Origin of the sequence: Chitinophaga sp. YR627 (genome assembly GCF_900114995.1) — a bacterium.
Lineage (GTDB): Bacteria > Bacteroidota > Bacteroidia > Chitinophagales > Chitinophagaceae > Chitinophaga.
In genome coordinates this window covers 173,015-230,685 of record NZ_FOUX01000006.1, presented here as the reverse complement: position 1 = coordinate 230,685, position 57,671 = coordinate 173,015, and the positions used below count along the sequence as shown (strand labels likewise).

General features: G+C 45.4%; 48 protein-coding genes (1 of these 48 cut by a window edge). 21 read left to right on the top strand and 27 right to left on the bottom strand.

Translation table 11 applies throughout. The features are described 5' to 3' along the window. The 9 genes from BMZ72_RS30270 to BMZ72_RS30230 all read left to right on the top strand — a co-directional run. Nucleotides 1-832, top strand: partial view of a dihydroorotase gene (locus BMZ72_RS30270; protein WP_089814203.1) — the 3' portion only. Its footprint begins 428 nt before the window's first position; the window shows 832 of its 1,260 coding nt (coding positions 429-1,260); its start codon lies beyond the left edge, outside the window; its stop codon occupies nucleotides 830-832. Between the two features lie 15 nt (nucleotides 833-847). Next, nucleotides 848-1,387, top strand: a complete 540-nt coding sequence (locus BMZ72_RS30265; protein ID WP_089814202.1) for a DUF4199 domain-containing protein — start codon at nucleotides 848-850, stop codon at nucleotides 1,385-1,387. A gap of 50 nt (nucleotides 1,388-1,437) precedes the next feature. Beyond that, nucleotides 1,438-2,385, top strand: coding sequence for a glycosyltransferase family 2 protein (locus BMZ72_RS30260; RefSeq protein WP_089814201.1), 948 nt, complete (start codon nucleotides 1,438-1,440; stop codon nucleotides 2,383-2,385). 6 nt (nucleotides 2,386-2,391) lie between these two features. Next, a complete protein-coding gene (locus BMZ72_RS30255; RefSeq protein WP_089814199.1) occupies nucleotides 2,392-3,525 on the top strand; it encodes a glycosyltransferase in 1,134 nt (377 codons plus the stop codon). A gap of 163 nt (nucleotides 3,526-3,688) precedes the next feature. Further along, nucleotides 3,689-4,708 carry a GHMP family kinase ATP-binding protein gene (locus BMZ72_RS30250; protein WP_089814197.1) on the top strand — a complete coding sequence of 340 codons (1,020 nt, stop codon included), beginning with the start codon at nucleotides 3,689-3,691 and terminating at the stop codon, nucleotides 4,706-4,708. A 29-nt stretch (nucleotides 4,709-4,737) separates the two neighbouring features. After that, nucleotides 4,738-5,313, top strand: coding sequence for a D-sedoheptulose-7-phosphate isomerase (locus BMZ72_RS30245; protein WP_089814195.1), 576 nt, complete (start codon nucleotides 4,738-4,740; stop codon nucleotides 5,311-5,313). Then, nucleotides 5,310-6,005, top strand: a complete 696-nt coding sequence (locus BMZ72_RS30240) for a nucleotidyltransferase family protein (protein ID WP_089814193.1) — start codon at nucleotides 5,310-5,312, stop codon at nucleotides 6,003-6,005. Before BMZ72_RS30245 ends, BMZ72_RS30240 begins: the two co-directional genes overlap by 4 nt. A gap of 18 nt (nucleotides 6,006-6,023) precedes the next feature. Next, the gene (locus tag BMZ72_RS30235) at nucleotides 6,024-6,563 is read left to right on the top strand and encodes a D-glycero-alpha-D-manno-heptose-1,7-bisphosphate 7-phosphatase (RefSeq protein ID WP_089814191.1); all 540 of its coding nucleotides are present in this window, start codon (nucleotides 6,024-6,026) and stop codon (nucleotides 6,561-6,563) included. A gap of 51 nt (nucleotides 6,564-6,614) precedes the next feature. Then, the gene (locus tag BMZ72_RS30230) at nucleotides 6,615-7,598 is read left to right on the top strand and encodes a hypothetical protein (RefSeq protein WP_089814189.1); all 984 of its coding nucleotides are present in this window, start codon (nucleotides 6,615-6,617) and stop codon (nucleotides 7,596-7,598) included. 81 nt (nucleotides 7,599-7,679) lie between these two features. Here BMZ72_RS30230 and BMZ72_RS30225 read toward each other — a convergent pair whose 3' ends face one another. The 5 genes from BMZ72_RS30225 to BMZ72_RS30205 form a co-directional block, all read right to left on the bottom strand. Beyond that, entirely contained in the window at nucleotides 7,680-10,328 is a 2,649-nt protein-coding gene (locus BMZ72_RS30225; protein WP_089814187.1) for a carbohydrate binding domain-containing protein, read from the bottom strand. Between the two features lie 115 nt (nucleotides 10,329-10,443). Continuing rightward, complete coding sequence (locus tag BMZ72_RS30220; RefSeq protein WP_089814185.1) at nucleotides 10,444-12,984, bottom strand: DNA gyrase/topoisomerase IV subunit A; 2,541 nt, start codon at nucleotides 12,982-12,984, stop codon at nucleotides 10,444-10,446. 4 nt (nucleotides 12,985-12,988) lie between these two features. Continuing rightward, nucleotides 12,989-13,387 (bottom strand): hypothetical protein, encoded by a 399-nt coding sequence (locus BMZ72_RS30215; RefSeq protein WP_089814183.1) that lies wholly within the window; start codon nucleotides 13,385-13,387, stop codon nucleotides 12,989-12,991. A 10-nt stretch (nucleotides 13,388-13,397) separates the two neighbouring features. Then, a complete protein-coding gene (locus BMZ72_RS30210; RefSeq protein WP_255373333.1) occupies nucleotides 13,398-14,267 on the bottom strand; it encodes a DUF1835 domain-containing protein in 870 nt (289 codons plus the stop codon). A 20-nt stretch (nucleotides 14,268-14,287) separates the two neighbouring features. Further along, the gene (locus tag BMZ72_RS30205) at nucleotides 14,288-16,207 is read right to left on the bottom strand and encodes a DNA topoisomerase IV subunit B (RefSeq protein ID WP_089814180.1); all 1,920 of its coding nucleotides are present in this window, start codon (nucleotides 16,205-16,207) and stop codon (nucleotides 14,288-14,290) included. A 435-nt stretch (nucleotides 16,208-16,642) separates the two neighbouring features. On the opposite strand from BMZ72_RS30205, the gene BMZ72_RS36725 reads away from it, so the two are divergent. Beyond that, on the top strand, nucleotides 16,643-16,798 hold the full coding sequence (locus BMZ72_RS36725) for a hypothetical protein (protein ID WP_177222976.1): 156 nt from the start codon (nucleotides 16,643-16,645) through the stop codon (nucleotides 16,796-16,798). A gap of 32 nt (nucleotides 16,799-16,830) precedes the next feature. Then, nucleotides 16,831-16,953: a hypothetical protein gene (locus BMZ72_RS37050; RefSeq protein WP_012790748.1), complete on the top strand. Its 123-nt coding sequence runs from the start codon at nucleotides 16,831-16,833 to the stop codon at nucleotides 16,951-16,953. An 84-nt stretch (nucleotides 16,954-17,037) separates the two neighbouring features. Here the strand turns inward: BMZ72_RS37050 and BMZ72_RS30200 are convergent, their stop codons facing one another. Together BMZ72_RS30200 and BMZ72_RS30195 are read right to left on the bottom strand one after the other, a co-directional pair. After that, on the bottom strand, nucleotides 17,038-17,670 hold the full coding sequence (locus BMZ72_RS30200; RefSeq protein WP_044221676.1) for a response regulator transcription factor: 633 nt from the start codon (nucleotides 17,668-17,670) through the stop codon (nucleotides 17,038-17,040). Between the two features lie 108 nt (nucleotides 17,671-17,778). Then, nucleotides 17,779-20,892, bottom strand: coding sequence for a ligand-binding sensor domain-containing protein (locus BMZ72_RS30195; RefSeq protein ID WP_089814178.1), 3,114 nt, complete (start codon nucleotides 20,890-20,892; stop codon nucleotides 17,779-17,781). 308 nt (nucleotides 20,893-21,200) lie between these two features. Between BMZ72_RS30195 and BMZ72_RS30190 the strand changes: the two genes are divergently transcribed. The 4 genes from BMZ72_RS30190 (at nucleotide 21,201) to BMZ72_RS30175 (ending at nucleotide 26,528) form a co-directional block, all read left to right on the top strand. Then, nucleotides 21,201-22,109, top strand: a complete 909-nt coding sequence (locus BMZ72_RS30190; protein ID WP_143087821.1) for a beta propeller repeat protein — start codon at nucleotides 21,201-21,203, stop codon at nucleotides 22,107-22,109. A gap of 294 nt (nucleotides 22,110-22,403) precedes the next feature. Continuing rightward, a complete protein-coding gene (locus BMZ72_RS30185; protein WP_089814174.1) occupies nucleotides 22,404-24,797 on the top strand; it encodes a glycoside hydrolase family 31 protein in 2,394 nt (797 codons plus the stop codon). Nucleotides 24,798-25,340: 543 nt separating this feature from the next. Further along, nucleotides 25,341-25,742 carry a KGG domain-containing protein gene (locus tag BMZ72_RS36860; RefSeq protein WP_218155300.1) on the top strand — a complete coding sequence of 134 codons (402 nt, stop codon included), beginning with the start codon at nucleotides 25,341-25,343 and terminating at the stop codon, nucleotides 25,740-25,742. Between the two features lie 117 nt (nucleotides 25,743-25,859). Next, the gene (locus BMZ72_RS30175) at nucleotides 25,860-26,528 is read left to right on the top strand and encodes a phosphatase PAP2 family protein (RefSeq protein ID WP_089814172.1); all 669 of its coding nucleotides are present in this window, start codon (nucleotides 25,860-25,862) and stop codon (nucleotides 26,526-26,528) included. 192 nt (nucleotides 26,529-26,720) lie between these two features. Here the strand turns inward: BMZ72_RS30175 and BMZ72_RS30170 are convergent, their stop codons facing one another. The 19 genes from BMZ72_RS30170 to BMZ72_RS30080 form a co-directional block, all read right to left on the bottom strand. Beyond that, nucleotides 26,721-27,335, bottom strand: coding sequence for a toxin-antitoxin system YwqK family antitoxin (locus BMZ72_RS30170; protein WP_089814170.1), 615 nt, complete (start codon nucleotides 27,333-27,335; stop codon nucleotides 26,721-26,723). Nucleotides 27,336-27,433: 98 nt separating this feature from the next. Beyond that, a complete protein-coding gene (locus BMZ72_RS30165) occupies nucleotides 27,434-28,330 on the bottom strand; it encodes a DUF4382 domain-containing protein (protein ID WP_089814168.1) in 897 nt (298 codons plus the stop codon). 153 nt (nucleotides 28,331-28,483) lie between these two features. Next, nucleotides 28,484-30,424 (bottom strand): 1,4-alpha-glucan branching protein GlgB, encoded by a 1,941-nt coding sequence (glgB, locus tag BMZ72_RS30160; protein WP_089814166.1) that lies wholly within the window; start codon nucleotides 30,422-30,424, stop codon nucleotides 28,484-28,486. A gap of 242 nt (nucleotides 30,425-30,666) precedes the next feature. Next, nucleotides 30,667-32,406 carry a DEAD/DEAH box helicase gene (locus BMZ72_RS30155; protein ID WP_089814164.1) on the bottom strand — a complete coding sequence of 580 codons (1,740 nt, stop codon included), beginning with the start codon at nucleotides 32,404-32,406 and terminating at the stop codon, nucleotides 30,667-30,669. Nucleotides 32,407-32,529: 123 nt separating this feature from the next. Beyond that, nucleotides 32,530-33,837 (bottom strand): 30S ribosomal protein S12 methylthiotransferase RimO, encoded by a 1,308-nt coding sequence (gene rimO, locus BMZ72_RS30150; RefSeq protein ID WP_089814162.1) that lies wholly within the window; start codon nucleotides 33,835-33,837, stop codon nucleotides 32,530-32,532. Between the two features lie 257 nt (nucleotides 33,838-34,094). Then, complete coding sequence (locus BMZ72_RS30145) at nucleotides 34,095-34,970, bottom strand: cupin-like domain-containing protein (protein WP_089814160.1); 876 nt, start codon at nucleotides 34,968-34,970, stop codon at nucleotides 34,095-34,097. A gap of 237 nt (nucleotides 34,971-35,207) precedes the next feature. Further along, nucleotides 35,208-35,609 carry a hypothetical protein gene (locus BMZ72_RS30140; RefSeq protein WP_218155299.1) on the bottom strand — a complete coding sequence of 134 codons (402 nt, stop codon included), beginning with the start codon at nucleotides 35,607-35,609 and terminating at the stop codon, nucleotides 35,208-35,210. A gap of 449 nt (nucleotides 35,610-36,058) precedes the next feature. Then, the gene (gene ftsY, locus BMZ72_RS30135) at nucleotides 36,059-37,021 is read right to left on the bottom strand and encodes a signal recognition particle-docking protein FtsY (RefSeq protein ID WP_089814158.1); all 963 of its coding nucleotides are present in this window, start codon (nucleotides 37,019-37,021) and stop codon (nucleotides 36,059-36,061) included. Between the two features lie 238 nt (nucleotides 37,022-37,259). After that, complete coding sequence (locus BMZ72_RS30130) at nucleotides 37,260-37,433, bottom strand: DUF4295 family protein (protein ID WP_089814156.1); 174 nt, start codon at nucleotides 37,431-37,433, stop codon at nucleotides 37,260-37,262. A 111-nt stretch (nucleotides 37,434-37,544) separates the two neighbouring features. Continuing rightward, nucleotides 37,545-37,727: a 50S ribosomal protein L33 gene (rpmG, locus tag BMZ72_RS30125; RefSeq protein ID WP_012790733.1), complete on the bottom strand. Its 183-nt coding sequence runs from the start codon at nucleotides 37,725-37,727 to the stop codon at nucleotides 37,545-37,547. Between the two features lie 32 nt (nucleotides 37,728-37,759). Further along, entirely contained in the window at nucleotides 37,760-37,996 is a 237-nt protein-coding gene (gene rpmB, locus BMZ72_RS30120; RefSeq protein ID WP_012790732.1) for a 50S ribosomal protein L28, read from the bottom strand. A 247-nt stretch (nucleotides 37,997-38,243) separates the two neighbouring features. Continuing rightward, on the bottom strand, nucleotides 38,244-38,831 hold the full coding sequence (locus BMZ72_RS30115; RefSeq protein WP_089814154.1) for a carboxymuconolactone decarboxylase family protein: 588 nt from the start codon (nucleotides 38,829-38,831) through the stop codon (nucleotides 38,244-38,246). An 87-nt stretch (nucleotides 38,832-38,918) separates the two neighbouring features. Beyond that, entirely contained in the window at nucleotides 38,919-39,473 is a 555-nt protein-coding gene (locus tag BMZ72_RS30110; protein ID WP_012790730.1) for a peroxiredoxin, read from the bottom strand. 933 nt (nucleotides 39,474-40,406) lie between these two features. Beyond that, on the bottom strand, nucleotides 40,407-41,138 hold the full coding sequence (bshB1, locus tag BMZ72_RS30105; RefSeq protein ID WP_089814152.1) for a bacillithiol biosynthesis deacetylase BshB1: 732 nt from the start codon (nucleotides 41,136-41,138) through the stop codon (nucleotides 40,407-40,409). A 40-nt stretch (nucleotides 41,139-41,178) separates the two neighbouring features. Further along, nucleotides 41,179-41,694, bottom strand: a complete 516-nt coding sequence (locus BMZ72_RS30100) for a hypothetical protein (RefSeq protein ID WP_143087820.1) — start codon at nucleotides 41,692-41,694, stop codon at nucleotides 41,179-41,181. A gap of 95 nt (nucleotides 41,695-41,789) precedes the next feature. After that, complete coding sequence (locus tag BMZ72_RS30095; protein ID WP_089814148.1) at nucleotides 41,790-42,413, bottom strand: DUF4294 domain-containing protein; 624 nt, start codon at nucleotides 42,411-42,413, stop codon at nucleotides 41,790-41,792. A gap of 1,441 nt (nucleotides 42,414-43,854) precedes the next feature. After that, entirely contained in the window at nucleotides 43,855-44,859 is a 1,005-nt protein-coding gene (locus BMZ72_RS30090) for an alpha/beta hydrolase (RefSeq protein WP_089814146.1), read from the bottom strand. Between the two features lie 65 nt (nucleotides 44,860-44,924). Beyond that, entirely contained in the window at nucleotides 44,925-47,435 is a 2,511-nt protein-coding gene (gene ccsA, locus BMZ72_RS30085) for a cytochrome c biogenesis protein CcsA (RefSeq protein WP_089814144.1), read from the bottom strand. Nucleotides 47,436-47,520: 85 nt separating this feature from the next. Further along, nucleotides 47,521-47,913, bottom strand: coding sequence for a cytochrome c maturation protein CcmE domain-containing protein (locus tag BMZ72_RS30080; RefSeq protein ID WP_089814142.1), 393 nt, complete (start codon nucleotides 47,911-47,913; stop codon nucleotides 47,521-47,523). 319 nt (nucleotides 47,914-48,232) lie between these two features. On the opposite strand from BMZ72_RS30080, the gene BMZ72_RS30075 reads away from it, so the two are divergent. From BMZ72_RS30075 to BMZ72_RS30065, 3 genes are all read left to right on the top strand, one after another. After that, nucleotides 48,233-49,279, top strand: a complete 1,047-nt coding sequence (locus tag BMZ72_RS30075; RefSeq protein ID WP_089814944.1) for an agmatinase family protein — start codon at nucleotides 48,233-48,235, stop codon at nucleotides 49,277-49,279. Nucleotides 49,280-49,393: 114 nt separating this feature from the next. Continuing rightward, nucleotides 49,394-49,996: a hypothetical protein gene (locus BMZ72_RS30070; protein WP_089814140.1), complete on the top strand. Its 603-nt coding sequence runs from the start codon at nucleotides 49,394-49,396 to the stop codon at nucleotides 49,994-49,996. 48 nt (nucleotides 49,997-50,044) lie between these two features. After that, complete coding sequence (locus BMZ72_RS30065) at nucleotides 50,045-51,340, top strand: radical SAM family protein (RefSeq protein ID WP_089814138.1); 1,296 nt, start codon at nucleotides 50,045-50,047, stop codon at nucleotides 51,338-51,340. A gap of 150 nt (nucleotides 51,341-51,490) precedes the next feature. Here the strand turns inward: BMZ72_RS30065 and BMZ72_RS30060 are convergent, their stop codons facing one another. Beyond that, nucleotides 51,491-52,630, bottom strand: coding sequence for an MFS transporter (locus BMZ72_RS30060; protein WP_410492803.1), 1,140 nt, complete (start codon nucleotides 52,628-52,630; stop codon nucleotides 51,491-51,493). Nucleotides 52,631-52,958: 328 nt separating this feature from the next. Here BMZ72_RS30060 and BMZ72_RS30050 point away from each other — a divergent pair, with 328 nt between their 5' ends. The 3 genes from BMZ72_RS30050 (at nucleotide 52,959) to BMZ72_RS30040 (ending at nucleotide 56,815) form a co-directional block, all read left to right on the top strand. After that, on the top strand, nucleotides 52,959-53,843 hold the full coding sequence (locus BMZ72_RS30050) for a hypothetical protein (protein WP_089814132.1): 885 nt from the start codon (nucleotides 52,959-52,961) through the stop codon (nucleotides 53,841-53,843). A gap of 129 nt (nucleotides 53,844-53,972) precedes the next feature. Then, nucleotides 53,973-55,442, top strand: a complete 1,470-nt coding sequence (locus tag BMZ72_RS30045) for a DUF5723 family protein (protein WP_089814130.1) — start codon at nucleotides 53,973-53,975, stop codon at nucleotides 55,440-55,442. Nucleotides 55,443-55,528: 86 nt separating this feature from the next. Continuing rightward, nucleotides 55,529-56,815, top strand: coding sequence for a bifunctional folylpolyglutamate synthase/dihydrofolate synthase (locus BMZ72_RS30040; protein ID WP_089814942.1), 1,287 nt, complete (start codon nucleotides 55,529-55,531; stop codon nucleotides 56,813-56,815). Nucleotides 56,816-57,671 lie beyond the last annotated feature (856 nt).

The window sequence follows — 57,671 nt, the reverse complement described above, 5'->3', positions numbered from 1 at the left end:
GGCAGGTGCAGTGGCTTTCTCAGACGGATTGAAACCGATCCAGTCTCCGGGTATTATGCTCAAAGCCCTGCAATATGTAAAAGCAGTCAACGGTACTATCATCCAGTTACCGGACGATCTGAGCATCTCGGCTCATGGTCTGATGCACGAAGGTATCTACAGCACACAGCTGGGTATGCCGGGTAAACCTGCTATCGCAGAAGAATTAATCATCCAGCGCGACCTCGAGCTGGCACAATATACCGACTCCCGTATCCACTTCACGGGTATCAGTACACGTAAATCAGCAGAACTCATCGCTAACGCGAAAGGAAAGGGTATTAAAGTGACCTGCTCCGTGACGCCTTATCACGTTTCGCTGACAGATGCACATCTCCTCTCTTACGACTCGAATCTGAAACTGAATCCTCCCCTGCGTACCGCAGAAGATGTACAGGCATTACGGGATGCGGTGAAGACGGGGGTGATCGACTGCTTCGCTACCCATCACCTGCCACAGGACTGGGACGCCAAACAGGTGGAATTTGAATATGCAAAGAATGGTATGATCGGGCTGGAAAGCGCCTTCGGCGTACTCCGCAAACACCTGCCTGAAGTACCGGTAGAAAGACTGATAGAAATGCTGTCCGCACAACCGAGAAAGATCTTCGGACTGCCGGAATTGTCACTTTCTGAAGGTGCGACTGCCAATCTGACCATATTCAATCCGGAAGAAGAGTGGGTACTCAGCACGGCGCATCTGGCCAGCAAGTCTAAAAATTCAGCGTATATTGGCGCGGAATTGAAAGGCAGTGTGAAAGGAATCATCAACGGCCAATATGCCCAACTTTAAAACAGACAATCGTGTATGAGTAATGCAACATATCCTAATCCCGGTATAAAATGGGGACTGATCGCCGCTGTAGTGGTTATTGCTACCGGTATCGCCCTGTATTATACGGATCAGCCTACGTTTTTCAATCTGAAATTCATTTTTATTCAGCTCCTGATATGTGCAATTGCCGGCTTACTGGCCGGCCTGGAACAAAAGAGACATCAGGGTGGCTTTATCGGTTTCAAAGCTGGTTTGCAGCCTATCTTTATGACTTTTGTGATCGGCACACTGGCGGGTACTGCCCTTACCTATATTATTGCGAACTTTGTAGATCCCGAACTGCCAGCCCGTATGAAGGCCATGGACCTGAAGATACTGGAAGAGATGTCAAAACACCCGCAAGGGCTGAGTGTTAGTGAAGCAGACATCGATGCTCAGTTGACTGAATTGAAACAAAGCGACAACAGCATCACCTTCGTGAAAAGCATACTATCCTATTTTACCGGATTATTCCCTGACTTTGTGATTGCTGCAATACTGGCGGTTGTTATCCGCAGAAAGCGTATTGCATAGATTGGCACTTAATTAGATAGATAAGCATCCTAAACACATTGTTATAAAACATGGATATTTCCGTAATCGTTCCCTTAAAAAACGAAGAAGAATCACTGCCTGAACTGGCTGCCTGGATTGACCGTGTCATGCAGGAGCATCGGTACTCATATGAGGTATGGATGATAGACGATGGCAGCACTGATAATTCCTGGGATATCATTCAGCAACTCGCAGCCACCAATCCAAATATAAAAGGCATCAAGTTTCAACGTAACTATGGTAAATCCGCCGCCCTTAACGAAGGCTTCAGAGCCGCGCAGGGAGATGTCGTGATTACTATGGATGCTGATCTGCAGGATAGTCCTGACGAAATTCCGGACCTCTACCGTATGATCAAAGAAGATGGTTTTGATCTGGTAAGTGGCTGGAAAAAGAAACGTTACGACAGCGCTCTCACCAAAAACCTTCCCTCCAAATTATATAACTATACCACTACCCGCATGAGCGGCGTAAGGCTGCATGACATGAACTGCGGACTCAAATCCTACAGTCGCAAGGTCATTAAAAGCATAGAGGTATATGGAGAAATGCACCGTTACATTCCGGTTATTGCCAAATGGAACGGTTTCAGAAAGATCGGTGAAAAAGTGGTGGAGCACCGCGCCCGTAAATACGGTACCTCCAAGTTTGGTCTGGAACGCTTTATCAACGGCTTCCTTGACCTGGCTTCCATCATGTTCATCAGCAAATTCGGAAAACGTCCGATGCACCTCTTTGGCGCACTCGGCACACTTTCCTTTATACTAGGTTTTACCATCTCTGTATACCTGGCCATTCAGAAATTTGCCTACGCCCAGTATAAGATGACCGAACGTCCGCTCTTCTACCTGGCCCTGCTGGCAATGATCATAGGGTCTCAGTTATTCCTTACAGGCTTTATTGCCGAACTGGTCACCAGAAACGCTCCGGAAAGGAATGAATATCTTGTGGAATCTATCCTTGACCGCACTAAATAACAGCAGATGGCTAAAAAGAAGATTCTGTTTCTCGGTCCGGCATGGCCTTTCAGAGGTGGCTTGTCTGCCTATAACGAAAGACTTGCGGAAGAACTGCAGAAGGATGCGGAGGTTGAGATCTGGACATTCACCGTACAGTACCCCTCTTTCCTTTTTCCGGGGAAAAGCCAGTTTACGGACGCTCCGGCGCCTGAACACCTGCGTATCCGCAGACTGATCAATTCTGTCAATCCGCTGAACTGGATCAAGGTAGGCCGTATGATCCGTAAATGGAAACCTGATCTGATCGTTACAAAATACTGGCTCCCGCTGATGGGTCCATGTCTGGGTACACTGCTCCGTCTGGGTAAAAGCAAACATACCCGGGCAGTGTCCATCCTCGACAATGTGATACCACACGAGAAAAGACCCGGTGATGTGCCATTTACAAAATACTTCCTCAAACCCGTAGATGCGTTTATCGCGATGAGCCAGTCCGTACTGGACGATCTGCGTCAGTTTGAGCCCGGTAAACCAGCGTCTCTGATTCCTCACCCTGTATACGATAACTACGGTACACCCGTGTCTAAATCAGTAGCCAGAGAACAGTTAAAACTGGAGCAGGATAAGAAGTACATCCTGTTTTTCGGCTTTATCCGTGAGTATAAAGGGCTGGACCTGCTGTTGAAAGCGATGGCAGATGAACGTCTGAAAGCAATGGACGTACGTCTGGTTGTAGCTGGTGAATTTTATGGCGATCCTGCTCCTGTTATGAGTCTTCTGGATGAACTGAAACTGGGAGAAAAGGTGATCCTGCACACCGACTTTATTGCGGAAGACGCTGTAAAGAACTACTTCTGTGCAGCCGACCTGGTAGTACAACCTTACAAAAGCGCTACACAAAGCGGTATTTCCCAGATAGCGTATCATTTCGAAAAGCCGATGGTGGTAACCCGCGTGGGTGGTCTGGTTGAAATGGTACCCGACAATATCGTTGGTTTCCAGTGTGAACCGGAACCTGCTGATATCGCTGCCAAGATTGCGAAATACTATACCGATAACCGCGAGGCCGATATGACCGCCGCTGTCCGGGTAGAGAAAAAGCAATATTCCTGGGAAAGACTGGCCGGAGAGATTAACCGGCTGGTTTACAGTAAGTAAGAAGATATATTATACCCTATAACCGGAAAGATCTGTCAAAGGTCATTCCGGTTGTTTTTTTTCAGATAATATATAAGTAATATTTTAACTTCTTTTAAACAAGATCGCGAGATACGCATGCGCAATTGTCTTATCTTGCAGCACTTATAAAAACGGAATTACTGTGATTTATCGTAGCAAAGCACCATTACGCCTGGGCCTGGCCGGAGGCGGAACAGATGTAAGCCCCTACTCTGACATGTACGGCGGCGCAATCCTTAATGCCACCATTTCCCTTTATGCCCGTGCAGCCATTGAACCTATCACTGAAAACAAGGTTTACTTTGAATGCGCTGACAGGGATGAGACACTGGTATGCGATGCTAACTTCCCGCTTCCGCTGGATGGTAAACTGGAGATACTGAAGGGGGTGATCAACCGTATACATAAAGACTATGGCATCCCGTCCGGCTTTAAACTGACCACTTTTGTAGATGCTCCTGCCGGTTCCGGTCTGGGTACCTCTTCAACACTGGTTGTAGCCGTACTTGGCGCCTTCGCTGAATGGCTGAAACTCCCCCTGGGAGAATATGATATGGCACACCTGGCCTACGTGATCGAAAGAGAGGACCTGAAACAGGCCGGTGGTAAACAGGACCAGTATGCCGCTACCTTCGGTGGTGTGAACTTCATGGAGTTTTACCATGATGATAAAGTAATTGTAAACCCGCTGCGCATCAAGGATAAATACCTGGATGAACTGGAAAATAACCTGGTATTGTACTATACCTCTACCAGCCGTCTTTCCAGCAGCATCATTTCTGAACAACAGAAAAACGTACACGAAAAGAAAGAAGCCTCTATCGAAGCCATGCACCACCTGAAAGAACAGGCAGTCATGATGAAAGAAGCCCTTCTTCGCGGTAGCATCGATAAAATTGGCGACATTCTTGATTTCGGCTTCCAGCATAAAAAGAACATGGCCAAGGGTATTACCAACTCACAGCTGGATAATATCTATGAAGCAGCCAAACGTGCAGGTGCATCCGGTGGTAAGATCTCCGGCGCCGGCGGCGGTGGCTTTATGATCTTCTATTGCCCTGGTAATTCCCGTTATAAGGTAGTCGAAGCACTGAATACTTTCGGCGGACAGGTAAAACGTTACCACTTTACGCACAATGGCGTAAACAGCTGGTGCATGTAAATTCTACAATTGAACAACGACATCATTTCATGAGTAACAATATCATCAGGACAATACAGGAAAGCATCGCGGTAAAGCAGGCCATCTGCGAAGATGCAGCCCTTATCAATACGATACAGCAGGTAGCCAATGTGATCACCAGCAGCCTGCAACAGGGCCACAAGATCCTGTTCTGCGGTAATGGGGGTAGCGCAGCTGATGCACAACACCTGGCAGCTGAATTCTCCGGACGTTTTTATAAAGACAGAACGCCGCTGTACGCAGAGGCGCTTCATTGCAATACATCTTACATGACCGCCGTAGGCAATGACTACGGTTATGACCAGGTATACGCACGTATCCTCAGAGGTATCGGTCAGGCAGGTGATGTACTGGTAGGTATTTCCACCTCCGGCAACTCTGCCAATATCCTGGAAGCGTATAAAGTAGCCAAAAGCAAAGGGATGATCGTGATCAGTATGACCGGTCACTCAGGTGGTAAAATGAAAGATGGCAGCGATTATCTGCTGAATATGCCTTCCTCAGATACACCACGTATCCAGGAGTCACACATCACCGTCGGACATATCATCTGCGAAATCGTTGAAAACAATCTCTTCCCATGATACAGGAATGTATTGTACTTGCCGGCGGACTCGGAACACGCCTGCGTAGCGTAGTAGCCGATAAGCCCAAGTGTATGGCCCCTGTCAATGACAAGCCATTCCTGTTTTATCTCCTGCAATATCTGATTAAACAGGGTATTACGCATGTCGTACTGTCCCTGGGCTATAAATCAGAGCAGGTCATTGAATGGTGTGAACAGGCAGGATTACCACTGACGCTCTCCTACGCCATTGAAGAAGAGCCCCTGGGTACCGGTGGCGCTATACTGCACGCTATTTCCCACATCAAAGGAGATGAATGTTTTATCGTCAATGGAGATACATTTTTTGACGTAACACTATCAGACTTCCATCTGTTTCATAAGCAGACACAAAGTAAACTGACCCTGGCCCTGAAACCCATGCGCCAGTTTGAACGTTACGGCAGTGTACAGCTGGATCAGCAGGGCCGTATTACCGCTTTCCTGGAAAAGAAATACTGTGAAGAAGGACTGATCAATGGCGGTGTATACCTGACTTCCAGGGCATACCTGCAAGGCCTTGGACTTCCACAGCAGTTTTCCTTTGAAAAGGAAGTACTGGAACCACAGGTACAGCATAACCAGGTGTTTGGCTTTGTAAGCGATACCTATTTTATCGACATAGGAATACCGGCCGACTATGAACAGGTCCAGGTGGATTTCCGTTCATAAGCCTACTAATTGAAGAATATGCAGATTGATGCTTCCTGGACATTGTTCCTCGACAGGGATGGGGTGATCAACAACGAGATCAAAGACGGATACGTGCTCAGCTGGGATATGTTCCGTTTCGAAGAAGGTGTGCTACCAGCACTGAGTCACCTGGCAAAGAAATTCAGCCGTATCGTACTGGTCACCAACCAGCGTTGTATCGGCAGAGGACTACTGACAGCTGAAGGACTACAGGAAATACATGTAAAGATGCTGGAAGCGATCAGCGCCAGCGGCGGAAGAATAGACAGGATCTACTACTGTCCGGATATTGACAGTAACAGCCCCTGTCGCAAACCGAATGATGGTATGGCCATGCAGGCCAAAGCCGACTTTCCGGAAATAGACTTCTCCAAAGCCATTATGGTGGGTAATACGCTGAGTGATATGAAGTTCGGTAAAGATCAGGGTATGACGACCGTATTCATCCCTTCCACCAAACCGGACCTTCCCTTTCCGCATCCACAGATGGACTATCGTTGTAAAGGACTACTGGAATTTTCCGAAATCATACAATAATTTTGTATCATATAACGTAATAAGCCTGTAGTTTTCATTTCAAATAAAATTATGATCAGAACCTGCTTTCTATTGTTATGCTGCACATTCCTTTCCTATACCGGCCTGCAGGCCCAGAAGGTAAGGATCAGTCCCGCTAACGAAGAGGTCCTGCGTAAACAGCAGGATTCATTACAGGTCCTTTCAGACCTGATCCTCCGTGGACGGGATGAGGCCACCAGACAGGATGCAAATGACCGTTTTATTCCGAAACTGGTACAGGCGCTGAAAACGCCCTATTCTTTCTACTTCAGATTTGACTCGCTGACCACCATTTCCATCCAATATCCGGCAGATAGCACTTTCCGCATCTTCACCTGGGGACTGGAGCAGGAAACCAGCTTCTATCATCATTACGGAGCAATACAGATGAGAACTGAGGGCGGAGAACTGAAACTGTTCCCCCTGTTTGACAGATCTGATTATATCAACAATCAGGACACCATCACCAACAATAAGGAATGGTACGGCTGCCTGTATTATAAAGTACAGCACCGCCGCTATTTTAACAAGGATTACTATACACTCTTCGGTTGGGATGCCAACAACATCCGCAGTCAGAAGAAAATGCTGGACATGCTGACCTTCAAAGATGGCGAACCGGTATTTGGTGGTCCGTATTTCAGTTTTGCGGAAGACACTATTCCCAAAAAGACGCGTAACCGCATGATTCTGGAATATAAGAAAGACGCTACTATCAGTCTGAGCTATAACCCGGAAATGGACATGATCGTGTATGATCACCTGATCTCGGAAACCAATCAGCCGTCCAAGCCCTCCACCTTTGTACCGGATCTCGACTACGAAGGATTCAAATGGAAAGCCGGCAAATGGGTACACATTGAAAAAGTCTTCCACGATGCGCTGCCACAAGGTAAGGTTCCGGTAGACCAGCCAATGAATCAGAAGCAGAAAAGGATGATGGATCCGCGCACTGCCGAGGAGATCAATGAAGGCTTACAACAACCGAAAAAGCCGAAAGGTAAAAAGCAATAATAAAAAAGGAGGGCATCCGCTACATAGCAGATGCCCTCCTTTTTTATCAGGATACAAGTCCTGTTTATTTCCTTTCTTCCATTATTGCACCAGCACTTCATCCACAAACAACCAGGACGTACTACCCTTGAAAAGATACCCCTCAGGGATAGTGCCTATTGTCTTCGCTACGATCCGTATATAACGGGCCTTTTTCTTCTTTATATTGACATGAAATGACTCCAGGTAGGGCTCACCTCTTACCGAGCCTTTCAGGTTCTTTTGGGTGCCTGCCAGCTCATATTTCTTCCCGTTGGCAGAAATGTATACGGCTACTTCTGACGGCAGAAAAATACCACTGTTGGGATCTGCTAGAAAGTTTACACTGACGTTATTGATACTGCTCAATGCCTGCATGTCGACAACTGCCTGTAAATCCTTACCGGAAAAGCCCAGCCAGCGTCCATCCTTAAATGCGGTAGTACCCATTATCCCATTGGTGAGCGTAGCCGCTCCTGCCGCCGGATAGGCATTGTGAAACGGATTCTCCAGCATTACGGGCTTCCCCAGCGCCCGGTTCACCGGAATAAATGCCTGACTTGCGGCAATCATCTTATCGCCCTCAAACAAGGCGGCATACACAATACTGGCAGTATTCACGCTCAGTGGTGTTGTATATTCCGGCGCATGCGCATCCGGCAATTTATCTACCGCATAACGTAATACCGCTTTGCTGTTACTGCTGCTGATACGCACGGTCGCTGTATGTTCCTGATTGATCTCATAGCTGATAACAGGATCTGGACATGCCTGCAACAGATCAAACCAGGCTGTTCCCTGATCAGGTACTTCCAGGGTCAGAATTGCATTCGTCGAGGAGCTGGTCGCCCGGAACGTAAAACTGTATAGTTGCCAGCTGGTCGTCAGTGGATATACATGCTCCTCTCCTGCTACTGCCAGCGTCATACGGAAAGAAGGCATTTTAGCCTGTTCCTTTGCTTTCGCCCATACAGATACGGTGTAACTATTCCCTGCATTGATCACCATCGGCACCAGGCGGATCTTATTGCCACCACTATCCACCGGCGTGATCAGACGTAAACTGAACAATCCTTCTTTACTCGTCCCTGCATCTGCAAAAAAGGTTGCGCCATGGTCAGCTTTTGCACGCACTGTACTGGTGACATTGGATCCAACCGGCAGACCGGGACTCACCACTTTTTCAAAGCCAGGATTCAGGGTAAGGTTACCCGCATACAGCAAAGGCGAAGGCGTTTCTTCTGCTGCGCGGATAAGATATACCCTTGTGCTGTAAGCGTCTATAATATCATTGATCTTCCCGCCGGTAAAGGGTAAAGTTCTGTTCTCAAACCATAATTCTGCTTCATTGGACAAGCCACCGTCCTTTCCGGTAACAGCCAGCCCAGCACCTTTCAGGTCTGTCTGCAAGGCCAGTGATTTAGGCTTATTTTCATTATTGACAGCTATCACCAGGAGATTTCCCTTATAGGTAAAAGCCCTGATCAGGATCGTCTTATCGTCACTATGTACCTCCGGGGCAGGATCTGCGGAAAGCAGAAATGGCGTCATCTGCGCCGTTTCTACAGCCATATCACTACAGGCTGACCAGGCAGAAACAGACTGCGGATTGAGATTACCGGGTGCATGTACATAGTACTGGATACCTTTTGCCCCGCTTACCAGACCCATATAGGTCATGACCCGTATTTCACGGGCTGTGGGTTCACGGGACCACATTTCCTGTCCGCCGAAAGCCTGCGGTACCAGCCAGACGGACTTCTCATATGCCAGTCGTTTATGCAGAAAGCTGACATCCTCCGCTACTTTATCAGCAGCACCAGGTATCGGATAAGGATCGGTCATGGCGATATCCATCGTATTCCTGAATTCATTGATTTTCTGGGGCATCATAAATACTACGGAAACAGGGTGATAAGGATCCAGTTCTTTAATCAGCTGATAAGCCCTTTCCAGCACTGCCGGCGGTCTTCCCTGGCCGTCTGGTTCATCATTGATATACCAGGACAGTAAAGCCGGATGATCGCGGAAAGCCAATACCTCGCTCCGCAATATGGCCAGCTTCTCTTCTTCTGTTTTATCCAGTCCCTTATCGCCATTGTGCCCGGCACCTACCAGCGAATTCACACCGTATTGCACCCTTACACCCAATTGCGCGCAACGGTCCATATAAGCCTTTCTTTCTGCGAAGGTTTCCGGGAGATTACTCTGATAAGGACCGACCATATTAAAGCCATGCGCCACCTCTTTCTCCGCCAGGTCTCCTACGCCAACACAATAAAAACCAAAGGGGAAAAAGGGCATACCATCTGTTATTAAACCACCCGTGAGACGATCCTGTTGCACAGCATTGGGTTTTGTCGGTAAACGCTTCAGGGTCAGTGTTCCGCTATCAACGAACTGCTGTCCATGCAGCACAGTATATTGTAACAGGGTCTGTCCTGTGGTCAGTTCATCAATAACAACAGGCGCATGCAGGTAATGCCCTGTAGCGCCGGTGCTTTTTGACAACTCATGCCCATCCCGGGATACAATAAGCTGATATCCACTGGAGACAAGGCTGTCGGGAATAACACAGATAACACTACCCGCCTGCCCCGGCTGGTAATAATCATATCGGCTGAATACTTTAAATAGGTGATCTGTACGCTCCTGCGCACGTAGGGGCAATACTCCAAGCAGCGGGAGCAGCCATAGCATGATATTCTTCATCGGACCTGTAATAACTTAGTACATACAAGTTAGACAAGTGGCACTGCTAATCCTAGTAAAATAAAAAGCCGTCCCGCTGAATGCGAGACGGCTACTATAGATTGATAAGATATTATCAGAACAATTCTCCCTGTCCCTGTACACCTCCCTCATCTGGTTCCTCTTCGTCAGAGGCCAGTTCGGCACTGATCAGCTCTTCTCCGGAGATACGTGTACCTACAGTTCTGTAGTTGGTCACTTCCACGAATTCAGCCAGGTTGATCTCCTCTTCATCCGGGTTACGTTTCTTCCCGGTTTTCAGCAGGATAACCGGCTCGGAGTGTGTGGTGATCATTTCCAGATAGTTACCTGCGCCTTCTTTGATGAACAGGAACTTGTTGTTCATGGTCTGCGTTTCGATCTTAAAACGTTTCGCATTGAACTGTTTCTTGTCGGCATCAAAGTAGATAGCGGATACTACTTTCTCAGGATTGAATTTCTCAATATATACAAGCTCATTCGGATCATAACGGTTGGTCAGTTCGAAGTTGGTCAGCTCGTAAGTACCATTTTTAAAGGCAACAAAGATCTTGTCTTCTCCCTCGAAGGAACCAATGTAAACGCCACGTTCTTCCATATTCAGACGGCCTATCTCCGTATCGTACCAGATTTTCTGGCCCGCCAGTGTAGAAGCGCCTTTCTCTTTGAATTTCACGTTACGGATAGGGTATTTCGTCACCTGGTTACCCTGGGAGTTACGTCCCTTGATCGCAATGGTTTCAAAATACAGGTCAAACTCCTTGTTACGCGCTGCACAGTTAGGGCTCAGACGGATGCTTACTACTTCAGCTTCTCCATTCGGGTTAGCAGAAAAGTAATGCACTTTTGAATTCTTCTCCCCTTTTACTGTCAGATCGTATTCCTTATCACGGGTAATACCTGTTACATTGAAGCGTTTGGCATAACTCATACCGGTTTTGCCATCCACATAGATCATGTTGTAGGTAGTACGTTCGTCATTCTTTCTGAATACATCTACGTGAATGATATCCTTACCTACGAAGACCTTATCAGCCACTTTGGTAATGATCATCTTACCGTCTTTCTTGAAGACGATGATGTTATCGAGGTCAGAACAATCGGCTATGAATTCATCTTTCTTCAGGGAAGTACCGATGAAACCATCTGCTCTGTTCACATAGATCTTTGCATTGGCGATCGCTACCTGTTGTACCTGGATCGTATCGAATGTTTTGATCTCGGTAACACGTTCGCGGCCTTTGCCATATTTCTTAAGCAGGTTCTCATAGTAGGCTACTGTGAAGTCAACCATATTAGCCAGGTCATGCTTCACATCTTTGATATCCGCCTCGATGGATTTGATCTGCTCATTCAGTTCGTTGATATCGAGTCTGTAGATACGGCGTACCGGTTTCTCTGTCAGTTTCAGGATATCTTCACGGGTGATCTCTCTTTTCAGATTCTTCTTATAAGGCGCGAAACCTTTGTCAATAGCCACAATAACTGCTTCCCAGTCTTTGTGCTTCTGCTCCAGTTCTTTATAGATCCCTTTTTCGAAGAAGATCTTTTCCAGGGAAGTATAATGCCATTTATCCTGGAGTTCGCTGAGTTTGATCTCCAGCTCACGTTTCAGTAGTGCCTGTGTGAACTCTGCGGAAGATCTCAGCAGTTCGCTTACTGTCAGGAAGCGAGGTTTATCATCGATGATCACGCATGCGTTTGGAGAAATAGAGATCTCACAATCAGTGAACGCGTACAGGGCATCAATGGTTATATCAGGAGAAATACCAGGCGCCAGCTGTACTTCGATCTCTACATCTTTAGCGGTATTATCTACTACTTTCTTGATCTTGATCTTACCGTTATCATTGGCTTTTACGATAGACTCCATGAGAGCGGTAGTCGTAACACCATATGGCACGTCTTTGATCAGCAGCGTCTTTTTATCTTTCTCTTCGATATGTGCACGTACACGTACTTTACCACCACGACGACCGTCGTTATAGTTAGCTACATCTATCATACCACCTGTAGGAAAATCCGGGAAGATCTCGAATTTCTTTCCTTTCAGGTATTTGATAGAGGCTTCCAGCAGTTCTATGAAGTTGTGAGGTAATATCTTGGTAGACAAACCAACCGCGATACCTTCTGCACCCTGTGCCAGCAGCAAAGGAAACTTCATCGGCAATGCCAGTGGTTCGTTTTTACGACCGTCATAGCTCAACTGCCACTGGGTGGTTTTGTTGTTAAAACCTACTTCCAGTGCAAACTTAGACAGACGTGCTTCAATATAACGGGCTGCTGCTGCATCATCACCAGTACGCACATCCCCCCAGTTACCCTGGGTATCGATCAGCAGGTCTTTTTGTCCGAGGTTAACGATCGCGTCACCGATAGAAGCATCCCCATGCGGGTGGAACTGCATGGTGGAACCTATCACATTGGCCACTTTATTAAAACGGCCATCGTCCATTTCCTTCATTGCATGCAGGATACGGCGCTGAACAGGTTTTAAACCATCTTCCACGCTGGGTACCGCACGCTCCAGGATCACGTAGGACGCGTAATCGAGGAACCAATTCTCATACATATCCCCCAGGTGGAGGATATTCTGTAATGATTCGTCTGCCGGTTGTGTATTATCGATGTCGCTCATAATCTTATTTATTGATCATCTTTTCAAATTCATCTCTCCAGATGCGTATGGAATCTTTCCGTACGTCAGCCATGGAGTTCAGTTCGATAAAGCAGCAGTCTGTCACGGCTATCAGCTGGTGCCAGATGTTTACGGCCACTTCTATGCGGGCCGGTGCTTCGATCGTGATGGTCTCTATCCTGTTGCCGTCCAGTGGACACCAGTCCATGCTGGCTTTACCGGTCAGCAGGTAAAGTATTTCCGGATTCTTGTAATCAGCCTTTCCTTCGTGGTAATGTTGTCCGCTGCTGCTGCCAGCCTTTCTGTAACACAGAATGAAATCGCCGCTACGGTCCGTATTCCATTCATAGTTACTCCCTCTTTCATCTTCTCCGCTTAGCTGTACAGGCGTTACTTTTACCATTTTCCGGGTATTAGGCGTTAGTTGTTTCCGAAGGTATTTTTACTTCAAAATCTTTAATTGTTTTCAGCTCTCCCCGGCTTTCCAGTTTGCCCAGTTTTACCTGTTCTTTCACTCTCCATCCGAGGAACTGATCCATCACCGGATATTTCAGTTTACCGGTCACTGCGTTCACGAGTTTAGATGCTTTCTGGAACTCTCCAGTTGCTGCCTGCAGCAGATCTTTATCATAGAAAACAGCAGGTTCTCCCCTGAGTTTTTTACCCCCTTCCAGCAGACGGATACCAGCATTTTCATTCATCATGCGGCTCCATTCATCTCCATCTATTTCAAATTCTGCCAGCGACACGGGTCTTGCCAGTTTCTTTGCTTTCAGGAATTCTTTTGCGAGGATCTGATGCAGGTGAGTTGGGTAAAACACGCTTCCTTTTTCGTTGAGGAATGGAAGGTTGTTCAGGTAGATAATATGAATACGGCCGGCGAAGTCATATAACTGACTGATCAGCCAATAATAACCACTTACGTCTCTGGAATTCTGACCAGCCCAGAGATATACTTCCTGTTCAGGATCAGCTTTAAGCAGGGCTTTGAGCTGACGGAACTTCTCCTGGTCTCCTTTTTCTTCCTCCGGTTCCGGAGACGGAACAGGCTGTTCACCTTCGGCAAATATTTCCGCTACCGGCTGGGGCTGAATACCTGCCAGTTGCATCCACCATTGTCTGCGGGCGTTCTGACCATCCTTTGTATCGAGGATAAAAAGAGGACCTATGGACAGGTCATCTTCAAAATAAAGTATGTCTCCTTTCAGCTGTTCATCCAGTTCAAATGCACCAGACAGTGCAGTGGCGGATGGTTCACCGAAAACGATATGTAGCAGTGCCATTGATTTCTTTGATATGCTGATTATTTACCGCTTGCTTCTACAGGTTCATCTATATCGATCAGATCTTTCTCATAACGCAGGTTACCGATGATAAACTCCTGTCTGGTCTGTGTATTCTTACCCATGTAATATTCCAGCAATTTCTGAATATGCGTGTCTTTGGACAGGATCACCGGCTCCACCTTCATATCATCATTGATGAAATTAGCGAATTCGTCCGGAGAGATCTCTCCAAGACCTTTGAATCGGGTGATCTCAGGTTTATTGCCCAGTTTTCTGATCGCTTTTATTCTTTCCTCGTCAGTGTAACAGTAAATGGTCTGTTGTTTATTACGTACACGGAACAAAGGTGTTTCCAGGATGTACAGGTGACCGTTTTTAACCAGGTCCGGGAAGAATTGCAGGAAGAAGGTCAGTAACAGGAGGCGGATGTGCATACCGTCCACATCGGCATCAGTAGCAACCACGATCCTGTTGTAACGCAGCCCTTCCAGGCCTTCTTCGATATTCAGCGCGTGTTGCAGCAGGTTAAACTCTTCGTTTTCATATACGATCTTTTTCGTCAGACCGAAACAGTTCAACGGCTTACCCCTGAGACTGAACACCGCCTGAGTTTCCACGTTACGCGACTTAGTGATGGAACCACTCGCAGAGTCACCCTCTGTGATGAAGATGGTCGAATTCAGACGTTTGGTTTCAAGATCGTTCTTTTCTTTTCCGCTCACCTCTTCATTCAGGTGAATACGGCAGTCACGCAGTTTGCGGTTATGCAGGTTCGCTTTTTTCGCTCTTTCGTTCGCCAGTTTTTTGATACCTGCCAGTTCCTTACGCTCACGCTCACTCTGCTCGATACGTTTCTTCAGTGCTTCCGCAGTAGCCGGGTTCTTATGCAGGAAATCATCCAGGTGTTTGGACAGAAAATCCAGTACAAAGGCCTTTACAGAAGGACCATTCTCGAATACGGTCAATGAACCAAGTTTGGTCTTTGTCTGGGACTCAAACACCGGCTCCTGTACCCTTACAGAAATAGCTGCACAGATAGACGCACGTATATCTGTCGCTTCATAGTCCTTCTTATAAAAATCACGAAGTGTCTTTACAAATGCCTCACGGAAAGCCGCCAGGTGCGTACCGCCCTGAGTAGTGTGCTGACCATTCACGAAGGAATAGTATTCTTCACCATACTGGCTTTCGTGGGTAATCGCGACCTCGATATCCTCTCCTTTCAGGTGGATGATCGGATAACGCAGTTCATCCTCATTGGTCTTACGCTGCAAAAGGTCCAGCAGACCATTTTTGGATATATATTTCTTCCCGTTGAAACTGATGGTCAGTCCCGCGTTCAGGAAACAATAATTCCACATCTGGTTTTCCAGGAACTCTGGTATAAAGCGGTAGTTACGGAAAACCGTATCATCCGGCGTAAATGTAACCAGTGTACCGTTGGCCTCACTGGTGTTACTTTCTTTATGTTCCTTTATCAGATTACCGCGTTCAAATTCAGCCACTTTTCCACGGCCTTCACGATAGGATTCTACTCTGAAATAACTGGATAAAGCGTTCACTGCCTTGGTACCCACACCATTCAGACCCACAGACTTCTGGAAAGCCTTGCTGTCATACTTGGCGCCGGTGTTGATCTTGCTCACCACATCCACCACTTTCCCCAATGGAATACCACGACCATAGTCGCGGATCGTTACGTTGTGTTCAGTCACTCTGATCTCGATCTGCTTGCCGAAACCCATTGTGTGCTCGTCAATACAGTTGTCAGCAACCTCTTTCAACAGTATATAGATACCATCGTCCATACTTGAGCCGTCGCCCAGCTTACCAATGTACATACCCGGACGCAGGCGGATATGCTCACGCCAGTCAAGCGACCGGATCGAGTCTTCGGTATAGGCAGCAGAGAGATCTTTCTTATCCGTAGTAGCCATAATTATATAGAAATTCCAATTTACAGTTTTATAACAAGCGGACTATCAATGCACCATCTATGCCAGTCTTCCGCAGGGTCATTTCCGCAGGCATGATGTCCGGGCAGCGAATTTACTAAAACTTTTAGCAAAATCCGGTTGCTGGCAAAAATACAGGTTTCGGCGTTTCATCCCAAGTATTAGTTATACACTACGCTTAAATATATGAATAACAGTTATTTGAGGGCCGTTCCGATACCAGGTCTTTTCCAACCAGCCTGGGGCCTGATTTTGCCAAGATAAGACAAATATATTTTCTTCAAAATATTGCTCCCCCGGGAAAAAACTTTATCTCTAAAAGTTTTTGAGAATTGCTACTTTATATAACTAAATATTTTATATTTACAGTTAGTCGTCTTTTTGAGCAAAAACCTGATAAAACCTAAGTCCTAATCTATGAAAACTACATTCCTCATTTCACTGGCAACAGTGCTGTCCATTGCGCTACTCGTTACTTACATGGTCAAAAGAGAGCAACGCTCTATGAACCAGCTCAGCGCACGCTTCATCAAACTTGTTCAGAAATTTAATTCCTGGCAGATGATGAAATAACAATATTTCGTTATTTAATTAAGTCATTTCCTATGAAAGCAGGACTACTATTTAAACTGGCCTGTTTACTGATCGCCTCTATGGTGCTGGCGGCACATTTTGTACGCAAAGCACTGAGCAAACTGGGGACTACTACCGACAATCCAACAAAATAATTCATCAGTAAACAACGAATGAAAAGGGCGAAAGACAAATGTCTTTCGCCCTTTTCTCTTCGCTATATAAACGATAAAACGTAATTATCTGTTGTAATATTTGTTAACTGCATCCGTACGGCTTCTTACATGCAGTTTCTCGTAAATATTGTGCACGTGTCTGCGCACTGTTTCTATACTGATAAACAGATTGCTCGCGATCTCCTTGTACAGGAATCCCTTAGAAAGCTGATCCAGGATCTCTTTTTCCCTGGAAGTCAGTGCTTCCAGCGCCGGATTCGGCTTCGCCTGTTTCTGGAAATAAGCCACTACCCTGCGCGCGATCTGCGAACTCATAGGAGAACCGCCTTCATGCAGGTCTCTGATAGCGCTCAGCAACTCACTGGGAGGCGTCTTTTTCAATATATAACCACTTGCACCGGCTTCCAGTGCCTGGAAGATCTTATCGTCATCCTCATATACAGTCAACATCATGAAATGCATATCCGGATACTCTCCTTTTAAACGCGCAATACACTCGATTCCATTCATGCCACCCGGAAGGTTAAAGTCCATCAGCACAACGTTTGGTAACAAACTGGGGATCTGTTCCACCGCAGTCTCCGCATTATTGAATGCGCCTATACAAGCATACCCATCCGAGCCATTAATCAACAATTCCATGGCTGTACGGATATCATGGTTGTCTTCAACAATCGCCACAGAAATAATATCCATGTTATCCTGAGATTTCTTTTTCGAGTATACAGTCATCTATATCAGTTGTTATGTTATGAGAGAGGTCAACGTAATTATACCACGTTTATGTTATCTTACAAATCTATATTAAATTAATGGGATATCTAGCAAAACTATTGTACCATGATGCGACTTGATATCAGCGTTTCCACCAACAGCCTGCATCCTCTTCTGAATATTCTTTAATCCGTTACCAAACAACCTTACTTTCTCCTGATCAAAGCCTTTGCCATTATCTTTGATCATAATCGTCATGTTCTTATGCATCTGTATTTGTATTACTACTTCAGATGCCTGTGCATGTTTCACCACATTATGTAAGGATTCCTTTACCGCCAGATATATATTACGCCTGGTGCCCCCACTTAGTTTAATATTGGGGATACTTTCCGGAATATAGAACTGGTGGGTGATATGTGCATGTTCCAGAAAATCAGCCGCAAAACTGCGCATATAAGCAATCAGGTTCTCCAGCGAGTCATTCGAGGAATTCATCGCCCAGATGATCTCGCTCATTTTGTCCACCAACTCTCCCGCCGCCTCTGATATACGTTCCAGCTCTTTCGTCTGCGATGTGTCCGTTATCTTCCGCTTCGCAATTTCGCTCAGCAGACGTATCGTAGACAATCCTGATCCCAGGTCATCGTGCATATCACTTGAAATTCTCGCTCTTTCCTGATCTACTGCCTGTTCCTTCTCCAGTTTCAGTTTCTCATGACGGATCTTGTAATCAAGATAAAGCGTAGAGAAATAATAAGCAACGCCTAACAATAATAACAGTAACAGGAACCTGAACCACAATGACTGCCAGAATGGAATTCTGATAGTGATCTCCAGTGTGGTAGGTGTCGAATTCAGAATATCATCATTGTTAGATGCCCGCACATTGAAAGTGTAGGTACCCGGCCGCAGATTCGTGTAACGCGCCATCCTGAATGCCCCTGCCTGTACCCAGTCTTCATCTGCTCCATCCAGTTTGTACTGTACCTTGTTCTTCAGCGGATTAGTGTATTCCAGCGGCACAAACTCAATAGCGATCGTATTGTGATTGTAAGGCAGTTCTATCCTGCGCAACAGCGATAAAGCAGTATCTGACTCATAAGGTTTGTCCAGCACCTCCATACGCATGATCACCACCTTCGGCTTAGACGTATTCTTCCTGAAATCCTTTGGATAGAAGCCATTAGAGCCTCTAATACCGCCAAAGAACAGTTCTCCGTCCACTGACTTGAAGAAAGCGCCTGTATTGAACTCATTCGACTGCAAACCATCCTCATGATTATATGTTGTGATCTCATCGTCTGAAGGATCTATCTGTGAAAGGCCTTTGTTATGGCTGACCCATATTTTGTCCTTTTCATCCAGTAGTACACCGTACAGATAATCATTGATCAATGCAGGATAGTCATAGCTATTGTAATGTTTCTTTCTGTGATTATTTTCATCCAGTACGAACAGTCCCTTGGAGGTTGCCAGCAGTAATTCCTTACCCGCTCTTTTGCTGATCGATTTCACGATCGTACCCTGTGGCAGGGTGATCATCTCCCAGCTGGCGCTGCCCGTGCGCTTCACATATGCAGCCACCTTGGTACCCACATATTTATTCCCCATCAGGTCCTCATAATAGGTTGTCAGGATCTCATCAGGGAATTCGTGTACGATTGCCACTTTATATCCTCCGCGCTCTCCCGGCATGATCTGCAACAGATAGCGGCCATAGTTGAAATACACCTCACCGCTGGTCCTTTTGAACAGGAATGGATAAATATCTTCCTGCGGCGGCAGTCCGAGTGCGCTCACATATTTTGTCAGATCTTCAAATTTCCGGGTATGTACATTGAACAGCCCAATGTGCATATCAGAAAAATGGAACCAGAGATGCTCAAAATCCTCCCTGCAAATCGCATTCAGATTCCTGGCCGGGAATACGCCTTTGCGTTCATCGTTTGGTATACGCTCGAGGAACTTCCCTCCTTTCTCATAAATATCCAGTCCGTCGTTCAGTAAACCCACATACAATTTACCATCGTCATGCTTGTAGACAGCCCGGACCATATTGTGCGTGGTAGCCGGAGACCGGTAAAGATTGAATACTTTCTTATTGGGAGAATATTTTTTGATACCATCACCATCGGTGCCTACCCACATATTATCTGCAGCATCTCTGTACAGATAGGTCACTACATTCCAGGACCGTGTTTCAGAACCATTAAAGCTGACAATACGGGTCACGATCTCATTCCGTTTTACATTGTAGATCATAATGCCATCTGTACCACCGATCCAGATATTACCGTTCTGGTCCAGCTCCAGGCATAAAGGAATGAAATTCGCATCTTTCGGATCGCGCTGATCGAAAGGTATATCCGTGTATTTGTTCTGTTTTTTATTGAAAATGATCAGATGTCCACGACAGGCAATGATCAGAGAGTCTTTATTGAGGTTTTTAAGTACAGTATGAGAAGTGATGCCAGGCAGACAATAAGTAGTTAAGCGGAGGTTTTTCGTATTCATCGCCAGCAGCTCACCTGCTTCAAAGTTCATCCAGATGGTATTTCCGTCTTTATACATGGAATTGGCAGAAACGCCTCTCTGTAACATTGCTTTGGGATAGAGGATCACCCGTTTTTTGACATAAGTGGAATCGTCGAGTATATAAAGGCCTTTGGAAGGGCGCCATACCCACATACTGTTGGTTAAGGAATCTTCACCCAGTATTCTGAACTTATTGCCACTGTCGCGCTCCCCGTTATTCTCATACATCGTATCTTCCAGCACCGTCTCAAAGGAGTTTTTGTACTCGTCATAGACACTGATACCGTAATTATGTGTGAGCATCAGCTGGTGCCTGCTGTTACGGTACAGGGAATACCCTTTGTACCCTTTCAGGGCAAAGCGGTTAATCAATGCACGTCCCCCATTGTTATTCCGGACTACCAGGTTTCCTTTCCCCTGTCCGGCCCGTTCCTGTAAACTTGGATTGAACCTGTATTCATTGAACCCATATCCGTCGAACCTGTTAATGCCATCATGCGTAGCGATCCACATAAAGCCCTGATTATCTTCCAGGATATCATAGACAGAATTCTGAGACAAGCCCTCATTCACCCCATAAGAGTCAAAAATGTATGGCTTATCCTGTGCGCTCAACACAGATACGGATAAGGTACATAGGAAGAAAATTAATAAGGTCCTCGTCATCTGCGCCCGCGATTGCAATGCTATTTAGTAAAAGAGGTTATAAAAATACTGAGTCACATAACGCAGTGCTTGCAAATATATAAATCTACCGCACACTTTCTAATGATTTTGTATTTTTCTTCCCGCAACCTAACCCATTCAAACCAGAAAACAACATGTACAGCAAAACGACACCTGCCACAGTAAAGGTTTCCCACTGTAAAACACTTTTTTTAAGCTTTCTTTTTTCATTTGGCTTTTTTCCCCTCTTTGCCCAGTCCGGCTACGTGATTCACTCCGAACAGGCTCCTATTAAGAGTATTCGCGGGATGAACGTTGTAAACCATAACGTTATCTGGGTATCAGGTACCGAAGGAAAGGTCGGACGTTCTGTCTCCAACCGCGGTACCAACTGGGAATGGCTGACTGTACCGGGTTATGATACCTGCGACTGGCGTTCTCTCGTAGCATTCAGCGATAAGCGGGCGCTGCTGTTAAATGCAGGTGAACCTGCACACATTGTACTAACTACGGATGGCGGTCAATCGTGGAAGGAAGTCTACAATAATACAGCAAAAGGGATCTTCTTCGATGGGATGGTCTTTAAGAATGCAGCAGAAGGAATGGCGATCGGCGATCCTGTAGATGGAAAATTCACCATTATCAGGACACAGGACAGCGGTAAGACCTGGCAGGCTGATCCCCCGGCAAAATTACCGGTAGCGAAAGAAGGAGAAGCTATTTTCGCAGCCAGCGGTACCAGTCTGCGGATGCTGCCCAATGGACAGGCCTGCTTCATCACCGGTGGTAAACACAGCCGTTTCTTCATCGGATGGGATAAATGGAAGGCTAACAACTGGAACTTCACACAGGGCGAATCCAGTCAGGGCGCCTTTTCTGTCGCGTTTGCTGACCAACTGAACGGCGTAGCGGTAGGTGGAGACTATCTGAAGGACTCTGTTACAACAAATAACTGCTTTATTACCAAAGACGGTGGCCGTAGCTGGCAGGTAGCTGTGACTCCTCCGGGCGGATATCGTTCCTGTGTACAACATATTAGCGGTAAAAAATACCTGGCTACAGGGCCCTCAGGAACCGATATATCTGAAGATGGCGGTCTGAACTGGTATAATATCAGCAAGGAAGGATTTCACGTTGCAGGTGTAGCGCCAGGCGGCGTATTTGTATGGCTGGCCGGCAGTAAAAAAACAGGTCATTTCCGTACGATGCAACAATAAATATTTATGAAGAAGGGGTGCAAAAAAACACCCCCGGAAAAAATAGGTTAAAGCAAAAAGTACATTAATGTTACTCAATATAGGATATACACGAATATGTTACATACACGTTTTAGCGAATGTGTTATTTTTACCGGTAAACGGCTGGTAAACAGCCTCTACCGCAAAAGCGTGTTAAAACAATATTTTTTGTCTAATTTGGGTGATGACAGGGAAAGGGAATCAACTTGTTCATATAGTCCTACAACCAAACGTGACACTGGACATTGATTCGGGAAATTTAAAAGCGATCTAATGCAAGTAACAACCTCCTCGGGGAAATATTCGGCGAAACATTATCCGGATACTATCAAAGACTGGAAAAAAGAAGGCAACTACTTCTACTTTTATACAACAGAAACAATCCTGGAAGTAAGGATCATCTCAGACAAGATCGTTCGTTTTCGCTATGCAGCCGACGGTAATTTCCAGAGAGACTTCTCTTACGCTGTCAGCGACAGGCTGGAAGAATCGCCTGTAAACTTCGGACTGCATGAGTTTGAAGAAAATTTCGAAATCTATACAGAAGCATTACGCATTTACATCTCAAGAGATGATCTGCGTTTGACTATCACAGACCTGGATGGTTGTATCATCAACCAGGACGAACTGGGTTTCCACTGGCAGTACTACCTGCAAAAAGGTGGTAAGATCGTGTATTGCAGTAAACAGATCCAGGAAGACGAATGCTTCTTCGGTATGGGTGATAAGCCAACCGATCTGAACCTGCACGGCAAGCGTATGGAGAACTTCGGTACAGATGCTTACGGCTTCCAGAAAGACACTGATCCTTTATACCGTAATATTCCTTTCTACTATGGTTTACATCGTGGTAAAGCATACGGTATCTTCTTCGATAATACCTTCCGCACCATCTTCGATTTCGGTAAAGAAAGAGATAATGCAACCAGCTTCTGGGCAAGGGGTGGAGAAATGAATTATTACTTCATCTACGGACCAGAACTGCTGAAAGTGGCAGAAGGATATACCAGCATCACCGGTACCGCCGAATTGCCGCCATTATGGGCATTAGGCTATCAGCAGTGCCGCTGGAGCTACTATCCTGACACACGTGTGAAAGAGATCGCAGCTGAATTCCGTAAGCGTGAAATACCATGCGATGTGATCCATCTGGATATCGACTATATGGAAGGCTTCCGCTGTTTCACCTGGAGCAAGGAAGGTTTCCCTGAGCCGGCAGGCCTGATCAAGGAACTGGCTGCACAGGGCTTCAAGGTAGTTGTGATCATCGATCCTGGTATCAAGGTAGATCCGGAGTACAATATCTACAAACAGGGTATCCAGAATAATTACTTCTGTAAACGTGCTGATGGTGCCTTAATGGAAGGCGATGTATGGCCGGGTAAATGCGTATTCCCGGATTATACCAATCCGGAAGTACGTAAATGGTGGGCCGGTCTGTTCAAGGAACTGGTCGATGTGGGTGTCAGAGGTGTCTGGAATGATATGAACGAACCTGCTGTATTCGAAATGGGTACCTTCCCTGAAGATGTACGCCATGACTATGACGGAGAAGCTGTGAGTCACCGTAAGGCACACAATGTATACGGACACCTGATGAGTAAGGCGACCGCTGCGGGTATGAAAAAATACCTCATGCCGAACAGGCCTTTCGTGATCTCCCGTTCCTGCTATGCCGGTGCACAACGCTGGACCTCCTTCTGGACAGGAGATAACGTTTCCAGCTGGGATCATCTCTGGCTGGCATCTGTACAGGCGCAGCGCATGGCAGTATCCGGTATTTCCTTCGTAGGAAGCGATATCGGCGGTTTCATCGGCGAACCTGATGGAGAACTGTATGTCCGCTGGATCCAGCTGGCCGTATTCCATCCGCTGATGCGTACACACTCAGCAAGTAATGAAACCGGTTTCAACCAGGAACCATGGAGTTTTGGTACAGAATACGAAGCAGTGGCTAAGAAGTTCATTCAGCTACGCTACAGTCTGCTGCCTTACTTATATACCACTTTCTGGCAATACTCCCGTTTTGGCACCCCAATGCTGCGTCCGCTGGCATTCGTGGCACAACATGACAAACAAACCTATGATCGCTCACATGAATTCATGCTGGGTGATTCATTACTGATCAGTCATGTATCAGAACAGGGCATGAAGGAAAAAGAAGTTTACCTGCCGGAAGGACAATGGTATTACTACTGGAATGATCAGACATATACCGGCGGTCAGGTCATTAAGATTGCTACACCGCTGGATGAAATGCCATTGTTCGTAAAAGCCGGTGCTGTTATTCCGAACTATCCGAAGATACAGCACGTAGATGAACGCAATACAGAAGAAATGATGCTGCATGTTTATTATTCAACAGAAGAATACAGCAGTTCATTATACGAAGATGCGGGCGATCATTACGGCTATAAAAATGGGCAGTATAACGATATCCGTTTCAAACAGCGCTCGGAAAAATCACATTTTGCGCTGAGAAAAAAATACTTCGGTCAGTACAACGCGGCTTACAAAAGACATAATATTTCCGTGCATGGTTTACCGTTCAAAGCGAAAGAATATGTATTGGATGGAAACGTTGTAAAGCTGACTCCTGCTAACTTTGTGGGGAATGTTGTAAATATCGTGGTAGAACGTAAATTCGAAAATCTCATTATCAGATAAACGTAGGAAGTATACTTTTTACTGATTATAAAACCCAAATTCTTTCACAGAATTTGGGTTTTGTAGTTTTAAACCCTACTTAAAAAAAAGGGCACTGTAGATTGAGATCTTAGTGCCTTTTCATAACCTATGCCAACTTTAGAGTTATCCAAAATTATGATGTTATAACTGATACACAAAGCATACAAACGTCGTATAGCCAAAATGAACAAAATGAACAGATGCAATATTTGTGAACGGCTCAGTTTATGTTAATGCCACGTTACAAACCAATTATAGCGATCGTCAATATGACATTTCTTAACATTTCATTCACTTTCTATATTATCTAATTCTAATTGGCGTTCTCACGCTACAGTTTGTCAATTCTACTCCACGCTTATCATAAAAATGTGAGAAATTTAAACGTGTAAAGTTGTTATCCAATGCGTTATACAACCAGTCTTTCATACGCGGCATAATAGTTGTGCCTACTTTCACGAATTAGAGTCAATTTCCTACGTTAGATGGAACCCATTTTTTAACCTTTCAAATTCATTTCTTATGGCTGCAGAACAAAGCAATCACTTCACAGAGCAGGACAAACTGGAAAGGGAACACCTCAATCAAGACCGTGAATCAAGAGAATCAACAGCACATGGAAGTCATGCAGAGAACAAACACTCAACTCCCTCAGAAGAAAAAACGACAACAAGCCGCAAAGATAAACGTGGTTTCGCATCCATGGATGCAGCGATGCAACGCGCTATAGCCAGTAAAGGCGGACGCGCAGCTCACGCACAGGGTGTTGCTCACGAATTTAATTCCGCTGAAGCCCGCGAAGCAGGGCGTAAAGGTGGAGTTGCTGTCAGCAGAAACAGACAGCACATGGCTGAAATAGGTAAAAAAGGCGGTGAAGCTGCTCACAAAAAAAGACAAAAAGATAATTCAAATTCATCGGTGTAAGACAACACACGGTTTCTTTCCTTTAACTGGAACGCCTGGTACGTATTTAAGTACATACCAGGCGTTCCTTTTTTTATACATTTGTCAGATATATTTAATTGTTAAAACAAGCATCCTTTGCAAACACTTATTGCTAATTCCCGTCGTCTCTATCCCTTTCTCCTGCCCTATCTCGGTATACTGATACTTATACTGGCAGTTAAATTGTCGTATTCCAAAGAAGACATCTACTTTTTTATCAACGGCCTGCATTTCCCTGCCGGTGATGTATTGTTTCCCTATATGACAGAATTAGGTAGTTCTGTATCTGCCGTAGTCATATGTCTCCTGCTCCTTTTCTTTAGCTATCGCAGCAGCTTTTTAATGGCTTCCAGCCTTATACTGAGCACCGCTGTCAATGTCTCGCTTAAAAACCTTTTTAACGCGCCCAGACCCAGCGTTTACTTCGCTGGTCATACGCGTCCGATATACTACGTGCCGAACGTGGAACTGTTGTCCAATAACTTCAGCTTCCCTTCCGGACATACCGCCTGTGCATTCACCATCGCAATGGTGCTGACATATATCACACCCAATAAAAAGATGGGATACATCTATCTGCTCTTTGCCCTGCTGGTCGCCTATTCCCGCATGTATATGAGCCAGCATTTCCTGGAAGATGTAACAGGAGGTTCGGTTGTTGCAACAGTAGTGACCCTGCTCTGGCTGACATGGTCTGGTACCTGGTCTTCTTTTAAAGATCCACGCTGGGATGGTTCGCTGAGCAGAAAGAAGCATGCTGCGTAAAATTAAAAAGCGCCCTGGCCAATATGACCAGGGCGCCCAAAATATTTCTCCTTAGATGATTGGTTACTTACTTCAAAATTGTAGGTTCGTCTGTTCTTTTCGTTGTGATGAGACCTTCTGATTTGCTACAGTCAGTTCGTTGCTGGTGCCCTCTTTATTCTATTGAGACTTTTTGATACAGTACCTGGATGATTATCCTTTAGCACCCTTTTTCTTCTGATTCTGGTGAGGTAATGCAGGCGGTGCAGGTGGTGTTGCAGGTTTTTCTGATGCAGCCGGTTTTACAGGCCCTCTTCCGAATTCTTCTTCTGTCACTGGCTCTCCTCGTCTGTAGTATTCCTTCATCATCTTTCCATCCTCGTCATATACTTTCCACATACCATTACGCTGAGAACTACCATCTCTTTTTACTTCTTCGAATTTCTCATCTCCGGTGACCGGATCCACGATCCTGAAGTAGTCCACTTCACCATTAATGTCCATCGCTACGAAAGCACCTTCCGCACTTACCTTACCGTTTGGATAGAAATAACGTGCATAGCCATTCAGCTGGTCGTGTTTGTAGGTCTCTTCTGCGATAATCCCTCCGGATACGGCGTATTTCTTCCATATTCCCTCCTTCTTGTTATCGACATAGTTTCCCTCCCAGGTATAACCCGGTTCTCCGCGGACCTCAGGCATTTCCTCCTGCCATTCCCCTTGTTTGCGCTGCTGTTCGTCAACCTTGTTGACCCGCACCTTCGGCATCTGGGCAAAAGCCGCCAGGACAAGGAATTGCAGCATTAAAAATACACTCAGTTTTCTCATAGGATTAATTTGTACAAAAGTAGGTATAAAAAAAAACCGGCACAACAAAGTTGCGCCGGGTATCAATAGTCGTCATTTTTGCTTTAACCTGATTATGCCTATTTCTTCAGCTTAATCTCTTCTACTTTCGTATTATCACCTCTGCTCACAGTAACACCCGTTACGGTGGTATCTTTGTAACCATTGGAAGCATTTACAAACACTTTGTAAGTACCTGCTTTCAACCCTCTCAGTTTATATTCTCCATTCTTCCATGGCAATGCATAGGCCGTGTCCTGATCATTGTAAACCGTGATCACAGGGAATGCCTGCCATGGGCTTACTTTACCTGAAATACTACCGGTTTGTTTCACCGTGAATACATGGATCACCGGACGCAGTAAGAACTCTCCCTTACGTGTCTGGATGATGGAACGGTCTACGTCAAAGTCCAGCCAGAGGCGGAAATTGTCGTTCGAGAATTCCTCCCACTCATCATGACGTACCTGGATCACCAGACGTACCTGTCCGGAAACAGATTTCAGCGGATAGGTTACACTGTCTTTCACCAGGTAATTGTTGTCGCCCAGGGTGATCATGATCTTTTTGATCTTTCCTTTTGGAACGATACCATCGCCCAGGATAGTGTCTGTACCGTTACGCAGTGACAGTACATCATATACGCCTGCGCGGATACCCAGAGAATCCCATACCTGACAACTGTCTTTGTTGTCGCGGCGGTCTTCCCACCACCAGCAGCGGTGATAATCATCGCCCCAGTTGTCGTCGTTGTCGCGGGTGCCTGTACAGGTATCTACCAGTACCTGCACGCTGCGGATGTCCAGGAATACATTGTCGAAAAATCCCGGATCATCTGACAGATAAATGTTTAGTCTTTGTTGCCCTGGACCAGGTGACATGGACGCGGAATTGTCCTTCTGGCAGGCATGGAAAACGAAAGCCAACAGCAATAATGTGGCTAGTCCCCATCCGGTGGTTCGGAGATAGGTCTTCATAAAAGAATGGTTTATGGTTAATAATACGCCGCGTCAGAAGAGTACTTCTCTGAGTAAGGCAGTATTTAGATGGCAAAAATAAACAAAAGTTTAACAGAGTAGTAAAAACCCTTATATATTCTTAACATCCGGACCATCAACCATTTATATGGTTTATTTTATTGCTCTTTTGAAAATAGCCGCGCCCAGCGGGGGTATGCGCAGCTGTAAAGCATGTGTTTTCCCATTCAGGGGAAGCTCCTGTGCCTCCAGCAGACCGGTATTTACGACTCCGCTACCGAAAAACTCCTCCTGATCGCTGTTGAGGATCTCTTTCCATGTGCCGCCGCCGTCTATACCCAGCTGATAAAGCTCATGGGCGGCCGGGGTCATATTCAGCACGATCAGCATGTCTTCCTCCGGTTTGTAGCTTTTACGGAGATAAGCCAGGATACTATTGTCGAAATCCGATACATTCACCCATTCGAAGCCATAGTACTCGAATTGTTTGATGTATAACGCGGGCTCCGAGGTATACAGGTGATTCAGCGCCTTCACATATCGTTGTAATCCCTGGTGAGACTGATGTTCCAGCAGATGCCAGTCCAGTTCTGATTTAAAATTCCACTCAGTTGTCTGGCCGAATTCATCACCCATGAACAACAGTTTCGTACCCGGATGGGTAAACATATAACTGTACATCAGGCGTAAGTTGGCCAGTTTCTGCCAGTCGTCGCCCGGCATTTTATACATCATGGGCGACTTGCCATGCACGACTTCATCATGGCTGAGCGGCAGCATAAAGTTCTCCGTAAAGGCATAGGCAATACTGAAGGTCAGCTGATCCTGGTGCCATTTGCGGTGATAAGGGTCGCGTTTAAAATACGCCAGGGTATCATTCATCCAGCCCATCATCCACTTCATACCAAATCCAAGTCCGCCCAGATATACAGGTCTGGATACGCCATAAAAGTTGGTAGATTCCTCTGCGATCGTCTGTACATCCGGGAACAGTTTATAGATCGTCTCATTCATGTGTTTCAGGAATGAAACAGCCTCCAGGTTCTCCTCTCCTCCCAGTTCATTGGGTTCCCAGGCGCCTGCTTCACGGGAGTAATTCAGGTGTATCATAGAGGCGACTGCATCTACACGCAGACCATCTATATGGAATTTCTCCAGCCAGAATACCGCATTGCTTAACAGGAATGAACGTACCTCGCTACGGGCATAATTGAAAATATAACTGTTCCAGTCAGGATGATAGCCTTTACGCATGTCAGCATATTCGTAGGTATGTGCGCCATCGAATCTGTATAATCCATGTGCATCATATGGGAAATGCGAAGGCACCCAGTCCAGGATCACCCCTATTTCCGCATGATGAAATGCATCTACAAAAGCCATGAAATCCTGCGGAGAACCATATCTGGAGGTAGGTGCATAATAACCGGTACCCTGGTATCCCCAGGAACCATCAAAAGGATGCTCCATTACCGGCATCAGTTCCACATGCGTGAAACCCATATCTTTTACGTAGGGTACCAGCATGGCGGCTATCTCCGCATATGTATAGAATAATTCGTGATTAGATTTATCCGGACGGCGCCAGGAGCCCAGGTGTACTTCATACACACTGAAAGGACTTTCCAGGCTGTTATGTTTATGACGCTGTTCCATCCAGCGCTTGTCTTTCCATTTATAATCCAGCTGCCAGGTAACGGAAGCTGTCAGCGGACGCTGTTCCCAATAATTAGCATAAGGATCTCCTTTTCGCAGTTCTTCGCCGGAATTGGAACGGATAAAATATTTATAGAGTGCGCCCTTTTTTACCTGTGGAATGAAGCCTTCCCATATACCGGACTTGTCCCATCTGGGATACAAAGTGTGACTATAATGATCCCATTCGTTGAAATCGCCGATAACGGATACATATGCAGCATTAGGTGCCCAGACAGCGAAATAGGTACCTTTTACGCCTTCATATTCCAATGTATGCGCCCCGAATTTCTCATACAGGTGCGCATGTGTTCCTTCCTGAAACAGTTCTACATCCCTGGCGGAAAGCAGGGAAAAGGGTACTACCGGCTGTAACTTCGTCTTTTTATTTGCTGTCATAATAGGGTACTGCTAAGAGTAACAATATAGCGTAAATACTAACATCATCAAGTATCAGACCGGAAAGAATAATAAATTAAGAATTAAAAATTAAGGATTAAGAATTGGGGTCCGTCATAGTGCCTCCCTGCATTCTGATTTTTAATTCTTAATTCCTAATTCTTAATTAAAAAGGAAAGTCCGTAAGAAATAGTCAACCTATCTCCTACGGACTCTCAATTATCGTTTCAGTCTAAAACCGACTAATATTTCTTTCTGAAACCACCAGCGCGGCCACCACCGGAACCTCCGCTGCTGCTACCTTCCCAGCGTCTGCCACTGCTACTACCTTCACGTGGAGGACGGCCACCGCCACCGGAACGACGTTTATCGCCATCCTGAGACATTTCGATACGTACGCTACGACCGTTGTATTCAGCTTTCTTGAAGGTCTGCTGGAATTTCTCCACAACATCGTTCTCTACTTCAAAGAAGGAATAAACACCTTTCAGATCGATACGACCGATTTTGTTACCACGTACGCCACTTGTATCGCACAGGTAACGTAACATATCACCACGGGTGAAATCATCTACTGAACCCAGGTTGATGAACAGGCGGGTGAATTTACCACCACTCGCTCTGCGCTCACCACCTTCTGCGGTTCTTCTTTCTTCTTTCACGTTCAGATCAGGTGCATCCTGGTAGTATTCCAGGAACTGATTAAACTCGAGAGAAGCAAAGCGTTTGATGATCTCTTCTTTGCTCATGGCCGCAAACTCTTCGAATATGCGTTCCAGATATGGTTCGATCTGCTCTTCGTTTACAACTACGTTGTGCACTTTATGAACAAGGCCGAACAGTTGTTTTTCACATACTGCGAAACCATCAGGTACTTCCACCTTGGTGAATTTCTTACCGATCACTCTTTCGATCTGACGGATCTTTCCGGTATCACGACCAGTGATGATCGCTATGGAAATACCAGACTTACCGGCACGTGCGGTACGACCACTACGGTGTGTGTAGTTTTCTACATCATCAGGCAGTTCGTAGTTGATTACGTGTGTTACGTTATCAACGTCGATACCACGGGCAGCAACGTCAGTTGCAACCAGTACCTGTAATGATTTCTCACGGAAGCGTTTCATTACTTTATCACGCTGCTGCTGCGTCAGGTCACCATGCAGGGCATCTGCATTATAACCGTCACGGATAAGTGATTCTGCGATTTCCTGCGATTCTATTTTAGTACGGGTAAAGATGATACCAAAAATCTCAGGGTTGTAATCCACGATACGTTTCAGAGCTGCGTATTTTTCACGCGGACGTACTACGTAGTATTCGTGTTCGATGTTAGCGTTACCGCTGTTTTTATTACCTACGGTCAGTTCGAAAGGATCTGACATGTACTTCTGCGCAATGCGGCGTACTTCCTGAGGCATGGTAGCTGAGAACAACCAGGTGGTTTTCTCGTCAGGCGTATTGGATAATATATTGTTGATGTCTTCCTGGAAACCCATGTTCAGCATTTCATCTGCTTCGTCCAGTACAACATAGCGTACATTCGAAAAATTAACTGCCTTTCTTTCGATGATATCGAGCAAACGGCCGGGAGTAGCCACTACGATGTGTACTCCTCTTTTCAGATCACGCAGCTGCTGTACGATGCTTGAACCACCATACACCGCCACGATGCTAACATCACCCAGATGTTTACTGAAGTTCTTCAGGTCATTGGTGATCTGCAAACATAATTCACGTGTTGGACACAAAATCAATCCCTGGGGATGACGTTGTTTAATATCGATCTGCTGTAACAGCGGCAGGCCAAATGCTGCCGTCTTTCCTGTACCCGTCTGGGCCAAACCTACAAAGTCCCGGTCACCACCCAATAATACAGGAATAGCTTTTTCCTGAATTGGCGTAGGTGCAATAAATCCCAGGTCCTGGATTCCTTTTAAGATGGGCTCCTGTAAGCCTAAAGTTTCAAATGTAGTCATTGATTTGCTTTGATCAGGCTCCGTCGGGAGCCTTGGTATACTATTCAGTTTTGTTAAACTGATTACTCTTGAAATAAAATTTAGTGCCGGTCAACAATCACAATGGATCGCACTGTTCTTTGTTTACACCAGTTCCCCTTCCAGGTCATAATCATATGCCTTGGTGATTCTGACATTAACAAATTCTCCGGGTTTCAGGCGTTTGCTGGTATTAATGATCACTTCATTATCTACTTCCACAGAATCGAATTCTGTGCGTGCCAGGTAACGGCCTGATTCTTTTTTGTCTACGATTACACGGAATACCTTACCAACTTTTTCCTGGTTTTTCTCCAGCGAAATTTCCTGTTGTGTTTCCATGATATCCTGTGCCCTGCGTTCTTTCTCTTCTGCAGGGATATTATCTTCCAGCTCGTAAGCACTGGTACCTTCCTCGTGACTATACGTAAATACGCCTACCCTGTCCAGACGCATCTTTTCAAGGAAGCGTTTGGTCTCTTCCACGTCTTCCAGCGTTTCGCCCGGATAACCGGTGATCAGCGTGGTACGCAGACAGATGCCGGGTACTTTTTCACGGATAGCGGTGATCAGTTCTTCCATTTCAACGCGTGTGATCTGACGTTTCATGGATTTGAGCATATTATCGGCCGCGTGTTGCAACGGCATATCAATATACTTACAAATATTCGGGAATTCATTCATTACGTCCAGCACTTCCATCGGGAACTTGTGCGGGTAAGCGTAATGCAGACGGATCCATTCCAAACCTTTCACCTGTGCCAGCGCTCTTAAGAGGTCGGCCAGTCTACGCTCCTTGTACAGATCCAGACCATAATAGGTCAGTTCCTGTGCAATCAGCATGATCTCTTTCACACCTGAATTCACCAGTTTTTCTGCTTCTGCTACCAGTTGCTCGATGGGACGCGATACGTGACCACCGCGCATCAACGGAATAGCGCAGAATGAGCAGGTACGGTTACATCCCTCAGCGATCTTCAGGTAAGCATAATGCGTCGGAGTAGCCAGCAGACGTTCACCGATCAGCTCTGCCTTGTAGTCAGCATCGAACTTTTTCAGGATCAATGGCAACTCCATGGTACCAAACCAGGCATCCACACCAGGAATTTCACTTTCCAGATCTCCGCGATAACGCTCGCTAAGACAACCTGTTACGTATACTTTTTCCAGGCGGCCCCGGTTTTTCAACTCAATCTGTTCCAGGATAGTGTTGATAGATTCTTCCTTGGCCTTATCAATAAAGCCACAGGTGTTTACAACAACAATGTTATGATCCTTTTTGGCACTTTCATGCACCACATCGATTTCATTGGCCAGTAACTGACCGCTGAGCACTTCAGAATCAACCATATTCTTGGAACAGCCAAGCGTAATAATATTAACCTTATCTTTCTTTAAAGTTTTTGTCTTCAAGCGCGAATATTTTAATCTAGCTAAAGGGCCTGACACCCAATCGCTTACCGCCACGAAGACATCCAGACACGAATTGAAGAGAACAGCGAGACTTACTGTTATGTGACTATGAGCCTAAGTGGGGGTTATTTAACTAAGAAATGCAAAGGTAACACTAAATTGTGAATTGTCAATTACCAATTGCGAATTGTATGTTAAAACAATATTTTGATGATGTGAAATATATGAATTCTTCCTATTATTAGCAGTTTCCGGGCTCATCCAGCCGCGCCCAGCAGCCTTTCTGCTCTCCTCCTTGCTATTTTTCTCTTATAGTGATACCACCACTCCGGCGCCAGTCTTATGAGTAGATTGTTCATGCTTCTGAGTCCGACGATATGATATAAGCCATTCAGCTTCCCCGTCAGCGTCTCATCCAGGGCCCGCAGACTCATCGCAAAACCGCTGTCCATATATTCCATATGATGCCAGTAACCACCCGGCATAAAGAGGGTATCTCCGTGTTCCAGCACCGTTGTATACGCTTCCGCCTTCCCGAGTGCCGGGAACTGCTCCGTATCGAGGTGCTCATGCCAGTTCACAAAGCTGGCCGCACTCTCCACCGTAAAGGGCATCCGGTAGATATAGGGGGCTTGCCTGTTTTCCAGCAGCAACACCCTTTTTCGTCCGATAAACTGTGTATGGAATATATGTGATAGATCAATATCATAGTGCATATGCGCTACCGACCCCGCCCCTCCCACAAAGAGCATGGGATATTTCTTCAGAAAGCCGGATAGCAGCTGGTCCGGCCAGGTGAAATCCTTTACTATTTCAGGGGCATGCTGGAAGATGTTAAACAGGAATATCCGGAGCTGTACAGGTCCTTTTCTGACCATATCCAGGTAATCCCCAAAACTTATGTAGGCATCTGCCCCATTTACCAGGGTTTTGGCCCCTGCACGTTCATTGTTATATAAGCCTACTGTCTGCTCCCCTACGATGGATTTGAAGTAATCCCAGGTCCATTTCTCATGCGCCGGCCAGTTTTTACTCAGTCCGGTGATCACTAATGGTTTCCGTGGTTCAAAATACTTCTTACGGAATACTTCAGCTGAAATATTCTCTACGCGATCAATGGAGGTTAAATGCATAAAGAAGATACATTAATGAGTACGTGAAACAATAGATACACACCGGCCTTTTGCCGGGTAAGGATGTTATATGGAAAGCAGATTTCAGTGTCTGCTGAAGCAAACACCGCAATAATAATGCCGCCGCGTATAGCAGATATTGCTATCAAAATGATTAGTAAACTGTGTGCGGAGAATTTATTTAGGGGCTAAACGGTCAGTGAGAGATATAAAAGCAGAAATACTTACTGGTTAACTTCATTCCTTCAGAGAGAGCCTGTACTTTAACAAATTGTCCAGCTCTCCTTCAAAAAGCCCCTCTTTTTTACTTTTGTCATATATAGAAAGAAGGTATACTTCGCTGTCAATTACCTGTACATTAATTATAATCCTGGCGCCATAAGATTTACCACGATTTTTACCACTTATCCTCATCCGGACTTTATAACAGGATTTACCTAGTGCGTCATTTCCTGTAACCGGGTCCTTATTCAATATCTCATTTAATTTCGCGATGTCTTTTCCGATCTGAGGATAGACCTTCTTAAGTCTTCGCGCCTCGTCTTCAAAAATGCTTGTAGTAATTACTTTAAAAATTCCTGAGGAAGTTGTCAAGGGTTCGTCCCTCCCGTTTGCCTTCCCGAATCTGTTGGACTTCATGCAGACTATTCATAATTTTCTGAGCCTGTCTTTTCGCTTTTACTTTTGCCAGATAGCGGGATATCCACCCTGCCGTTTTTCTTTTGGGTGATGGAGATGTAGCACTGGTAATAAAAGACATGCCGGGTAAAGAAATGTAAGACATAAAAACTATTTGGTGATTAAATTGACTGTTGCTAAGTAGGAACTGGTTTCAGAGAAACACATGCCCGGACATCAGCCTGATAAACTGAAATTAAGACCATATTTCCACATATTGTTTAGTATTTAAATTTTAAAACTTAATAGTAATCGCTCTGCGCAATATTGGTTATTAGTCTTATATAATAAGTTACTCAACTTACATTTCCATAACATGCATTGATATAAAAATATCGACTTTACTACTACAAACAAAAAAGAGACCCTTAAGGTCTCTTTTCATTATCATCAAACACTTTTGGTGTTCATTAGTCTTTTATACTAAACAGCGAGTCTACGAATTCTTCTTTACTGAATACCTGCAGATCTTCCATTTTCTCACCGATACCGATATACTTCACCGGTATTTTAAACTGGTTGGCGATAGCCAGTACGACACCACCTTTAGCAGTACCATCCAGTTTTGTAATAGCGAGTGCGGTAACTTCAGTAGCCGCTGTAAAATGACGCGCCTGTTCCAGTGCATTCTGTCCGGTAGAACCATCCAGTACCAGCAGTACCTCATGTGGTGCATCCGGAATTACTTTCTTCATCACACGTTTGATCTTACTCAGCTCATCCATGAGATGGGCTTTGTTATGCAGACGACCTGCTGTATCGATAATGATGACTTCAGATCCTTTTGCCGCACCGCTCTGTACAGTATCGAAGGCAACAGCACCCGGATCGGAACCCATTTGCTGTTTTACGATAGGCACACCTACACGGTCGCTCCAGATGGTCAGCTGATCTACCGCTGCTGCTCTGAAAGTATCTGCAGCGCCGAGTAATACGGACTTACCTGCTTTTTTGAAGTTATAGGCCAGTTTACCGATAGTGGTCGTTTTACCAACACCGTTCACGCCGACAACCATAATTACGTAAGGCTTTTTATCAGCCGGAATATCAAAGTCACGGAATCCGCTATCCGGCGCATCTACGAGCAGACCTGCAATTTCTTCCTGCAGGATCTTGTTCAGTTCTGCAGTACCCAGGTATTTATCTTTCGATACGCGTTTTTCTATTCGGTCAATGATCTGTACGGTTGTATCCACACCAACATCAGCAGATACCAATGCTTCCTCCAGGCTGTCCAGTACTTCTGTATCAACAGTGGTTTTACCTGCAATGGCACGGCCTATTTTGGTGAGAAAACTATCTTTCGTCTTCTGTAATCCCTGGTCCAGGCTTTCTTTCTTCTCCCTTGAAAATAGCTTATTGAAAAAACTCATGGTTATTCTTTTGCGACCGACAGTCTGGCGTCAATAGGATATGTATTGACGGTAGTCGATTGTTAAGGCGTTAAGTTACAGAAAATACTCCATAATAGAAGAGTATTGACTATTGGGGCTCAGCGTTTAATGGCAGTTATATACAAAAAGGATATAACTACAATGACCTTACTTATTACCAACACAAAAAGCTGTCCTGATAACGGACAGCTTTTATAGTATAATTGGTAAAGCCGAATTACTTCTGGTTAATGTGCTCCACAACTTTATCCTTGTGCACGATAGCCTCTTTGAAAGAGTATGCACCAGTTTTAGGAGAGCGTACAGCTCTGATTACTTTTGTCCAAACTTTGGACTCAGCTGCTGCCTTCGCGTCTTTTACTTTCGAGTTCTTAGATGCCGCTTTTGCCATAATATTATTAGATTAAAAGTTAAAGTGAATCGTCAAAAGTTACCTGTTAATTGCTAATCGCGACCGAATGCACTAACATGCTACCGATTAACGCTCAACATTAACGATCAATTACTTAATTTCTTTGTGTACAGTTACCTTTCTCAGGATTGGGTTGTACTTCTTCAGCTCCAGACGCTCTGGAGTGTTCTTCTTATTCTTGGTGCTGATATAACGGGAAGTACCTGGCTGACCTGAAGTCTTATGCTCTGTACATTCCAATATCACTTGCACCCTGTTACCTTTTTTTGCCATTTTGTATACAAATTAAAGTTGAATGCCAACAATTAGATATTCTCTCCAGCTGCACGCAAGTCCTTAACTACTGCATACAAACCATTCTTGTTGATGGTTCTTAAACCATCAGCTGATACTTTCAAAGAAATCCAGCGATCTTCTTCCGCCAGGAAAAAACGCTTTTTCTGCAGGTTAGGCAGAAATCTCCTCTTTGTCTTAATATTAGAGAAGGAAACATGGTGACCCGTAATCGGCTTCTTTCCTGTCACCTGACATACTCTTGCCATGATAGAAAAATTTTGGATTGCAAAAGTCGCACTTTTTTGTCGATTTTGCAAATAATTGTAATCCGATTTTATTAACACTTATGAGATGTGTAAATCTAAATTAGAATTCACCTCTCATAAATATCTGAATATCAACAGAATCCATCGGTAGAATTTCTGAAGTATAAAGATATCCACATTTTGAAATTCGCACAAAATCAGCGATCTATTTTTACAACAGGGCCAATTTATGCGATCCTTTGCTGCCTTACAGCAGTACTACCAGGCTTCTCAATACAGCACCCAATCTCACTCCTTCCAGCACTCGCTGTTGTGAAGTTCCGTGTTTCAGTAACGCATCTTCGTGTGAAGTCACGCACATCTCACAGCCGTTCAACGCCGATACCACCAGGCTCACCAGTTCGAAAAACTCCTTACCTAAAACCGGATTCGCCATGATGCTCATACGGATACCTGCTGGTGTAGCAGTGTAAAATTCCTTATTCACGAAATGGCGGAAACGATAGTACACGTTGTTTGCATTCATCAGGGATGTACAGCTGTAGATCTCAGCGATCTCCTTGTCTGTAGCACCTTCCTGTGTAGCCAGCTTTTCAAAAGCCGTCTGCAGGTCAACATGTTTCTCATTTGCTGCAACTGACAGACCCAGCAGGTAAGCTTCCTTTTTGGTCAGTGTAGAGGCAGATAATGAGTTGGTAACGTTTATCTTAAGATCTTTCAGATAACGGGCGTCAGTGTTGGCGAGGGTACGTAAGCGATCAGAAAGATGCTCTCCGGTTAACCCTACTGCTTCCAGCAACTGTACAGCCGTATCAGTATTTGAAGTTGCGAACATAATAATTATTTTTCAATTGTCTGTAAAAAATAAAAAGTCCATAGCCGGACAACCCTTTCGGGTATTGACTATGGACCTTAAAAAAGATTAAGCGTTCAGTGTAGCCTGGCCTTTTTCCCAGTTACAAGGGCACAGCTCGTCTGTCTGCAGTGCATCCAGTACACGCAGTACTTCTTTCACGCTACGGCCTACGTTCAGGTCATACAGAGATACCCAACGTACGATACCCTGCGGATCAACGATGAATGTAGCACGGTAAGCAACTTTCTCGTTTGCTTCCAGGATACCCAGCTCTTCAGCCAGAGATTTGGACGTATCAGCCAGCATCGGGAACTGCAGGTTACGCAGATCTTCGTGGTCTCTTCTCCATGCAGCGTGTACGAATTCAGAATCAGTAGAAGCACCAATTAAGATAGCATCACGGTCAACGAAATCCTGGTAATGTTTGTTGAACTCAGCAATTTCGGTAGGACAAACAAAAGTGAAGTCTTTTGGCCACCAGAACATTACTAACCATTTGCCGGAATTCTTCAGCTCTTCGGAAGACAGTTCATAGAATTCTTTACCTTTCTCGATGGATACTACAGCGGTCTTTTTGAACTCAGGAAAGCTTGCTCCTAAAGATAATGTTACATTCTTCATTGTGCGTATATGATTTATTATTTACGTTATATCCTCTTTATATATCCAACTTTCCGGACGCGTGTTACATTCACATGAATTACATATGTCCTTTATGGTTATTCGGGTGCAAAATTGCGTGTCTCCTCATTATTAATCAAATAGATTTTGAATACCTGTGCATTGAAATTCTCTATATGCCGCCAAAAATGGCCCTCCTCCTAACTTTACGGCGTTTTTTAATTTTTATTTTGTTCCATTAATACAATCTTAACATAATGTGAAGGCAAACGGAACAATTTGGCACGCTATTTAGTTATATATAGTACCAAAACTTTAACGAATATTATAAAACGACAGGCTATGAAACTTAAAAACGTACTCTTGGTGATTTTTACGATTGGAATTGCACTCATCCCGTTAATTAAAAACGGTCTCGGTAAACATGATGAATTTGATGCTACACAAGACCTGTTCATCTAATGGTTAACGCGCAGATGGTGCCGTATCCTGTAAGAATGACTTTCCTCACGGAGAGCAGGCACTGTTATGCTGGTCAGTCAATGGTAAATGCACTTATAGATAGCTGCTTTACGATTGATTATCAATACTTTTCCTTTGCCAATTCACTAATGTCCCATTAGTAGCTATCAGCGGGGAAATGACCCGCATAGCGAAACGCATATAAGCTCTCCTTTTATTAAAGGACGAACTCATTCCAATGAAGGAATTACTAATTATGGTTAATTGGTAGTTCCTTTTCGCATTTCAGGGGTTTTACGCCATTTCATAAGCATTCCGGCGGATCTGCGAAATATCGCCGTTTACAGCTGCGAATCATCGAAAATAGTACGAATACAAAAAGGCCTCCGCAATGCGAAAGCCTTTTTTATAATATGAAGATCGTTTTACTCCACAATCAGTTGCAAATGATGTTGTTAAACATCCACACCATCACGTTACATTATTAATCAGATCCTTAAAGCTATTGACTCCCAACATTTTAACTGTCTTGAATCCCTCCGCATAAGGTACCCCAACCATCTTACCAAATGTAGCATCTCTCGCTATAACGCCATCAAAGAACGCAGAAGAAGAAATGTAGGTCTTGGGTTCACTATCAGCTGCTGCTGCCAGGAACTGGGTCTTATACGCCCTGATCGCCTCTTTCTTGCGCTCTATTACAGTAGAAACGTCTATCACAAAGTCTGGCTCCTCAAAACGGTCCTGCAGGAAATGAAATACCTGTTTAGGTCTCCAGGCTGCCTGCGGCTCACCATTCTCAAACGTCTCAATTCGTCTCAGACCTGCCAGAAAACAGCTGTCTGCTATCAGACGGGCCGCTCTTCCATGATCCGGGTGACGGTCCTCAAATGCGTTCGCCAGCACAATGTCCGGCTGGTATTTGCGGATCGCCGCGATCAGCTTCATCTGTTCTTCAGTGTCATTCCGGAAGAAGCCGTCTGCCAGTCCAAGGTTATCTCTTACCGATAATCCCATCACTACTGCAGCATCCGCCGCCTCCGCCGCTCTTATTTCCGGAGTACCACGGGTACCGAGTTCTCCTCTTGTCAGGTCCAGTACGCCAACCTTCATCCCCTGCGCGGCATGTACCATCAGGGTACCTGCACAGGCCAGCTCCACGTCATCAGGATGTGCAGCGATAGCCAGTATGTCTAATTTCATCGAAAATATCCTTTCTTTTGGTGGAGTGCAAAGATAACGCTTAGTTGGTCTTACTGGTGATCAGTATTCCGTACTTCTTGCCGGTATGATCACCAGGCACATCTGCCAATTTTGCAGCGGGTATGACTTTTATGCTTTCAATGTTCTTTCTTTCCAATGCAGCCAGCATCTGTGCTTCATTACTTTCAATCGGCGCTCCATCCAGCATATACAAAAACGCGCTGTCGCTTCCCTCTTTCTTCAATTGCTGCTGATAATCAGCAGATAGCTCCCCAAACATGCGCGTATATCTCTTGCGGGCGAAAGGTACTGTTTCAATAAAGATCACACCATCTTCACCCCTCGGACCGTACTTTTCCTTCAGTTTCGACCCCTTCACGATATCGATCAGGGCGATCTTGGTAGGATCCAGTCCTTCCATTCCATTCTTACTTTCCACACTATCAATGAAGATCAGGGCATTCTGCGGAACGCCAGGTATCGAACTCAGGTCTTGTGACATAGCGGCAGTCCCACATATCAGCAGGCATGCTATCATGAAAATTCTTAAATGCATCTGTGAATTTACGGCAGATTTGCCAGAACAGGGGTCAGCTTGGGTAGAAGGGATTGTTAAAATGAGAAAAGGTCATTCAGAATGATAAAGGCCAGCTAGTAATTATATGCCCTTGAGCCCCGGTACATTTCTATTTCCTGGACAATGACTTCGATATCCTTGTCCTCCTGGGCGTCATAATCGCTCTTCAGGTTACCACCAAAGAAGAACGCCACCGTTTGCCACATACGGGCAGAGAAACCACCTTTTAGCTCCTTGATGATCTCATAACAGTTCTGTCCGGTTTCCCGGTTGATGAGTTTCATCAGCACCTTTCCCTGGTATACCGACAGGTTCTCCAGCTTGTCGCCAAACTGATCCTTCATCTTCTTCTCGATTTCTGAAAGATACTTTTTCCGGTCTTTTTTGTCGTGCAGGGTAGCCAGGTGAGAATTAACGTCTTTTAATATTCTGGCGGCGGATTTCGCATAAGGGTAAGTCACATACACCGCATTTCGCAAACGCGTCCATGCTTCCCGCTGCTTGCGGAACTTTTTAGGCAGTTTGTCAACCACCTCAAAAATGTGTAAAGTGATGGAAGGAATTGTGTCTGAACCGACTATGATGGCGCTCACTGCAATACTGTCTGCTCCATGACGCGACTGGGCATAACCCCTATTGCGACCGGCAAGGCATAAGATGCAGGCAAACAGGATGATAAAAGCGGTGAGACGACGCATAAACTCCTAATATGATCTTAAAATTATACTAAAGATATGCTAAAAAAACGATAGCTGGTAAGGGCCAGAAAAACAATAACAAGCCGTTTAAATAAGGGCTGGATCAGTGAGATTTCCTGTAGATAACCCATAGATATCCCGTAGATAACCCGTATACAACCCATTCTTATAGATACGGGTTATCTATGGGTTATCTACGGGTTATCTACGAATTATCTATGAAACATCTTACTGATTGAAACGGGTTCAAGCAAAATCTGATCTAGTCCTAATATAGGTTTACACTATTGTTAGATAATCCTGTTTGAAGTTTACAAGTACAGTTTTAAATCCTAAATGAAGCTTTACGGCAATTTTTCAGTACAGAAAACCTTACAGTTGACTTATTGAATGCAGGATTAGCTTTACAGATTAGAGATTATTTCAGCGAACGCTTTACAGGTGTCTTAGTATGAAAAAAACTTCACAAGTGATATTCTGAAAAAATAACTGAACATCATATAATCAAAAGCCCGGCGGGGTCCAAAAAAGTGGGTTGGAAATAACGTCAGGGCTGCTGATCTCAGCACCAGGAAAGTGATTATATCTAGTAGAAAGAGATAGTTAAGACAAACAGGACAAATTGCTGAGTTGGAAGCGTAAAACTAAGATAAAAAAGGAGGTTTTAGTTATATCATAGCTTTAGATAAAGCTCATATAATAATGATAATCAGTTAAATGTATTTTTTATCTATTTATGATAACCTAAGCGATTGAAGATTGGTAAAATCATAGCCGGAGGTATGTTAAAGCTCAAAACACGCCTATTTTTCTGTTCTACTTAAAGTAGAATTTTAAGTCTTTCAGGGAAGGTAAATTGATGACCCTATATTTATTATTTATACAATTATCCTGCCCTTTTTAATGGTTCAGTCCCGAAGGAATTGACGTAGGTCGAGTTTATGAAAATGGGCGTTTAGCATAGATCATTAAGCGCTGATAATCAACTTTATAATCCTGTCAGCTTCAATATTTAAAATTACCTGATATGGTGTACCGTCCTTATATCGTCCTGAAAACAATGATTTTTGTATTTAAATGACTATATCAAACGACTTTATTTAACTGATAAACAGATGCTTATGAGGAATAATTCAAAAAAGAAATGTAGGTCATTTAATGCAGATCGCCTGCTATAATACCGGTTGCCACATTTCAATGACCTTGTCAAACAAGTCCATTTAACTGAAAAACAATTACTTATAAAGGACACCTCAAAAAAGAGATGCAAACTTCCTAAAACAAAAAAGCCTGCTATGGCCTTTAGCAATAGCAGACATTCTTCCCTGGTCTTTAATTCAATATTGGATAGCTGTGTAATTTCAACCTGGTCAATTAGGAAATGTATGGTAGAAGTGGCTGAAATGTTATTTAGCAATATAATACTTTATCCCTCAACTTTCTATTTCACGGGTATCAGACCCAGCTTTTTTTCTGCGAATGAATCGATCGCCTTTTCTACCGCCGGTACATCCTTAGAGGTCAGATAACAACCTATCACATGTGCGTCGGCATCCGGAATGGCAACCGCCTCCTTCATATCTGCAGGGGTGCCCAGGGCTTTGTGCATAGCGAGGATCGCAGAGATCTTTACGGTCGGATCCTGATGCGCCTTATCCCGGAAGTAGTAAACGTTCAATGCCGGCTGTTTAACGCTATGAAATACACCTGGCTCCATCGTTGTTTCCAACAGACTCTCCAGTTCGACCACCGCCTCTAACCGGTATTTATTATACCAGTACTTACCAAGCTCCGGCTTTTCGGGAGGCGCCTGTCTGTAATCACCATGACAAACCAGACGCGCCAGTTGTAATCCCCAGGGATTATTCGCGAGAAAGGCCATATCATCATTGATCGCAACATTGGGCGACATATTGATAATAGCATAAATATCATTGGGGAAGGTAGCGGCCAGTTTTAGTCCGAGGGTACTTCCGGTCGAACAGGTTACCAGGATCACTTTCTCTCCCAGCGCTTTACCGATGCTCAGTGCCTCTTTAGCGTCCCGCCATAGTCCACCGGCAGTCATCGTCAGCAAAGGCTCCGAAGTATCCAGTCCGTGACCATCCAGGCGGGAAAGGTACAGGTTGCAACCGTATCGCTTCGCGAAATCACGGTGCACGGGATTACCTTCCTCCTGACTGGCAGAAAAACCATGCAGGTACACTACGCTGAAAGGCGTTTTGCGGTGCAGGGAATCATACCAGATGATCCGGGCTTCGTTATCGGGCTTTATCTTGTGAAAACCTTCTTTTGTGGCAACATATTGGTCCAGTGCCGAAGGCTGTTGTGGGACGGTAGGTAATAAAGGATCATACCGTGGGGTAACCGGTCGTGGACCAAGGTAATATATAATTACGAAGACCGTTATTACAATCAGGGATATTCGCAGCCAGCTGCTTTTCATGGGAAGTGTATTGTTTTATTCCCGGAGACAGGACTAGCTGGCGCCTGTCCCCGGGAATAAAAGCGTTATGACTGAATCGATTTTGACTTGTTCATCTTCACTCTTTGCACAATACTCATTACAAACCCAACAACCATCACCAGGATACCTAACCACAATACATTGATGTATGGGAATATAAATGCTTTCATCACAATATAATCCTTAAACGTATCAGATTCCTTTACTTGTATCTGTATCTTTTTCTCTTTCGGCAATACTTTGCTGAATTTAACATACAGGGACAGTGGCGCAACGGTATCCGGTACGATCACTTCGTAACTGCTGTCACGCAGACTATACACCGGCATCAGGTTGTACTGCTCGTTATTCTTGGTCACCACTCTCAATTGCGCCCCTACTGCCAGGTCATTGGGCTGCGGCGTATAATTGCGGTTCTGTGGCTGAGGCTGAATACCTTCCAGTATAATGTAACCATTCGCAAAGAACACGGAATCACCCGGTGCAATGTCATGGTTATTATACTGGGCCGTATCGCTGGAATTGTCCTTGATAGGTACGGCCGTGATATAAGTAAAGATATCTTTTGTAAAATAATGTTTTGAATCCGGGTTAGGTGTTAGCTGCTGCTGTCCCTTGTTGCTCAAAAAGGCATCCGGATGCAGGGTAAATTTCTCAACGATATTACCATTTGATGGGTCACGACGCTCGTAACGCACCAGGTAGTAAGTCTTCGCATCACCTTCTGCCAGGGAGTCACCGGCATAAGTAACGTGATAGTCACCCATCTGCACTGGGAAGTTCTTTGGCAGCATCAGGTTTTCTCTTGGATTTTCCTTGCTTTCCTTTCCGAAGAACCCGCCATCCAGCATTTTCATCCTGTCGATAGAGATCACCTCTTTCTTGGAAGAAGAGATCAGGATACCCAACAGAACCATACCGAAACCAACGTGTGCAACGGAACCGCCCGCTACGCGCAGTTTACCTTTCTGGCCCACTATGATGAACATCGCATTTGCTACGATGGCATATACACTGGTGAAGAGCATTACATAGATGGCACCCAGGAAGCCGCCACCATAAGCATCATAGGTGATATTACCGAAGATGCCGATCAGACCGGTGATCACCAGACTGATCACAGTAGGAATACCGATCTTTTTAATGAAATGACCTTTTGGTGTGTCCTTATATTTCAGATACTGTACAATCGCTGTCAGAATACCCAACACGATCGCAACGAAGATCTGGATCTTATTATAGTGGAATACGCCATCAGAAGGAGGTGCAATATCCTGCTCCATACCGAACAGTTTCTTAAGACCCAGTCCGTTGATGATCTTATTCCATACCGGAATAGAAGTCGTAAAGGTGATCTGAATGGCTGCGATCATCAGGATCAGCGCGCCAACGAACAGCCAGAACTCACGGGAATAAGTGCTTGCTTCTTTCGGTACATCAGGTATTTCCTTCCTTCTCATGATCAGAAGTGTAAATGCCGGTATAACGAATACCGCCATATAGACCAGCAGCTGGCCACTCATACCGAGGTCAGTAAATGAGTGTACGGAAGTATCACCCAATACACCACTACGGGTCAGGAAGGTAGAATATAGGATCAGTACAAAAGTGATAAAGAAGAAGAAAAAGGTTGGCTTCAGGGCGTGACCGGAAAACTTAAAGGCCAGCAGGGTATGTACACCTGCCACCAGGGTCAGCCATGGCACCAGGGAAGCATTTTCTACCGGATCCCATGCCCAGTAACCACCAAAAGTCAGTGATTCATATGCCCAGGCAGCCCCCATCATGATACCTGTACCCAGAATCATGGCAGAGAAGAGTGACCATGGCAGGGCTGGTTTGATCCATTCTTTATATTCACGGGTCCAGAGACCAGCGAACGCATACGCAAAAGGAATGATGGTAGACGCGAATCCCAGGAACAGTACCGGCGGGTGGATCACCATCCAGTAGTTTTGCAGGGAAAGGTTCAGACCATTACCATCTTTGATGAAATCGAGATAATTGGCATTAGCCACCCATGGCAGTCCCTGGTTCTCTTCTGCCAGACGGAGCAGCAGGAAAGGATTGCTACCAACACGGTAATCCAATATATAGATACCGATCAACATACTACCCAGGAAGATCTGTGCAAAAGACAGGGTCGCCATTACCGGCGCCTCCCATTTCTTACCGAAACGTATCAGGATCAGTCCCAGTACACTATGCCAGATGGACCATAACAGGAAACTACCTTCCTGATCAGCCCAGAAGCTGGAGAGCAGGTAACTTACCGGCAGATCGCGGGAGGAGTTCCTCCAAACGTATTTGTATTCGAAGTAGTGATTGTATAAAGCATAGTACAGGCTGCCGAAAGTGGTAAAAACAGCGAGGGCCTGTATAATGAAAGCCCAGCGGGCCAGTTTTTTCCAGGAATTCTTTAACAGATCATCTTTGGACTGTACCGCCATGAAGTAACTGATACTCGCGAGTATAGCAGCGACAAACGCCAAAACTGCCGAAAAATGCCCTATCTGTCCGGGCAACAGATGTTCCCCTATGTATTTTGTATCCAAGACCTGATATTATTAAAAGACCGCAGACGGTCGTCTGCGGACGAAGATTGAATAATAGTTATATGTGGAAGATGGCCCTTACTAATTACGCTTTTCCAATCGCCACCTGATCGTTCTTATATTTCGAAGGACACTTCATCAGTATCTTGCTGCATTTGAACTCTCCATTAGACATTTTTCCGGTCAGCACCACGCTTTCCGCTTTTTCGAAGTCGGTTGGCTTGGTACCATAGAAAACAACAGGCTGGATCTCCCCTGTTTTATCAACTACATAAAAACGAAGCAGGTTGGCATCTTTTATTGGATCATATTCCAGTGTCTTTGTTGTATCGAGTTTACCGATCACCTGAAATTCCTTTCCTTCTTTCTGCCGGGCTGTCGCAAATGTCTCATAAGTACTGAAATCGCCTGCTACTGTTACGATTACGCCAATAGCTACAGCAATGAGTACCAGCAGGACAATATTAAATTTCTTCATATCGCAAATAATTCAGATTCTTCCTTAATGCTTCCTAAATTAAAAGTGAAAAGCCGTACACATCATTTTACGTCGATATACAGTCTTTGTCATTGGCAAAATTACGCCAAAATGAACTTCAAGTGTCTTTTTTTACATAAAAGAACACATGATCTTTATCATATAAATTATGGAAAACGGATGCAGCCCCAACTGTGGTGAGGCTCTTATGGTCAAAGCATCATAAATTACTATCTTTGCGCCGGAAAAATCGTTTTGTATGAACGGTTTTTTCCCGGGACCGCCTGTAGGTGGCCTCTTTTTATCAAATTACATTATCATGGCGGATTTATCTCAATTTGATCCCAATTCGGTAAGCCTGTTGTCCAACAACATCTTTGGCCTGCCTACAACTGAAGAGGATGCAAAACTGGTACTATTACCTGTACCCTGGGAAGTGACGGTTTCTTATACGCACGGTACGGCCAGAGGTCCTGAACAGATCTTCAAAGCCTCACTCCAGGTGGACCTGTATGATACAGATGTAAAAGACGGATGGAAAAACGGGTTTTTCATGCGTGAAATCGACAAACAGCTGCTCCTGCGTAGCGATTATCTCCGCAAGGAAGCTGAACTCTACCTCAAATTCCTGACAGAAGGTGGAGATGTCTGTGATAATGAATTTCTTAAAAAGACCCTGGTTGATGTCAATACCGGTACGGTTGCGATGAATGACTGGGTATACCGTCAGACCAAAGATCTGCTGAACAGCGGCAAACTGGTAGCGCTCGTTGGCGGTGATCACAGCACGCCCCTGGGCTTCTTCAAAGCCATCGGTGAGAAAAAAGGCGATTTTGGTATTCTTCAGATAGACGCGCACTGTGACCTCCGTAATGGTTACGAAGGTTTTCAGTATTCCCACGCTTCTATCATGTACAATGCGATCAAAGAAGTTCCTCAGCTGACGAAACTGGTACAGATCGGTATCCGCGACTACTGCGAAGAGGAAGTAGAATATATTAATAATAGTAACGGTAAAGTGGTGACCTTCTTCGACAAGGACATCAAAACCCGTCAATACGAGGGTGATACCTGGAAGATGATCTGTGACGATATCGTTGCTACACTCCCGCAACAGGTATATATAAGTTTTGATATCGACGGTCTGGATCCAAAACTTTGTCCGCGGACGGGTACCCCTGTACCTGGCGGCTTTGAAACAGAACAGCTTTATTACCTCTTCCGCAAGATCATCAGCAGCGGCCGTAAACTGATCGGCTTTGACCTGAATGAGGTAAGTACTTCTCATGATGAATGGGATGCGAATGTAGGCGCAAGAGTACTGTTCAAACTGTGTAACCTGCTGATCCTGTCAAACCAGGAATAAGAATTAAAAATTAAGGATTAAGAACCGGGCGGTGGGCACGAGGGACATATATAATATTATATACGGACCTCGTTAACAGATGCCCTGATAGGATTTATATAAAAACGACTGTTGATGAGCGACAATATGACTAAATACAGGATCAGGATTCTCCAACCGAATGCAGAAACACGCCTTCGCATGCAACCTGTAATGCATGGCCTGGCCGGCATTCTCTTTTTAATGAACGGAATTGGTGCATACAACAATGCGTCGCCAAACTGGGCAATGGCTATCTTTTTTATTCTGCTGGGTGTTGGAAGTCTGGCGTTTCCGTTTTTCATGAAACGCTTCCGTAATATACAGTCTGCCAATAGTCTGGCCCGCCTGATCCAGGCATTTGTGAGTCTGACCGGTTGTCTGTTCTTCCTCAGCCATATGCAGCCACTCATCGGTATCCTCCTGTTCCTGACAGGTGTTGCTTCCGCTTATATCGGATGGGCGGAGTATAAGCTCTTCCAGCCTTGCTATATTAAGATTGACATGATGGGTCTGAGCCTGCCGGGTACCTTTTCAGACAAGGTGATTGGCTGGAACCAACTGAATAACGTAATTTTGCGGAATGACCTGCTCACGATAGACTTCAAAAACAACAAGGTATTACAACTGGAAGTGCTTGACGAAACGGGTGCAGCGACCGCGGAAGAAATGAACGCTTTTTTTAAAAGCAGGCTCTGATGACGCACCGGACAATATTACAAATTCAACAAGAAACTATCTGAACATTTGAAACAGTCTCCATACATCCTTTACTCTGACGGTAAAGGCAATATTTTCGAAGACACCTCCATGCTGACTACCGGTCGTAGTGGCTGGGACGCCTGGCCGATCGATCCGGAAGAATGGATAGAATTACCAGAAGGTGGTTCTCTTTATGAACTGCCAGGACGCCGTGGTATCGGTCTGGATGCAAAAACAGGTGAAATGGGTATCTGTGATAAGGGATGGGCAGTTGCTGCCTTTATTCCGCCTGCACATACCGGTTATTACCTGGCGGCATACGAAACCATGCCGGATGCACCTACCCTGCCCCTTTTCTGCTATACCGCAGTAGGTTGGCTGGATGGTAAGTTTTATGTACCTGCTACCCGTATCGAACAGGACATCCGTCAGGAATGTGCCGGTTTTGATGATAAAAAGGTAAAACAGGGCGTACAGCAATTACTGAGCGCTTATCCGCACAACCGCCTCGTACAGCACCTGGCTGATAACTGTGCGCTGACATACCATTGCCCTGCTGCCCGTAACTATTTCATGGGTCGCTGGGAGTGTCCGATCCCTTCTTCTCCTGCGTGTAACGCTAACTGTATTGGTTGTATCTCTTTCCAGCCGGAAGAAGAAACGATCGTATCTACACAGGACCGTCTGCGTTTTAAACCAACAGCAGAAGAGATCGTGGAGTATACAGTACCTCACCTGGAAACAGCGCCGTTCCCGATCGTGAGTTACGGACAGGGTTGCGAAGGTGAACCACTGCTGATGTGGGAAACCATCCGCGAATCCATTATTGAGATCCGTAAACATACGCCGAAAGGAAGCATCAATATCAATACCAATGGTAGTAAACCAGATGCAGTACGTGAACTGTGTAAGGCAGGTCTGAACAGCATCCGTGTAAGTACCAACTCTGTACAGGAGAAATTCTATACACCGTATTACCGCCCCAATAACTACAAATTTGAAGACATCATTGAGAGTCTGAAAGTGGTGCGTGAATTTGGCGGATGGACCTCCATCAACTATTTCACTTTCCCTGGTATGACTGACAGTGTGGATGAATATGAAGCGTTGCGTAAACTGATCAGAGACACCGATCTGCAGATGATCCAGTGGAGAAACTTCAATATTGATCCTGACTGGTACCTGGGTCGTCTGGGTATTACCGAAGTAGGTGACTGCCTTGGTATCAAACAGCTGCAGGAGTTGATCCAGGAGGAATTCCCTCACCTGAAATATGGTTATTTCAATCCACCGATTGAAAGGATCAAAGGGGATTACGAGAAAGACTTCGCACACTATTAGTCAATTAAGAATTAGGAATTAACAATTAAGAATTGAAGGTTTAGTGTGTTTAGATTATCTGAATAGACCTTAATTAATATAAAGAGAGAAGGCGTCCGCTGTATGGTGGACGCCTTCTCTCTTTTTATATATGGTTCAGTAGATATTGGATTAGTTCCTGGCCAGTATCTCTACCTCTTTATTACCGGCTGTTTTTTTATACAGGATATAGAATCCTATTCCGGTCAAAGTACATAGTGCCGTCGTACAATACCACCAGGAAGAAAAGCCGTAGTGGCCCACCATAAAAGAGCCCAGTGTTGGCGCCAGGATGCTTGAGATGGAGAATGACATGGTGTAGAGACCTGCGTATTGTCCGCGGTTATGATCACTACTTCTCATGACAAAAAACGAGTTCATAAAAGGAATACTCAGCATCTCTCCTGCTGTGAACAATAATATAAACACAACGCCTGCGGCAGCTATCGGTGGCAGCAAGTTAAAGCTCAGGTAACCGATACCTGCCAGGATCACACCACGGGTGATGAATTGCAGGCTATGCATCTTTCCTTCGAGTTTATATACCAGTACCATTTCAAAGAATGCGACCAGTAAACCGTTCAATCCCATCAGCAAACCGATATGCGCTTCCTGCATATTGGCCACAGACTTCAGGTACAAAGGCACCATGGTGGATAATTGCAGGAAGCCTGTCGTAAATACCACGATCAGCAGTATAAAAGCCAGGTAAACGCCATCCTTATAGACACTGTCTGCATTGCCGGATGTAACACAATCCTCCTGTTTAGGCGGCTTAGGTGCTACTTTTACCGGTGGCAGCAGTATCCGCATGATGATGATCGCGATGATACAACTTAAACCGTCTACCCAGAAAAGGAGATGATAACTATAACCAGCCAGGATACCGCCCAGTGCCGGTCCGACGGACCACCCCAGGTTAGAGGCCAGTCTGTTCAGCGAGTAAGATCTCGTACGATTGATAGCAGTACTGTAATAAGCCGTAGCTGCAACGTTTGCGGGTCTGAAAGCATCTCCCACGCAACTCAGTATAAAGATGCAGACACAAAACTGTGGCAGGGTGCGCATCTGTCCGAGTACCAGGAAGATGAGTCCCTGCAGCAGCAGGCTCCAGAACTGTACCGGATAAAAGCCGATCCTGTCGGAAAGACGTCCGCCGATAAAAGATCCGCAGATAGCGCCTGTACCGAAACAGGCCATTACAATACCAGCTTGTTCAATGGAAAAATGCAGTTCATGCGTCAGATATACCGTCATGAAAGGTATTACCATTGCGCCACTGCGATTGATTAACAAAACTACAGCCAACAGCCAGGTTGAAGGTGATAGGCCGGCGTACGCCTTTCTGTACAAAGAAAAAATTGGTGACATCCCTGAAGCTCTAAAGATGGTACAAAATTAGGTGAATAAAGTTGATGCCGGCAATAATAATTGCACATGAAAAACAGTTAAATAATTATCTGCTCCCATTTCAGGACCTGGCAGTCGGAAATATTGGGATTCAGGAGTTTATCAGGACGGGCTATAATATACAGGATAAGAAAGACACGACGGACCGGACAGGCTGTATACACTTTAAAAAATATCCTTACTTTTGGGTATGCCGAAAAAAGAAGACAATACAGACAAAAATTTAAAAGCAGCCGGCGCCACCATTGCCGTACACGCATTAGTGTTAGTTGTGCTGCTACTGGCAGGTTTCTCTGCACCGCCTCCTTTACCGGATCAGGATCTGGGGATGGAAGTGAATCTCGGTACTTCAGATGAGGGTATGGGAGATGAACAACCATTGAACCCGAATCCGCCGAGCAGTGGAGAGGCCAGTGCATCAACCCCTCAGAACGAACCTGTGCCTTCGGCTGACAATGCTACCCAGGAAGACATTGCCACACAGGACGACGAAGAGGCTCCGGAGATCACCAAACCGGAAAAACCGGTGGAGAAACCCAGGGAAACCAAAAACCTGGAACCAAAACCAACAAAAACGCCTCCTAAAAAGAATTCAGATAATCCGCCAGCGCCGGTACCTCCTGCTCCAAAACCGAAAGCAGTATACGCAGGTGGCAGCTCCAGCAGCAGCAACAGCGGAAATAATGCCCAGAGCAGTAACAACTCTACCGGCGAGGGTAATACAGGTAAACCCGGCGACCGTGGCCAGATCAATGGTAACCCGGACGGTGGTGGTTATACCGGTGGTGGTCTTGGCGGCGGACGTTCAGACTTCCGTCTCAATGGCCGTACCCTGCTGAGCAAGCCTTCACTTACCTACGACGGAGACGAATCGGGTTATATTGCGGTTAATATCAAGGTAGACAGACAGGGTAACGTAATTGCAACTTCGCACTCCCTGAAAGGTTCTACACTGAATAACCCACGTCTGATTGAAATTGCAAAAAGAGCAGCCTCTCAGCTGAAATACAACGTAAACGACGACGCACCGGAAGTACAGTTCGCTCTTATTAGATTTTATTTTAAAGTACAATAAGATATTTAAATATATTTGCATGGGAAGAGATCGCTGATCTTTTCCCATTTTCTTTTGTAGTGCCCGCCAATAAACGGCTAGATATTTGCGTTATTGGGGGGAAACCGAACTGCCAACTAATTACTGCATATGCCATTTCGTGTAAAGCTGTTAAGACATCTACGACTGTTATTCATTGCCATTTCTTTATTTGGGTCATATGAGGCCCGGGCTCAGTTTACCTTAGGAGGTTATTCCAATAGCCATTACGCAGGTATTCATGGTGTTCCCAACAACCCTGCGATGGCCGCAGGTACACATTACAAATGGGACGTTAACATTGCCGGTATCAATGCTGCTGCCGGTAACACATATATCCGCTTCCCACGCTCAATTCTCCTGCATCCACCAGATTCACTGAGAGACCTGAAAAGGAACCGTGATTACTTCCTGGATACTGCCAGTACAGGCAGACAGTTTGCATGGGGAAACATAGACGTGATGATGCCTTCTGTACTGTATTCCCTCGATGAACTCAGCTCTGTTGCGTTCACCTGGCGTGTACGTTCAATGGTCAACGGTGGTAACGCCACGACTGATGTAGCCAACTTCTTTGCACTGGACTTCCCGAACCCCCGGTTTAACAACCAGCGTTTTGATATGGAATGGGTAAACGCCAGCTTCCACTGGTGGAATGAGTTCGGTTTTACCTATGCCCGTGTACTGAAAGATGATGGTAATACGGTATTCAAAGCCGGTGCTACCTTAAAACTCCTCTCTGGTGTAGCCGCAGGTTACGCACAGGTGGAAGGCGCTTCCTTTGTGATGCACTCTCCTACCAATGGTGAGATCAATGATGGTACGCTGAAAGTGGCCTACAGCGACGGACTCGCCAACTGGGAAAGTCCTACCCTGAGCAATTATAAATTATTCGGTAATATGGGGCTGGGGATGGACCTGGGGATCACCTACGAATGGCGTGAAGTGATAGACGGTCTGACCGGCTATGATGACACTCAATGGAATCCGGAAGCGGACGACTACAGACTCCGTTTAGGTGTATCGATCACCGACCTTGGTAGCATCACCTATAAAAAGACGCCTGCCAGCAAAGACCTGGATCTTCGTACAGAAAATATCAATACCAGCGATCTGAGACAACGCAGGGGTGAAAGTGTACAGGCTTACTACCGTCGTGTCAGCACTTATTTCAAAGAACTGCCTACAGACGATAAGTTCCGTATGAACACGCCTGCCGCACTGAACCTGATGGCTGACTATAATATAGATGGTCGCTTCTTTATAAATGCAGCTGGCCGACTCGCTTTAAATTCCGGCAAATTCGATCCGAGCAAAACATACGTGATGTCCTACTTCCAGGCAACGCCACGCTATGAAGGCCGTCATGTCGGTGGCTATCTGCCATTGAGCGTCAACCGTAACGGACAGTTCGATGCAGGTCTTGGTCTGCGTCTCGGACCATTGGTGATCGGATCTACCACCATGTTATCTAACCTCTTCCAGAAGAATAAAAACCGTCTGGACGGCTTCATCGCCCTGCGTATCATTCCTATCAAACGCGGTGAAGGTAAAGTAGGTTGCCCAGGCACCAACTTCTAAGAATTTTACCAACGATATTTATATGAGTTAATTTACATTTGGGGTCCGGAACAAATCTTGTATTTGTTCCGGCATACCAAATGTATATGAACTACCAGGAAACGGTTGACTACCTCTATCAGCAGCTACCCATGTTCACCCGGGTAGGTGCCAGCGCCTTTAAAAAGGACCTTCACAACACCATCGAGCTTTGTAAACAGCTCGGCGATCCTCAGCATAAATTCAAATCCATACATGTTGCCGGTACTAACGGAAAAGGTTCTACCAGTCATATGCTGGCAGCTATCTTCCAGCAGGCGGGCTACAAGACAGGATTGTATACCTCCCCTCACCTGCTTGACTTCCGTGAGCGGATCCGTATTAACGGAGAAATGGTCTCAAAGGAATTTGTTGTGGAATTCGTCGAACAGATGCAGCCCGCTATCGAAAGTCTCGAACCTTCCTTCTTTGAAATGACTGTCGCCATGGCCTTCCAGTACTTTGCACTGGAACAGGTTGATATCGCCATCATTGAAGTAGGTCTCGGCGGCAGATTGGACAGCACCAATATCATCATCCCCGAACTATCCGTCATTACCAATATCAGTTATGACCACATGCATATCCTTGGCAATACCCTGCCAGAGATCGCATCGGAAAAGGCAGGCATCATCAAGGAAAATGTGCCGGTCGTTATAGCCCAGACGCAATCCGAAATTGCGTCTGTCTTTATCGATAAAGCCGCCTTCCTGGGTGCTCCGATCCACTTCGCAGACCAGGAATGGCTGATCCAGGAGACAGAGTTTGCACAGGGACAACTAAAACTGGGCGTCCAGCATACGCATAGCGGCGATATGAAGTCCATCCGGACTGACCTCACCGGTCAATACCAGATGAAGAATATCATGGGTGTGCTTTCGGCATGGAAAATCCTGCAGAAATTGGGTTGGGAACTGCCGGAGCAGACAGTCTTCACCGCACTGGCGCATGTTAAAAAACTGACCGGATTACGTGGGCGTTGGGAGACGGTTGCACATGATCCGCTGACGATCTTTGATGTAGGACATAATGAAGCAGGGATCACAGAAATTGTGCAGCAGCTGCAGCATATGGTATACAGGCATTTGCATATTGTTACCGGCTTTGTGAAGGATAAAGAAGTGAATAAGGTGATGCCGTTGTTTCCATCTGCGGCGACGTATTATTTTTGTAAGGCGCAGTTGCCAAGGGCGATGGATCAACAGGAGCTGGCCGAGCTGGGGCATCAGCATGGCCTCAGGGGGCATGCGTATGAAAGCGTGCAACAGGCGTTTCTGGCGGCGAAGCAGCAGGCGCATAAAGATGATATTGTGCTGGTGTGTGGTAGCTTCTTTATTGTTGCCGAGGTGATGTAATTAACCAGCTTATAGTTTTTAAAAGGACTGCATAGTTGTTATGCAGTCCTTTTTTATTTTGCATCCTGGGATAGTGTGTGATCCGGCGGTGCTGCGGTTTCAGATAGGCCTGCGGACTACGCCCCTCGCAGAGGCGGGCGATTGGGCGTTGTCAAGCGCGGGGACGTTAGGGGGATGATTAAACCCCTGCAAGGCGTGGAGGGCTCTGCAATGGGCTAAGGCCCGCAGGCTCTATCTGAAACCCTCCGCTCTTAAAGCCAGCCGTGGGCATATGTGCTGCAGGTAGTAATTGTGTCTGGCATATGCGAGCTCAATCGGACATTCCTGTGCAATCCTTTTCTGACAGTGTCTTTTTGTTTGCAGGTATCTTGACGAGCTTCTTTATCGCTACCATTAGCGTTATCGTTATCTTCATTACATTAATAGTATACTAACCTGCACTCAGGAAAGATTAATGCACTATATACATAAAAAGGAACGCTTGTATGTCAGCACCATTAAATGATGTCTGATATACAAGCGTTCTTATTTTACATTCATCATGACCGCCTTCTCAACAACTCATTTTCACCTTAAGCCATAAAGCTCATGTCCGGCAGTAACAGCGGAGGGTTTCAGATAGAGCTTGCGGGCCTTAGCCCATTGCAGAGCCCTATACGATTGACAGGGGTTTAATAGACTTTCATTGTCCCCACGATTGAAAATGCCCAATCGCCCGCCTCTGCAAGGGGCGTAGTCCGCAAGCCTATCTGAAACCGCAGCATCGACGACCGACCCACTATCAAAGTAAAATATACAATGCGTGCGACACCAGACTATTGGTAATTCAGGTAGCAGGTAATATACAGTTGGCAGT

Coding starts and splice junctions, on each gene's coding strand:
- BMZ72_RS30240 (WP_089814193.1), top strand. CDS start 5,310: ATGATACAGGAATGTATTGTACTTGCCGGCGGACTCGGAACACGCCTG.
- BMZ72_RS30215 (WP_089814183.1), bottom strand. CDS start 13,387: ATGGTAAAAGTAACGCCTGTACAGCTAAGCGGAGAAGATGAAAGAGGG.
- BMZ72_RS30110 (WP_012790730.1), bottom strand. CDS start 39,473: ATGAAGAATGTAACATTATCTTTAGGAGCAAGCTTTCCTGAGTTCAAA.
- BMZ72_RS30115 (WP_089814154.1), bottom strand. CDS start 38,831: ATGTTCGCAACTTCAAATACTGATACGGCTGTACAGTTGCTGGAAGCA.
- BMZ72_RS30265 (WP_089814202.1), top strand. CDS start 848: ATGAGTAATGCAACATATCCTAATCCCGGTATAAAATGGGGACTGATC.
- BMZ72_RS30230 (WP_089814189.1), top strand. CDS start 6,615: ATGATCAGAACCTGCTTTCTATTGTTATGCTGCACATTCCTTTCCTAT.
- BMZ72_RS30185 (WP_089814174.1), top strand. CDS start 22,404: ATGCAAGTAACAACCTCCTCGGGGAAATATTCGGCGAAACATTATCCG.
- BMZ72_RS30080 (WP_089814142.1), bottom strand. CDS start 47,913: ATGAAGAAATTTAATATTGTCCTGCTGGTACTCATTGCTGTAGCTATT.
- BMZ72_RS30210 (WP_255373333.1), bottom strand. CDS start 14,267: ATGGCACTGCTACATATCGTTTTCGGTGAACCATCCGCCACTGCACTG.
- bshB1 (WP_089814152.1), bottom strand. CDS start 41,138: ATGAAATTAGACATACTGGCTATCGCTGCACATCCTGATGACGTGGAG.
- BMZ72_RS30045 (WP_089814130.1), top strand. CDS start 53,973: ATGCCATTTCGTGTAAAGCTGTTAAGACATCTACGACTGTTATTCATT.
- BMZ72_RS30225 (WP_089814187.1), bottom strand. CDS start 10,328: ATGAAGAATATCATGCTATGGCTGCTCCCGCTGCTTGGAGTATTGCCC.
- BMZ72_RS30145 (WP_089814160.1), bottom strand. CDS start 34,970: ATGCATTTAACCTCCATTGATCGCGTAGAGAATATTTCAGCTGAAGTA.
- BMZ72_RS30075 (WP_089814944.1), top strand. CDS start 48,233: ATGGCGGATTTATCTCAATTTGATCCCAATTCGGTAAGCCTGTTGTCC.
- BMZ72_RS30170 (WP_089814170.1), bottom strand. CDS start 27,335: ATGAGAAAACTGAGTGTATTTTTAATGCTGCAATTCCTTGTCCTGGCG.
- ftsY (WP_089814158.1), bottom strand. CDS start 37,021: ATGAGTTTTTTCAATAAGCTATTTTCAAGGGAGAAGAAAGAAAGCCTG.
- BMZ72_RS30070 (WP_089814140.1), top strand. CDS start 49,394: ATGAGCGACAATATGACTAAATACAGGATCAGGATTCTCCAACCGAAT.
- glgB (WP_089814166.1), bottom strand. CDS start 30,424: ATGACAGCAAATAAAAAGACGAAGTTACAGCCGGTAGTACCCTTTTCC.
- BMZ72_RS30255 (WP_089814199.1), top strand. CDS start 2,392: ATGGCTAAAAAGAAGATTCTGTTTCTCGGTCCGGCATGGCCTTTCAGA.
- BMZ72_RS36725 (WP_177222976.1), top strand. CDS start 16,643: ATGAAAACTACATTCCTCATTTCACTGGCAACAGTGCTGTCCATTGCG.
- BMZ72_RS30155 (WP_089814164.1), bottom strand. CDS start 32,406: ATGACTACATTTGAAACTTTAGGCTTACAGGAGCCCATCTTAAAAGGA.
- BMZ72_RS30195 (WP_089814178.1), bottom strand. CDS start 20,892: ATGACGAGGACCTTATTAATTTTCTTCCTATGTACCTTATCCGTATCT.
- BMZ72_RS36860 (WP_218155300.1), top strand. CDS start 25,341: ATGGCTGCAGAACAAAGCAATCACTTCACAGAGCAGGACAAACTGGAA.
- BMZ72_RS30200 (WP_044221676.1), bottom strand. CDS start 17,670: ATGGATATTATTTCTGTGGCGATTGTTGAAGACAACCATGATATCCGT.
- BMZ72_RS30100 (WP_143087820.1), bottom strand. CDS start 41,694: ATGCATTTAAGAATTTTCATGATAGCATGCCTGCTGATATGTGGGACT.
- BMZ72_RS30205 (WP_089814180.1), bottom strand. CDS start 16,207: ATGGCTACTACGGATAAGAAAGATCTCTCTGCTGCCTATACCGAAGAC.
- BMZ72_RS30130 (WP_089814156.1), bottom strand. CDS start 37,433: ATGGCAAAAGCGGCATCTAAGAACTCGAAAGTAAAAGACGCGAAGGCA.
- BMZ72_RS30040 (WP_089814942.1), top strand. CDS start 55,529: ATGAACTACCAGGAAACGGTTGACTACCTCTATCAGCAGCTACCCATG.
- BMZ72_RS30165 (WP_089814168.1), bottom strand. CDS start 28,330: ATGAAGACCTATCTCCGAACCACCGGATGGGGACTAGCCACATTATTG.
- BMZ72_RS30140 (WP_218155299.1), bottom strand. CDS start 35,609: ATGAAGTCCAACAGATTCGGGAAGGCAAACGGGAGGGACGAACCCTTG.
- BMZ72_RS30095 (WP_089814148.1), bottom strand. CDS start 42,413: ATGCGTCGTCTCACCGCTTTTATCATCCTGTTTGCCTGCATCTTATGC.
- BMZ72_RS37050 (WP_012790748.1), top strand. CDS start 16,831: ATGAAAGCAGGACTACTATTTAAACTGGCCTGTTTACTGATCGCCTCT.
- BMZ72_RS30260 (WP_089814201.1), top strand. CDS start 1,438: ATGGATATTTCCGTAATCGTTCCCTTAAAAAACGAAGAAGAATCACTG.
- BMZ72_RS30235 (WP_089814191.1), top strand. CDS start 6,024: ATGCAGATTGATGCTTCCTGGACATTGTTCCTCGACAGGGATGGGGTG.
- rpmB (WP_012790732.1), bottom strand. CDS start 37,996: ATGGCAAGAGTATGTCAGGTGACAGGAAAGAAGCCGATTACGGGTCAC.
- rpmG (WP_012790733.1), bottom strand. CDS start 37,727: ATGGCAAAAAAAGGTAACAGGGTGCAAGTGATATTGGAATGTACAGAG.
- BMZ72_RS30245 (WP_089814195.1), top strand. CDS start 4,738: ATGAGTAACAATATCATCAGGACAATACAGGAAAGCATCGCGGTAAAG.
- BMZ72_RS30090 (WP_089814146.1), bottom strand. CDS start 44,859: ATGAAAAGCAGCTGGCTGCGAATATCCCTGATTGTAATAACGGTCTTC.
- BMZ72_RS30060 (WP_410492803.1), bottom strand. CDS start 52,630: ATGGTAATACCTTTCATGACGGTATATCTGACGCATGAACTGCATTTT.
- BMZ72_RS30220 (WP_089814185.1), bottom strand. CDS start 12,984: ATGAGCGACATCGATAATACACAACCGGCAGACGAATCATTACAGAAT.
- BMZ72_RS30050 (WP_089814132.1), top strand. CDS start 52,959: ATGCCGAAAAAAGAAGACAATACAGACAAAAATTTAAAAGCAGCCGGC.
- BMZ72_RS30190 (WP_143087821.1), top strand. CDS start 21,201: ATGAACGTTGTAAACCATAACGTTATCTGGGTATCAGGTACCGAAGGA.